This is a genomic window from Aeromonas sp. S11(2024), from assembly GCF_041402345.1.
GTDB classification, from domain to species: Bacteria; Pseudomonadota; Gammaproteobacteria; order Enterobacterales; family Aeromonadaceae; genus Aeromonas; species Aeromonas veronii.
The window spans coordinates 1-51,872 of sequence record NZ_JBGLRC010000031.1 but is presented as its reverse complement, the minus strand read 5'-3'; the positions used below and the strand labels follow the sequence as shown (position 1 = coordinate 51,872).

Annotated in this window: 47 protein-coding genes, 6 tRNA genes, 1 pseudogene and 1 riboswitch; of the genes and pseudogenes, 30 read left to right on the top strand and 24 right to left on the bottom strand. The window is 60.5% G+C overall.

All coding sequences use genetic code 11. The features are described from left to right. The 5 genes and pseudogenes from ACB040_RS18505 to dmeF all read right to left on the bottom strand — a co-directional run. Positions 1-151, bottom strand: a pseudogene (locus tag ACB040_RS18505) (IS3 family transposase); the annotation flags it as partial. Positions 152-289: 138 nt separating this feature from the next. Continuing rightward, complete coding sequence (pspG, locus tag ACB040_RS18500) at positions 290-508, bottom strand: envelope stress response protein PspG (protein WP_005335871.1); 219 nt, start codon at positions 506-508, stop codon at positions 290-292. 48 nt (positions 509-556) lie between these two features. Next, positions 557-763: a PspC domain-containing protein gene (locus ACB040_RS18495; protein WP_338773666.1), complete on the bottom strand. Its 207-nt coding sequence runs from the start codon at positions 761-763 to the stop codon at positions 557-559. A 2-nt stretch (positions 764-765) separates the two neighbouring features. Then, positions 766-1,428, bottom strand: a complete 663-nt coding sequence (gene pspA, locus ACB040_RS18490) for a phage shock protein PspA (protein WP_338773665.1) — start codon at positions 1,426-1,428, stop codon at positions 766-768. A 210-nt stretch (positions 1,429-1,638) separates the two neighbouring features. After that, a complete protein-coding gene (gene dmeF, locus ACB040_RS18485; protein ID WP_338773663.1) occupies positions 1,639-2,601 on the bottom strand; it encodes a CDF family Co(II)/Ni(II) efflux transporter DmeF in 963 nt (320 codons plus the stop codon). A 71-nt stretch (positions 2,602-2,672) separates the two neighbouring features. Between dmeF and ACB040_RS18480 the strand changes: the two genes are divergently transcribed. The 3 genes from ACB040_RS18480 (at position 2,673) to ACB040_RS18470 (ending at position 5,367) form a co-directional block, all read left to right on the top strand. Continuing rightward, positions 2,673-2,948: a metal/formaldehyde-sensitive transcriptional repressor gene (locus ACB040_RS18480; RefSeq protein ID WP_338773661.1), complete on the top strand. Its 276-nt coding sequence runs from the start codon at positions 2,673-2,675 to the stop codon at positions 2,946-2,948. 127 nt (positions 2,949-3,075) lie between these two features. Continuing rightward, the gene (locus ACB040_RS18475) at positions 3,076-4,272 is read left to right on the top strand and encodes an amino acid aminotransferase (protein ID WP_033114017.1); all 1,197 of its coding nucleotides are present in this window, start codon (positions 3,076-3,078) and stop codon (positions 4,270-4,272) included. 162 nt (positions 4,273-4,434) lie between these two features. Next, positions 4,435-5,367 carry a LysR family transcriptional regulator gene (locus ACB040_RS18470; protein ID WP_371155972.1) on the top strand — a complete coding sequence of 311 codons (933 nt, stop codon included), beginning with the start codon at positions 4,435-4,437 and terminating at the stop codon, positions 5,365-5,367. A gap of 63 nt (positions 5,368-5,430) precedes the next feature. Here ACB040_RS18470 and ACB040_RS18465 read toward each other — a convergent pair whose 3' ends face one another. The 4 genes from ACB040_RS18465 to ACB040_RS18450 form a co-directional block, all read right to left on the bottom strand. Next, positions 5,431-5,754, bottom strand: a complete 324-nt coding sequence (locus ACB040_RS18465) for a DUF1820 family protein (protein ID WP_005340296.1) — start codon at positions 5,752-5,754, stop codon at positions 5,431-5,433. Between the two features lie 138 nt (positions 5,755-5,892). Beyond that, a complete protein-coding gene (locus tag ACB040_RS18460; protein ID WP_371155969.1) occupies positions 5,893-6,780 on the bottom strand; it encodes a YjjW family glycine radical enzyme activase in 888 nt (295 codons plus the stop codon). 10 nt (positions 6,781-6,790) lie between these two features. Then, entirely contained in the window at positions 6,791-8,317 is a 1,527-nt protein-coding gene (locus tag ACB040_RS18455; RefSeq protein WP_371155967.1) for a YjjI family glycine radical enzyme, read from the bottom strand. Positions 8,318-8,481: 164 nt separating this feature from the next. After that, the gene (locus tag ACB040_RS18450) at positions 8,482-8,961 is read right to left on the bottom strand and encodes a murein L,D-transpeptidase family protein (RefSeq protein WP_042084254.1); all 480 of its coding nucleotides are present in this window, start codon (positions 8,959-8,961) and stop codon (positions 8,482-8,484) included. Between the two features lie 279 nt (positions 8,962-9,240). On the opposite strand from ACB040_RS18450, the gene ACB040_RS18445 reads away from it, so the two are divergent. Beyond that, positions 9,241-12,408 (top strand): S41 family peptidase, encoded by a 3,168-nt coding sequence (locus ACB040_RS18445; RefSeq protein WP_371155965.1) that lies wholly within the window; start codon positions 9,241-9,243, stop codon positions 12,406-12,408. Between the two features lie 6 nt (positions 12,409-12,414). Here ACB040_RS18445 and ACB040_RS18440 read toward each other — a convergent pair whose 3' ends face one another. Further along, the gene (locus tag ACB040_RS18440) at positions 12,415-13,707 is read right to left on the bottom strand and encodes a ferric reductase-like transmembrane domain-containing protein (RefSeq protein WP_371155963.1); all 1,293 of its coding nucleotides are present in this window, start codon (positions 13,705-13,707) and stop codon (positions 12,415-12,417) included. Between the two features lie 308 nt (positions 13,708-14,015). Between ACB040_RS18440 and ACB040_RS18435 the strand changes: the two genes are divergently transcribed. Continuing rightward, positions 14,016-14,249, top strand: coding sequence for a hypothetical protein (locus ACB040_RS18435; RefSeq protein WP_371155961.1), 234 nt, complete (start codon positions 14,016-14,018; stop codon positions 14,247-14,249). Positions 14,250-14,333: 84 nt separating this feature from the next. On the opposite strand, the gene ACB040_RS18430 is transcribed toward ACB040_RS18435, so the two are convergent. Further along, complete coding sequence (locus tag ACB040_RS18430) at positions 14,334-16,199, bottom strand: M3 family metallopeptidase (RefSeq protein WP_371155959.1); 1,866 nt, start codon at positions 16,197-16,199, stop codon at positions 14,334-14,336. A 276-nt stretch (positions 16,200-16,475) separates the two neighbouring features. Here ACB040_RS18430 and ACB040_RS18425 point away from each other — a divergent pair, with 276 nt between their 5' ends. The 6 genes from ACB040_RS18425 (at position 16,476) to ACB040_RS18400 (ending at position 22,882) form a co-directional block, all read left to right on the top strand. Further along, on the top strand, positions 16,476-18,158 hold the full coding sequence (locus tag ACB040_RS18425; RefSeq protein WP_371155957.1) for a methyl-accepting chemotaxis protein: 1,683 nt from the start codon (positions 16,476-16,478) through the stop codon (positions 18,156-18,158). A 265-nt stretch (positions 18,159-18,423) separates the two neighbouring features. Further along, a riboswitch (cyclic di-GMP riboswitch) is annotated at positions 18,424-18,509 on the top strand. 65 nt (positions 18,510-18,574) lie between these two features. Further along, the gene (gbpA, locus tag ACB040_RS18420) at positions 18,575-19,996 is read left to right on the top strand and encodes an N-acetylglucosamine-binding protein GbpA (RefSeq protein ID WP_371155955.1); all 1,422 of its coding nucleotides are present in this window, start codon (positions 18,575-18,577) and stop codon (positions 19,994-19,996) included. Between the two features lie 284 nt (positions 19,997-20,280). Next, positions 20,281-21,543 carry an MgtC/SapB family protein gene (locus ACB040_RS18415; RefSeq protein WP_371155953.1) on the top strand — a complete coding sequence of 421 codons (1,263 nt, stop codon included), beginning with the start codon at positions 20,281-20,283 and terminating at the stop codon, positions 21,541-21,543. Between the two features lie 86 nt (positions 21,544-21,629). Beyond that, a complete protein-coding gene (locus ACB040_RS18410; protein ID WP_058058571.1) occupies positions 21,630-22,220 on the top strand; it encodes a sugar O-acetyltransferase in 591 nt (196 codons plus the stop codon). Then, a complete protein-coding gene (locus ACB040_RS18405) occupies positions 22,217-22,555 on the top strand; it encodes a DUF1294 domain-containing protein (protein WP_371155951.1) in 339 nt (112 codons plus the stop codon). Before ACB040_RS18410 ends, ACB040_RS18405 begins: the two co-directional genes overlap by 4 nt. 114 nt (positions 22,556-22,669) lie before the next feature. Then, entirely contained in the window at positions 22,670-22,882 is a 213-nt protein-coding gene (locus ACB040_RS18400; RefSeq protein ID WP_042084223.1) for a hypothetical protein, read from the top strand. A gap of 85 nt (positions 22,883-22,967) precedes the next feature. Here ACB040_RS18400 and yrfG read toward each other — a convergent pair whose 3' ends face one another. Then, complete coding sequence (gene yrfG / locus ACB040_RS18395; protein WP_371155949.1) at positions 22,968-23,648, bottom strand: GMP/IMP nucleotidase; 681 nt, start codon at positions 23,646-23,648, stop codon at positions 22,968-22,970. A gap of 144 nt (positions 23,649-23,792) precedes the next feature. Here yrfG and nudE point away from each other — a divergent pair, with 144 nt between their 5' ends. From nudE to ACB040_RS18380, 3 genes are all read left to right on the top strand, one after another. Then, on the top strand, positions 23,793-24,401 hold the full coding sequence (gene nudE, locus ACB040_RS18390; RefSeq protein WP_005340262.1) for an ADP compounds hydrolase NudE: 609 nt from the start codon (positions 23,793-23,795) through the stop codon (positions 24,399-24,401). A 37-nt stretch (positions 24,402-24,438) separates the two neighbouring features. Further along, on the top strand, positions 24,439-25,251 hold the full coding sequence (cysQ, locus tag ACB040_RS18385; protein ID WP_005357849.1) for a 3'(2'),5'-bisphosphate nucleotidase CysQ: 813 nt from the start codon (positions 24,439-24,441) through the stop codon (positions 25,249-25,251). Positions 25,252-25,688: 437 nt separating this feature from the next. Next, positions 25,689-26,960 carry an aromatic amino acid transport family protein gene (locus ACB040_RS18380; protein ID WP_371155946.1) on the top strand — a complete coding sequence of 424 codons (1,272 nt, stop codon included), beginning with the start codon at positions 25,689-25,691 and terminating at the stop codon, positions 26,958-26,960. Between the two features lie 70 nt (positions 26,961-27,030). Here the strand turns inward: ACB040_RS18380 and ACB040_RS18375 are convergent, their stop codons facing one another. The 3 genes from ACB040_RS18375 to metJ form a co-directional block, all read right to left on the bottom strand. Then, positions 27,031-27,369 (bottom strand): tRNA-binding protein, encoded by a 339-nt coding sequence (locus ACB040_RS18375; protein WP_279463900.1) that lies wholly within the window; start codon positions 27,367-27,369, stop codon positions 27,031-27,033. A gap of 84 nt (positions 27,370-27,453) precedes the next feature. Further along, positions 27,454-28,176, bottom strand: a complete 723-nt coding sequence (locus ACB040_RS18370) for a helix-turn-helix domain-containing protein (protein WP_371155944.1) — start codon at positions 28,174-28,176, stop codon at positions 27,454-27,456. 41 nt (positions 28,177-28,217) lie between these two features. Continuing rightward, entirely contained in the window at positions 28,218-28,541 is a 324-nt protein-coding gene (gene metJ / locus ACB040_RS18365; protein WP_005340251.1) for a met regulon transcriptional regulator MetJ, read from the bottom strand. Between the two features lie 205 nt (positions 28,542-28,746). On the opposite strand from metJ, the gene metB reads away from it, so the two are divergent. Together metB and ACB040_RS18355 are read left to right on the top strand one after the other, a co-directional pair. Further along, positions 28,747-29,919, top strand: coding sequence for a cystathionine gamma-synthase (gene metB / locus ACB040_RS18360; RefSeq protein WP_371155941.1), 1,173 nt, complete (start codon positions 28,747-28,749; stop codon positions 29,917-29,919). Further along, positions 29,919-32,375, top strand: a complete 2,457-nt coding sequence (locus tag ACB040_RS18355) for a bifunctional aspartate kinase/homoserine dehydrogenase II (protein ID WP_371155939.1) — start codon at positions 29,919-29,921, stop codon at positions 32,373-32,375. Before metB ends, ACB040_RS18355 begins: the two co-directional genes overlap by 1 nt. Positions 32,376-32,466: 91 nt before the next feature. Here ACB040_RS18355 and ACB040_RS18350 read toward each other — a convergent pair whose 3' ends face one another. Both ACB040_RS18350 and ACB040_RS18345 read right to left on the bottom strand, forming a co-directional pair. After that, complete coding sequence (locus tag ACB040_RS18350; RefSeq protein WP_371155937.1) at positions 32,467-33,732, bottom strand: inorganic phosphate transporter; 1,266 nt, start codon at positions 33,730-33,732, stop codon at positions 32,467-32,469. A gap of 25 nt (positions 33,733-33,757) precedes the next feature. After that, positions 33,758-34,438, bottom strand: coding sequence for a TIGR00153 family protein (locus ACB040_RS18345; RefSeq protein WP_005340244.1), 681 nt, complete (start codon positions 34,436-34,438; stop codon positions 33,758-33,760). A 169-nt stretch (positions 34,439-34,607) separates the two neighbouring features. Between ACB040_RS18345 and ACB040_RS18340 the strand changes: the two genes are divergently transcribed. After that, the gene (locus ACB040_RS18340) at positions 34,608-35,576 is read left to right on the top strand and encodes an inorganic triphosphatase (protein WP_371155935.1); all 969 of its coding nucleotides are present in this window, start codon (positions 34,608-34,610) and stop codon (positions 35,574-35,576) included. Positions 35,577-35,654: 78 nt separating this feature from the next. On the opposite strand, the gene dapA is transcribed toward ACB040_RS18340, so the two are convergent. Then, a complete protein-coding gene (gene dapA, locus ACB040_RS18335) occupies positions 35,655-36,527 on the bottom strand; it encodes a 4-hydroxy-tetrahydrodipicolinate synthase (protein ID WP_338773627.1) in 873 nt (290 codons plus the stop codon). A 280-nt stretch (positions 36,528-36,807) separates the two neighbouring features. Here dapA and rsmC point away from each other — a divergent pair, with 280 nt between their 5' ends. The 9 genes from rsmC (at position 36,808) to ACB040_RS18290 (ending at position 41,809) form a co-directional block, all read left to right on the top strand. Beyond that, a complete protein-coding gene (gene rsmC, locus ACB040_RS18330) occupies positions 36,808-37,836 on the top strand; it encodes a 16S rRNA (guanine(1207)-N(2))-methyltransferase RsmC (RefSeq protein WP_338773626.1) in 1,029 nt (342 codons plus the stop codon). Positions 37,837-37,987: 151 nt separating this feature from the next. Then, entirely contained in the window at positions 37,988-39,205 is a 1,218-nt protein-coding gene (glgC, locus tag ACB040_RS18325) for a glucose-1-phosphate adenylyltransferase (RefSeq protein WP_005340236.1), read from the top strand. Beyond that, positions 39,195-40,655 carry a glycogen synthase GlgA gene (gene glgA / locus ACB040_RS18320; RefSeq protein WP_338773624.1) on the top strand — a complete coding sequence of 487 codons (1,461 nt, stop codon included), beginning with the start codon at positions 39,195-39,197 and terminating at the stop codon, positions 40,653-40,655. Before glgC ends, glgA begins: the two co-directional genes overlap by 11 nt. Positions 40,656-40,783: 128 nt before the next feature. Then, positions 40,784-40,869, top strand: a tRNA-Leu gene (locus ACB040_RS18315). Between the two features lie 53 nt (positions 40,870-40,922). Beyond that, a tRNA-Leu gene (locus ACB040_RS18310) sits at positions 40,923-41,008 on the top strand. Between the two features lie 44 nt (positions 41,009-41,052). Further along, positions 41,053-41,138: transfer RNA gene (locus ACB040_RS18305), tRNA-Leu, on the top strand. 46 nt (positions 41,139-41,184) lie between these two features. Next, positions 41,185-41,270 (top strand) — tRNA-Leu (locus ACB040_RS18300). 71 nt (positions 41,271-41,341) lie between these two features. Then, a tRNA-Leu gene (locus tag ACB040_RS18295) sits at positions 41,342-41,427 on the top strand. 109 nt (positions 41,428-41,536) lie between these two features. Further along, a complete protein-coding gene (locus ACB040_RS18290; protein ID WP_005343036.1) occupies positions 41,537-41,809 on the top strand; it encodes a late competence development ComFB family protein in 273 nt (90 codons plus the stop codon). Here the strand turns inward: ACB040_RS18290 and ACB040_RS18285 are convergent. Then, positions 41,804-42,013, bottom strand: coding sequence for a hypothetical protein (locus ACB040_RS18285; protein WP_005357820.1), 210 nt, complete (start codon positions 42,011-42,013; stop codon positions 41,804-41,806). The two genes, ACB040_RS18290 and ACB040_RS18285, sit on opposite strands and share 6 nt — an antisense overlap. A gap of 301 nt (positions 42,014-42,314) precedes the next feature. On the opposite strand from ACB040_RS18285, the gene nhaC reads away from it, so the two are divergent. Next, on the top strand, positions 42,315-43,724 hold the full coding sequence (gene nhaC, locus ACB040_RS18280; protein ID WP_005357819.1) for a Na+/H+ antiporter NhaC: 1,410 nt from the start codon (positions 42,315-42,317) through the stop codon (positions 43,722-43,724). Positions 43,725-43,863: 139 nt separating this feature from the next. Here nhaC and erpA read toward each other — a convergent pair whose 3' ends face one another. The 3 genes from erpA to clcA all read right to left on the bottom strand — a co-directional run bounded on the left by erpA (position 43,864) and on the right by clcA (position 46,477). Continuing rightward, complete coding sequence (erpA, locus tag ACB040_RS18275) at positions 43,864-44,214, bottom strand: iron-sulfur cluster insertion protein ErpA (protein WP_005340225.1); 351 nt, start codon at positions 44,212-44,214, stop codon at positions 43,864-43,866. 87 nt (positions 44,215-44,301) lie between these two features. After that, a complete protein-coding gene (locus tag ACB040_RS18270; RefSeq protein ID WP_005343032.1) occupies positions 44,302-44,997 on the bottom strand; it encodes a DUF6776 family protein in 696 nt (231 codons plus the stop codon). Between the two features lie 91 nt (positions 44,998-45,088). After that, positions 45,089-46,477: a H(+)/Cl(-) exchange transporter ClcA gene (gene clcA, locus ACB040_RS18265; protein ID WP_216952149.1), complete on the bottom strand. Its 1,389-nt coding sequence runs from the start codon at positions 46,475-46,477 to the stop codon at positions 45,089-45,091. A gap of 244 nt (positions 46,478-46,721) precedes the next feature. Here clcA and hemL point away from each other — a divergent pair, with 244 nt between their 5' ends. Both hemL and ACB040_RS18255 read left to right on the top strand, forming a co-directional pair. Then, positions 46,722-48,008 (top strand): glutamate-1-semialdehyde 2,1-aminomutase, encoded by a 1,287-nt coding sequence (hemL, locus tag ACB040_RS18260; RefSeq protein WP_076495780.1) that lies wholly within the window; start codon positions 46,722-46,724, stop codon positions 48,006-48,008. 216 nt (positions 48,009-48,224) lie between these two features. After that, positions 48,225-49,040: a hypothetical protein gene (locus ACB040_RS18255; protein WP_338773621.1), complete on the top strand. Its 816-nt coding sequence runs from the start codon at positions 48,225-48,227 to the stop codon at positions 49,038-49,040. Here ACB040_RS18255 and ACB040_RS18250 read toward each other — a convergent pair. Continuing rightward, positions 48,955-49,857 carry a sulfite exporter TauE/SafE family protein gene (locus ACB040_RS18250; RefSeq protein ID WP_236381264.1) on the bottom strand — a complete coding sequence of 301 codons (903 nt, stop codon included), beginning with the start codon at positions 49,855-49,857 and terminating at the stop codon, positions 48,955-48,957. The two genes, ACB040_RS18255 and ACB040_RS18250, sit on opposite strands and share 86 nt — an antisense overlap. Positions 49,858-50,153: 296 nt before the next feature. Next, positions 50,154-50,903, bottom strand: a complete 750-nt coding sequence (locus tag ACB040_RS18245; protein ID WP_236381266.1) for a DsbA family protein — start codon at positions 50,901-50,903, stop codon at positions 50,154-50,156. 197 nt (positions 50,904-51,100) lie between these two features. Between ACB040_RS18245 and ACB040_RS18240 the strand changes: the two genes are divergently transcribed. Further along, a tRNA-Ser gene (locus ACB040_RS18240) sits at positions 51,101-51,188 on the top strand. Positions 51,189-51,872 lie beyond the last annotated feature (684 nt).

The window sequence follows — 51,872 nt, the reverse complement described above, 5'->3', positions numbered from 1 at the left end:
GCAACCATACCAGAACGGTGGAGCGGCCCTGAATGCCATAACGCACCTGAGCCTGTTTGTAGGTGAGCTCGCCTTTTTCAATCTGCTCGACCAGTGACAGTTTAAAAGTCAACGAGTAATCGCGCTGTGTCCGTTTCACACCTTGTCCCATCGGGTTCTCCATTTATTGGGAGGAAAGGTGTAAACCATATTCAGGACGGGACAACAGGCAAAAAAAGGCCACTCGATGAGTGGCAGGAAAGGGGAAATCAGGGAGCATCACACAACGTCTTGCACAACCTCAGGCGGGTTAGAGGTAGGTATTGGAACGCTTGCTGCGGTTGCTGATCAGCCAGCAAACCGCCAGCACCAGCAGCAACCAGGGGGCCAGCTTGATGATCAGAGCAAGCATGCCGCCCAGCGCCCCAAGCAGCACGAACAGGCCGCTCACCAGCAACATGGCTACCAGGGTAAAACCGGTCAGTGCCATGACCAGCAGCACCACCAGCAAGATGAAAAATTCCAGCATAACTTGCTCCTTATCAGTACCTTGTCTGCCGGCTGATCAACCCTTCGGTCAATCCAGCCAGCGCTTCAATTCATAACGGGGCGGCATCACCAGCACCGCCAGCAGATAGGCGGCCAGTGCCAGCGGCGGCATCAGGATCAGGGCGAGCAGTGCCACCACCCGCACCGTGACTCTGGAGACCCCCAACCGCCTGGCAATACCGGCGCAGACCCCGGCCAGCTTGCGATGCACCAGATCCTTGGGCCAGGGGCTCATGATTACACCTCCGCCTTCTGGCCTTTGAGGCGAGCCAGCTCGCGCTCGATCTCGTCATTGAGCTCCAGCTCGCGGAACTGGGCCTCCAGCGAGGGATTCTGCCCCAGAGTGGCCGCCTCCAGCTGGGCCTCCAGTTGATCGACCCGGCCCTGAAAACCGTCAAAGCGCGCCATCAGCTCATGCATACGCTGGTTGTCCACCTGAGCGCGGGCACGAATGCGGCTGTGGGCGGTCTGCTCGCGCAAGGTCAACAGTTTCTGCTTCTCGCGCGCCTCGGTCAGCTTGACAGCCAGCCGTTCGCTATCTGCGGTGAGCTGGGCCAGCACCTCGGCCACCCGGGCCTTGTCCTGCTCCAGCTGTTCACATTTTTTGACCTCCGCCAGCTTCTCGGTGAGGGCGGCGCGGGCCAGATCCTCACGTCCCTTCTGGATGGCGAGCTCAGCCTTGGCCGACCACTCCAGGATCTGCGCCTGCAACGCCTGCTGGTGACGCTCCAGCTGCTTCTGTTCGGCAATCACGCGGGCGGCCTGGGTACGCATCTCGACCCGCACCTGCTCCATCTCTTCGATCATCAGGCGCAGCATCTTCTCCGGCTCTTCACTCTTGTCGAGCAGGCTGTGCAGGTTGGCATTGATTACGTCGGTCAGGCGGCTGAATACGCTCATGGTCTTGCTCCTTGTTGATGGGATGGCTATCTCTTCCCATTGCATTACAAGAGCCGTACCAAGAAAAATTATTGTTATTTTACATATAGATGGAAATTTACCGAGGAAATTCAAGAAGCGTTTGTTGGTGAAAATAGCCAACCACGTGGTGATTTTTACCAACATAAATTTCTCACTAATGTTTGTGCTCAACATGAGCCCGATCATTACTTATTCGCTGGCGATCTCGATGGTCACATGCACCAGCTCTTCATGGATCGCCAACCGTTCGCGGATCTGCTGCGCCGGTAGCGGATTGACCATCAGCAAAGAGAGCACGCAGGCATACTGCTGCTGCCCTACCCGCCAGACATGCAGATCGCGAATATCAGTGCCCGGCAGCTCGGCAATGACCTCGCGGATCTCTGCCACCAGTGGGGTATCCATCTCGGCATCCAGCAGCACCCGGCCGGAGTCGCGCAGCAGCCCCCATGCCCACACCGCGACCAGTCCGGCACCCACTATGCCCATCAGCGGATCGAGCCAGTCGGCCCCCCAAAGCATGCCCCCTACCAGCGCCAGAATCGCCAGCACGGAAGTGGCCGCATCCGCCAGCACGTGGATATAGGCGGCGCGCAGGTTGAGATCCTGATGGCCGTGGTGATCGTCATGGTCATGATGATGAGCGTGGTCGTGATGTTCATGATGGTGGTCATGCCCATGGCCGTGGTGATGGTGGCCGTGATCATCCTTGAGCAGCCAGGCACAGGCGAGGTTTACCAGCAGCCCCACCAGCGCGATAGCGATCGCCTGTTGATAGTGGATCGGGCTGGGATCGAGCAGCCGGAACACCGACTCGAACAGCATCAACCCGGCCACTCCCACCAGTAACAGGGCGCTGGTGAAGCCACCCAGCACCTCGATCTTCCAGGTGCCGAAGCTGAATCTGTGGTCGCGGGCGAAGTGGCGGGCGGCGCGGTAGGCCAGCACCGAGAGGCCGAGCGCCAGCGCGTGGGAGCTCATGTGCCAGCCATCGGCCAGCAGCGCCATGGAGTTGTAGAACCAGCCGCCGCCAATCTCCGCCACCATCATGATGACGGTCAACAATACGGCCCAGCGGGTCTTCTGTTCGGCCAGCGGATTGCCCTCATGGATGACGGGTTGATGGCAGTGGGATTGAGCGAGGAATGACATGGATTTCTCCTGAGAGCGATGATGCAATATACTATACCCCAGTATAGTTTTATTGATCGAGAGGATCCGTCATGTCCCACACCATTCACGACAAAAAGAAGCTGCTGGCACGGGTGCGCCGCATCAAGGGACAGGCTGGTGCGCTGGAGAGCGCGCTGGAGCAGGAGAGCGACTGCAGCGCCATTTTGCAGCAGATTGCCGCCATCCGCGGCGCCGTCAACGGCCTGATGCTGGAGGTGCTGGAAGGACATATGCGCGAGCATCTCGGCGCCCCCGATGCCACCCCTTCCGAGCGATTGGAGGATCTGGATCAGGTAGTCAGCGTCCTGCGATCCTATTTGAAGTAAGCAGGATGGCGGCACCATCCCTTCAGGCTCGACCAGCGTCGGGCTTGAGCCACCGCCAGCTTTGCGCCATGATGTCCAGCCCGGCTGACCGCCGGTTTTACTGGACAGTCAATTTCAAGGATCCCCCATGTTTGAACACGTCGATGCCTATGCTGGCGACCCCATCCTGACGCTAGTCGAGACCTTCCACAAAGACACCCGCGAGCAGAAGGTGAACCTGGGGATCGGCCTCTATTACGACGAGCAGGGGCGTATTCCGCTGCTGCCGTCGGTGCAGCAGGCCGAAGCCCAGCGCGCCGCCGCCCCGGCCCCGCGCCCCTACCAGCCGATGGAAGGCGCCGCCAACTACCGCACCGCAGTGCAACACCTGCTGTTTGGTGCCGACCATGAAGCGGTCAAGGCGGGACGTATCGCCACCATCCAGACCATCGGCGGCTCCGGCGCGCTGAAGATCGGGGCCGATCTGCTCAAGCGCTACTTCCCGACCTCCGAGGTGTGGGTCAGCAACCCGACTTGGGACAACCACAAGGCGATGTTCGAGGGGGCCGGCATTAAGGTGCATGACTACCCCTACTACGATGCGGCCACTGGCGGCGTGCAGTTCGATGCCATGATCGACTGCCTGAGCACTCTGCCGGCCAAGAGCATCGTGCTGCTGCACCCCTGCTGCCACAACCCGACCGGGGTGGATCTCTCCCGCGCCCAGTGGGATCGGGTGATCGCGCTGGTGGTCGAGAAGAACCTGATCCCCTTTATGGACATCGCCTATCAGGGCTTCGGTGACGGGCTGGAAGAGGATGCCTACGCCATTCGCGCCATGGTGGCCGCCGGCGTCAGCTTCTTCGTCAGCAACTCGTTTTCCAAGAACCTCTCCTTCTACGGCGAGCGCTGCGGCGGCCTGTCGGTCATCTGCAAGGATGCCGAAGAGGCGAGCCGGGTACTGGGCCAGATGAAGGCCACCGTGCGTCGCAACTACTCAAGCCCTCCCACCCACGGCGGCCAGATCACCGCGGCGGTGATGAGCCAGCCCGAGCTGCACGCCATGTGGGTCGATGAAGTGACCGAGATGCGCACCCGCATCAAGGCCATGCGCCAGAAGCTGTTCGAAGTGCTGAGCGCCAAGGTGCCGGGCCGCGATTTCAGTTACTTCATCAACCAGCGCGGTATGTTCAGCTACACCGGCTTCACCCCGGAGCAGGTTGACAGACTGCGCGAAGAGTTCGCCGTCTATCTGGTGCGCTCTGGCCGCATGTGCGTGGCGGGCCTCAACAGCCGCAACGTCGACTATGTGGCTGATGCCATGGCGGCGGTGCTCAAAGGCTAATCCGCATCAGCCCCGCTTTGGCGGGGCTGTTTGTCTGTTGCGTTCGCAGTCACCTCTTGATGGGTCTGCTCACCCTCCCCCTGCTGTGAGAGAATGCCAGCAGGTCACGCTGAATCTCCCTGATTCCAAGCCTGTTTATCTTCATCAATTTCAGGAGCCACTATGGATCTGATCGCTCTCTCTCGGCTGGGAGGTCGCCATCTGGTCACCCTGCACCTGCTGCTCGACAACCAGAGCGTCACCCGCACCGCCGAGCGGCTCTGCACCACGCCTTCCACCGTCAGCAAAACCCTCAACCAGCTGCGGGATCTGCTGGGGGATCAACTGCTCTACCGCCAGGGCAACCAGCTGCTGCTCACCCCCATGGCCGAGCGACTGGCGCCCACCCTGCACCGGCTGTTGGGGGAGCTGAACGGCCTCACTCGCCAGAACGCCTTCAACCCGCAGCAGTGGCAGGGCACATTGCGGCTGGGATTGCGCGAGAGCGTGATGACCTGGCCGGTGGGCCCCATTCTGGGTCAGCTGATGAAAGAGGTGCCGGGCATGGTGCCGGAGATCTGGAACAAAGATGAGCAGGGGTTGGAGGCGCTGGCAACGGGCAAACTCGACTTCGTGATCCTGCCCCATGACCAGAGCCAGCCGTTGCCGCGCCAGCCCGGGCTGGTATGGGAGACCCTGCGGGAAGAGAAACTGGTCTGCCTGCTGCGCAAAGACCACCCCGCGCTGGCCAAGCCCTGGGATCTCGATGCCTACCTGAGCTGGCGCCATATCGCCATCCGGGATCAGGAGCTGGCTAACCCCTTCTTCGAGCAGAGCCTGGCCCAGCAGCAGGTGCGTCGTCAGATTGGCGCCACCCTGCCCGATTTTGCCAGCGCGGCGGCCCTGCTGCCCCAGACTGACCTGATCCTCACCGCCATCGGTGGCTGGGCGGCCTGCATGGCCAGTCAGCCGGATCTGATGATGCGTCCGGCACCGTTCGATTACGGCAAGGTGAGTCACAGTCTGGTCTGGTATGGCCCGGCCGGTGATGGCTCGGCCCGTCACTGGTTCCGCCAGCGGATCCTGCAACTGGGTCGCGAATTGATTGAGCCCTGAGCCGGACGACAAGGAGAAGAGATTGATGTTTCACCGCGGTGAAACATCAACGGCAAGCAGGGACTAGGGACGTTTGGTATAGATGGGGCTGGGGAAGGAGGCGACGTTGCTGCCCAGATCCGTGATGCGGGCAGCCCCCTGCTTTTTCACCTGATCGATGCGCAGCACCTGATGCATGGGAATAAGGGTCTGGCGCACATCGGCAAATTCGCTCTTGAGCTTCTCGTGACTGGGATCGACGATAAGCGCCGTGTGGTTGTCCCAGACAAAGTCGGCAATCTCGATAAAACCGAACAGTTGGCCCTGATTGACTTCGCGCACATACACTTCGTAGCGCTCGCTGTGGCAAATAAACTGAACCCGATATAACGCCTTGCTTTCACTCATGATTATCTGTCATTGAGGGGTAAGAAGATGGCCATTATTCTAGCCGCCGTTCTCGCCCCCTCCAATAGACAGAAATCACAGTTGCGGCCTTTCCATGCCGCACCTCACGCCATGACGGTCACCGGATGACGCGGCCACTCAGCCCATCAAGGCAGGCAGTGAGACCGGCCCCAATCCCGCTGCGCGCAAGCGGTTGGCCAGCTGTTCCAGCTCGGTTTGGCTAGCCTCTGGCCATTGCGCAGCCTCCCCTCGTACCCCGTGGTGGCGAAAGCCGTTGAGGCGAATGGGCACAGGCCCCAGCCGCTGCAAGAAGGCGGCGAGATCCACGTCCAGCTCACCACTCGCATCCAGAAAATCGCTCTTGTCCGGCACATGGAGCAGCCGCAGTTCGGTCAGCTTGCCGTGGCGTGCCAGCAGTTGCAGCGATGCCAGCACCCGCTCGCGACCATAGCCGGTCAGGGAGTGATGCACCGAGTCACGCCATCCCTTGAGATCGAGCATGGCGCCGTCGAGCACCGGCAGCAGCCGCTGCCAGCCGGTTTCGGCCAGCGAGCCGTTGCTGTCGAGCAGACAGCTGAGATGGGTCAGATCCGGTGCGCCCTTGATGGCAGCAAACAGCGCAACCACAAAGGGGAGCTGGGTGGTCGCCTCACCACCGGAGACGGTAATGCCGCTCAGCAGTGGGCCGTAGCGGCGCAGCAGGGCCAGCACGTCGTCCACCGTCATGGTTGTGGTCTTGGGATTGGCACTGCGCGGGCAGACATCCAGACAGGCGTCGCAATCGGTGCAGAGCGTTGCCTGCCATTGCACCTTGCCCTGATTGAAGGTGAGGGCACCGCTCGGGCAGACCGCAAGGCAGTCGCCGCAATCGTCACACAGCCCTATGGTGTGGGGGTTATGGCAGCCGGGGCAGCGGAAGTTGCAGCCCTGCAGAAACAGCACCAGCCGATTGCCCGGCCCGTCGACACAGGAAAAGGGCAGCACCCTGCTTACCAGGGCGCTGCGTGTTGGCAAAACATCAGCCATCGGTGCGAACTCAATACTCGCCGATAGTCGATTCGTGGGCGACCACCCGCGGTGCCCGCTGACGAATGGCGGTCACTTCACTCGCCTCCGCACCGAGACAGGTGGTCTGCAACCGCGAGCCTTCTTCTGCAAAGCGGGCCACGTCGCTCTTGCGGATCATGTAGCCGGTCACCCGCACCAGATCGCTGTCGGCCACGTTGGCGGTGAACTCGCGCATACCGATGGCGAGCGCCCCTTTGCAGAGCTGCAGCAGTGCCTGCGGGTTCTGACGGATGGTGGGATCCAGCGTCAGGATCTCGCTGATCCCCGAATGGTAATAAGTGTGGTGCGGCGCCAGCGCCAGCACATGGCTGGTCGGATCCGGCTCATGCCCGTAGGGAATGCGCACCCCGGGGGTGACAGCCACATCGATGCTGAGGCCACCTTGCGAATGCAACAAAGCGCGGCCACCCCAGGCATGAGTCTGCGGGGTCGTGGTCACATAGGCGGAAAGCTGGGCCGAGATGCGATAGCCAAGCTGGTTCGCCTCCTCGCCATGGCCGTAGCGATCCGGCAGATTCTCTTTATCCATCAGGATATTGACCGCTTCCGCCATGCCGTAGATGCCAAACATGGGAACGAAACGATCCTCATCCAGCAGCCCCTCTTTCACCAGGAAGCTGTCGAAGAAGCCGGACTCATTGTGGAGGAATGCGGCCCGCGCTTCGATCAGCTGAGAAGCCAAACGGCAGTAGTGGGGCAGCAGGCAACCGAGGAAGTCATCGATCCCCTGACACTGCTCGGCGACCCGCTTGAGGGAGATGCGCACCAGGGTATTGGCGCCACCCGCCTGCGGCAGGGCGTTGTAGCAGCTGACGATGCCAAAACCATGCTGGTCAAAGGTATCGCGATGGATCGGGTAGTTGGCGATGTGCGGCTTGCTGCACTCGGCGATATTCTTCACCGCCTGCAACAGCAGATCATCCGGGGTCTGCTCCGGATCGTGGAAGAAGGTGAGGTTCGGCGCCACCTGCTTGAGCTCGTTGTCGATGCGCAGGATCAGGCGGCAGATACGGTTGTCATCCGGCCCGATGTTGACGTGCATGAAGGCGTCCGGCAGCACCCTGTCCAGATAGACCCAGAACCCCTTCAGCTTGCGATAGAGGGTCTCGTCATCCAGTTCGCCTACAAACGGCAACAGCAGATAGTCGAGCCGCCCCAGCCAGACCGGCATGCCGGTAACGGAGGGGACATGGTGATAGAGGATGCGCAGGGCGTTGAGCGCTTCGTCGAAATCCTGTGGTGGTGCCAGCTCCAGCCAGGCAGAGCCCTGAGTCAGGAATTTTTCATAGTCCGGCAGCACATAACGTGGCTTGTAGGGGGCGTGCCCTTCGAACATGTCGCAGATAAATCCCTGCGCCATCGCCTCGGCGACTGCGGCAGGCAGGTCGGGGTAGGGCAACGCATTCTCGGCGGCCAGCGCCAGCGCGTGGCTCTTCTGGGCGGCGGAGAGATGGGGATCGCGCACGATGCGCTGACAGGTTTCGATCAAAGACATGGGACACTCCTTCACGGATAGAGCCCATATCCTCACCATTTGCAGGCTTTTTTTGAAGTGACATTCACAACAATACGAATGTCTCAAAAAGACATCCGCGAGAGAGGATCACACCCCAAACAGAACGGGGGCCTTGCCTGCCGACAAGGCCCCCGTTGTGCGGATCAGGGCTCGATGACGATGGGCGTACCCGGGTCAATAGCGTCCCACACCTCATCCAGCTCGTGGTTGAGCATGGCGATGCAGCCGTTGGTCCAGTTGGAGGGCTGAACCCTGCGGTTGCCAATGCTGTTGCGCTGGCCGTGGATCATGATCATGCCACCCGGACGAACACCCAGCTCATTGGCGCGCTTGATGTCATCCAGGTTCGGATAGTTGATATGGATGGCTTTGTAGTAGCCGGAATTGGTCTTCTTGTAGTCGAGGGTGTAGCGTCCTTCCGGCGTACGCTGATCCCCTTCCTGCTGCTTGTGCCCCTTGGGTGCCGGGCCCAGAGCAATCCAGTAGCGCTTCAGTTCTTTGCCATCCTTCATCAGGGTCAGGCTATAGGTCGACTTCTTGACCACCACCAAATCGGCTTTTTCGGTAAAGGCAAAACTCAATGCGGGCCAAAGCCCCAACAAACACAGTAATACGGCTCTCATTCCATCCCTCGACAAGCCTCTGGTGCGGGCTTTTCTTGTTACCAGATCATCTGAACGATGCCCGCCGAGCGGCGAGCGAGCGCCATGATATTGGATCGCCATCAATACTCAATATGCCCGGCAAAACATATCTTGCCGCAGCAAGGCCATCTTCCTTGAACGCTGTCATTTTGCATTGGTAATTAACAGTTAAAACAACAAGATACAAAAAATTATCGCGCTGGCACCCGGGGCAATGATCGGCGAAGATAACACTCCACTCCCCGACAGGATCATGCCATGCGCTCTTCGTGCCGCCTCGCCACCCTGCTGTTCTCGCCACTCCTGCTCTGGCTGCCCGCCAGTGTCGCCGCCGATGCACTCTGGCTGCGCGAGCCCGCCCTATCCCCCGATGGCAAGCAGCTTGCCTTCACCTGGCAGGGGCGCATTTTTGTCGCCAGTGCCGAGGGTGGCCCCGCCACGGCGCTCACCGGCAGCGACTACCTGAGCCAGCGGCCAATCTGGTCGCCGGATGGCAAACAGCTCGCCTTTGCCGCCAATCTCTACGGCAACGAAGATGTGTTCGTGGTACCCGCCAGCGGCGGCGAGATGGTGCGCCTCACCCGCGATTCGCGCACCGATCTGCCGCAAGCCTTCAGCGCCGATGGCAAACGACTGCTGCTGAGCAGCCAGCGCCTGGGTGCGCCCGATGCCGACCATTTTGTCGCGGAAGGCTACCAATGGGGCGAGCTCTACTGGACCCCGATCACCGGCGGCACCTTGCAGGCCGATCTGCCGCTGCCTGCAACTCTCGCCCGCCCCCACGGGGAGCAGCTCGTCTACCAGATGCCCGCGGCGGATCAACCCTTTCGCAAGCATCAGCACTCGTTCGCGGTACCCCGTCTTTGGCTGTTTGATGGCAAGCAGCACAAGCAGCTGACCGAAGATCGGGTGGCGGCCACCGATCCGGTCTGGAGCGACAAGGGAGATACCCTCTTTTACCTGAGCGAGCGCAGCGGCGATTTCAACGTCTGGCGCCGGGATCTCGCCAGCGGCAAGGAGCAACAGCTGACCCACTATCAGGGCCATCCGGTGCGGGGGCTCAGCGCCTCTCGCAATGGCGATCTGGTCTGGTCATGGCTGGGCGAGCTCTATCGCCTCGATGCCGATAGCAGCGAGCCACGCAAGCTGACCCTCACCCCGCAAGTGGCGAGCACGCCGGATGAGGCGAGCGAGACCCTGACCCTGGCAGACGAAGCGCTGGTCAGCGAAGAGGCGAACGAGCTGATCCTGGTGAGCGAGGGCAACCTGTTTGCCGTCGACCCCGAGCGGGAGCGGGTGCGCCAGCTGACCCGCGATCCGAGCGAGCAATCCAGCCCCCTCTTCGCCGAGCAGGGGCGCGCCCTCATCTATCTGTCGGAGCAGCAGGGGCACGCCGCCCTCTATCGCCTGCGCAAGGGGGATCCGGATCTGCTGTTCAGCGATCCCGGCACCCTGACCGAGAGCCTGCTGCTGGCCATTCCCGACAAGGGGATCAGTCGTCCGGTGCTCTCCCCCGACGGCAAGCAACTCGCCTTCGTGGTGGATGGCCAGGCCATCCACCTGCTGGATCTGGCGAGCAACAAGCAGCGGGAGCTGGTGCCTGCCAGCTTCAACCCGTCGCGCCACGAGGTGCATCTCGCCTTTGCCCCCGACTCCCGCCATCTGGCGCTCACCTTCCGCCCCGATGCGGCAGAGCAGGAGATCGCGGTGATCGACACGGCCAATCCCAAGGCCAAACCGGTCAATGTCAGCCTCAACGGCTATCAGGATGGACAACCGGGCTGGAGTCAGGATGGCGCCATTCTCTACTGGCAATCGACCCGGTTTGGCGCACTGGGGCCCGATGGCGAGCCCCTCGTCACCAACCTGCTCGGCATTTACAGCAGCCGCGCCGCCAGAGCCGATGCGATTGCCGAACTGGAGCCGCCGAAAGGGGGATACGGCTTTGAGATCGATCGTCTCAACCATCGGGAAGCGCTGCTGCTGCAACCCACCGGCACCCTGCTCGCCAGCCGCATCATAGGCGACCAAGTGATCTATCTGGTGGAAGAGATGGGGGTCAACAGCGAGAGCGAGATCAAGGGCTACAGCCAGGATCTGCGCAAGGGCAAAACCAGCGAACTATTTGGCGAGCAGCCCGGCCCAGCGCTGGCAAGCCTCAACCAGCAGGGCACCCTGGCTACCCTGGTGCGAGATGGGGAGATCACCCGGATCCACCTCGACTCCGGCGAGGCCACCAGCGCCCCCTTCGCCTTGCAACCCACCAGCCGCTGGCAGGAACGCATGACCGCCGCCTTCGATCAGATCGCCCGGCTCACCCGGGACGAGTTCTATCTGGACGATATGAACGGGGTGAACTGGGATAGCTATGTCGCCGCTTACCGCCGCCTGCTGCCGGGCATCGGCAACCCGCGGGACTTTGGCAACCTGTTGGCAGAGCTGGCTGGCGAGCTCAATGTCTCCCACACCTGGGGCAGCGGCCCCGCGCCTTTCCCGCGCATAGCGGACGAGACCGCCAGCCTGGGCGGCTACTGGCAGGATAGCGAGCAAGGGGTGATGCTCACCGCCCTGCTCTCTGGCGGCCCGCTGGATCAGGAGAGCGATATCGCCCCTGGCGCCCGCCTGCTCGCCATCAACGGCGTCCCGATTGCCAATCTGGCCGAGCTGGATCGGGCCCTCAACCATCAGGCTGGTGCCCGGCTTGCCCTCACCTTCCAGCAGGCGGGCAACAAGCAAACTGACGAGGTGGTGCTCACCGCCATCGACAAACAGCAGGAGTACCAGCTGCAACAGGATCGCTGGATTGAGAAACGGCGGGAGCTGGTGGCCAGCCTGAGTGGAGGACGGGTCGGCTACGTCTATCTGCCGGCAATGAATAGCGAGGTCTACGATGCGGTGGTGGCGGATGCCCTCGGCAGGCAGCGCAATCGCGAGGCGCTGATCGTCGATGTCCGCTTCAACAGCGGCGGCTATCTCGCCAATACCCTGGTGGAGTTTCTGACCGGCAGCGGCAGCACCAAGGGAATGGCCAGCAGTTGGCCCCGCCAGGGCAAGGGTGAAACCGACGCCGCCACTCGCCAGTGGACCAAGCCTTCGGTGGTGCTGGTCAACGCTGGCAGCTACTCGGAAGGTTCCGCCTTCCCCGAGTACTACCGTGCCCTCAAGGTCGGCCCCATCGTCGGCGATCCGGTGCCCGGCACCGGCACCATGGTCTACAGCCACGACTCCCGGCTGATCCCGGGGCTCTCCTACGGCATTCCGACCCTGGGGCTGCGCAAACCGGACGGTACCTTCTACGAGAATCAGGAGCTGATCCCGGACCAGCAGGTGCCCCTCACTCCGGCTGACATGGTGGCTGGACGCGACCCGCAGCTGGAGGCGGCGGTACAAGCCGCCCTCAAGCAGTTGCCAGCCAGCACCAAATAACTGCGCTCAACGAAAGCGAAACAGCTCGCGATGCAGATGCCCGTCCGGCAACAGCCGGGTCAGGGCATCTGCCATCCCCTCCGGCCCGCAAAACCACACCTGCTCGGGCGCATCCTGCGCGATGCGAGCCAGATCCAGCCGCCCGGCAGTCTTGTCCAGATGCAGCTGATAGCGCACGCCGGTGCGATGACAGAGCTCGACCAACCGCTGGTGGTAGACGGCGCCCGCCAGATCCGGCGCGCACTGGATCAGGGTGATCCCCTCGCTGCGCTCCCCACGGGCAGCCAACCCCACCAGCCAGGCGACGAACGGTGTGATACCGATCCCGGCCCCCAGCCAGAGGGCTCTACCTCCCCCTTGCGGGGCGACAAAGGCGCCATAGGGCCCGGTCACCACCACCCCATCCCCGGCGCGCGCCTCTGCCACCAGCTGACGGGTATGATCCCCGAGCGCCCGCACCGCGATCACCAGCTGGCGCCGATCCGCTGACACCCGCACCAGGGTAAAGGGGTGCGGCCCCTCCTTGGCGTCAAACTCGAAGAAGGCAAACTGGCCCGGGCGGTAATGGGCGAGCGGCCGCCCCAACTGCATGGTCAGCTCGCAGGTCTGATCCGCCAGCGTGCGCACCGCAACGACCCGGCCTGGATGGCGATCCCGCGCCCCCACTTGTCCCAACAGGGAGTAGAGGGCCCCGATAGCACCGATCCCGCCGATCAACCAGATCGATACCCCAACAGGCGTCATGGCTCCCACCTGAGGCAGCAGGCAGAGCCCATGCCCCCACCCCGCCAGATAGATGAGCGGCGCCAGACGGTGGATCAGCCGAAAACGGCCATAACTCACCAGCGCCAGCAAGCTCACTACCACCAACGCGATCAGTAGATAGAAACTCCACTCACCCAGGGTATTGCCAAGGGCATGGAGCGAGATGCCATTACCTGCGCCAGCCCCAGCACCGCTGGCCCCACGCCGCGCAGGACGACTCAGCCAACCCGCCGAGACCGCCCACTTGGGCGCCTCCACCACCAGCCAATGCGCAGTGAGCGCCAATGTACCGCCGATGGCCGTCTGGCGGTGCAATCGCAACATCCGATCCAGACCGCCACACCACACCTCCAGCTGCGTCAGGCGCAACGCCAGCAACAGCGAAATGGCCATATAGGCCATCCCCAGTAGGCCCGTCAGCAGCAACATCTCATGGCGCCAGGGCCACACCCCGTTGGCATCTCCCGCATAACCGAGCCACCAGACCCCGACCGCCAGCAGCGGCAACAGCCACCACATCCATTTGTTCGTCATAACATGCCCCCCGGTTCCATCGCGGCAGGGCCTCATCTCCCTGCTGATGGCACCATTACACATCCGTCCGGTCACAAGACTTTGCCAGAGGGGGAAGCTTGTGTGGCAATGTGTGACAAACGGAAACAAAAGAGGGGCCGACTGGCCCCTCGTGATCACCCTTGTTGGCTCGCCCCTCTTCACAGGAGATGGCGCACAATCCATCTCCGCTGTGATTGACGACCTGCCAGAAAAAGGAATCAAATGGGGACGTTACATATCTGCGGCGGAAAACCTGCTGCCCACTCTTCCAGACAAGGAGGTCCCCCTTGCTTTCATCCACCGAACAACGCGTCTGCCCCAGCTGTCAGCGCGAGACCAACCATGTCGTAGTACTGGTCGACGAATCCTATGGAAAAGAGGTGAAACCAGAGCAAAAGCGCAAAGCGTTTATCAAGGACTTCATTACCGGCTGGGCCGCCGGCCCCTTTCTGGCCAACATGGATCGCTTTGAACGCCACACCATCTGTGAAAATTGTGGAAAAAAGGTCATCGATGAGTAGTAAACAATGAGCAAAAAGAATGGCAGGAAGGTTTCCCCGCCTGCCAATTGCCTATTCATAACAAGCCGGCCTTCATCACATCACTTACTGCACGCAGCTCAACTCCTCTCTGACATCTCCAGCAAAGTAGCGCCGGGTAATCCACGCTTCGAAATCGGCCAGCATGCGGGTTTCCGACTCGCTGTTGTCGGCGATAAGCTCGGCGCCGTGTACCACCCGGATATGGGCATCGAGCGGGCTTCCCTCACCCGCCGCGGGGCGCTGCTGGGCGGCGGCCATGCAGGCCTTAGCCTGTTGCCAGGCTTCAGCAGCGCTCAGGTTGCATGCCTCGGCCAGCGGCACTGCGCTAAACCCCTCGCCAGTCAGGCTGCGCAAAGTCTCATCGTGAGTCATGCCGTTGCCCGGCCCCCAGTAGTGGACGGCCAGATCCGGCCCGATGCGCGGGTTGTCGGTGAGGTAGCCATCACGCTTGAGGAAGTAGGCGCGGGTCTGCTCCACCGCCATCAGCGCCAGCAGGTAGCCGTGATAGGCGCAGGCCGACTCCTGATTAAGAAGATGCGGAATGGCCAGCAGCGGGCGCGGGCTCTCGACCCCGAGGATCTTGCGCTCCCACTGGCGGGCCAGCGCCAACACAGCCTCGGGGGTGCGCTCGGCCTCATCCATGGCGTAGAGATCCCGCTCGAAGTAGGCCACCAACGCGATCTGGCGCTCGTTAAACGCGCGAAACGGCTGGCGGGCGGCGATCATCTCCTTGATGAGGGCATCGGGAACAGCCTCTCCTGCCGCATTTCTGGCGTAACGTTTGAGCCAGTCAGCATCGTCCAGCAGGCTGTCACAGAACATCGACTGGGTCTCGGCATAGGCCATGGAGGTGGGCGGAAACTCCTGTGAGAAGCAGGGGGCGTTGCCGGTGACATTGGCAAAGTGCGCGGCGTGGCCTCCCTCATGGAACAGGGTATTGAGGCCACTCCAGCCGCTGCCCACCTGCGCCGGATCAGCCAGGCTGGTGAAATTGACCACCGCCGGCACCCACTCCCCCTGCTGGAAGAAGCTCGGTACCGGACCGTGGCAGAAGCCGTTCTCGTATTTCCCCTCCCGGGTCAGCAAATCCAGCGTCAGGGTCGCACCACGATACTGGATGCCGAGCCGGCGGAAGCTCTCGACCCAATCCCGCAACGCCCGTGAGAAGGGCACGTAAGGATCGAGCTGGCGGGTCACGTCGCCGCTCACGCTGTAACGCAGGTTGTGAGGCAGCAGGGCCGCCTCGCCCTTGGCGGCCTTCAGCTCGACCAGACTCTGGTGCAAGCGGGCATCGGTGCGGGCAATAAAGTCGTCAAGGATGGCGAACAGCTGCTCCGGGCTCATCTGCTCGTTCTTGCGCACCTTGTAGCCGAAGTAGTCGCGATAGCCCATGGCGCGGGCAAAGCGGTTGCGGATCGCCACCACCTCGAGAAAACCGTTGCCGACCACCCACCGCTCCAGGGTGTGGAACATGGCGAGCGCGCTCTGGCGCACCGCCTCGCTCGGGCTGGCGGCAAGGGAGGTGCTGGCGGCGGGCAGGCTGCCTGCGACCTGCTGGCCCTGCTCATCCAGCAGGGTCAGTTTCAGCCCCTTGCGGCGGGCGAACAGCTCCGCCTCGGCGGCTACCAGCTCATCCATCAGGGCGGCAGCGGCGGGATCTTCAATCACATTGCACTCGAAGAAGGCGATCCAGCCTTGCAGACCGCGCTTGAGGTCATCCTCGTCGGCCTGCACCAGCATCTCCCGTAATTCGGGCAGACGGGCCGGATTGGCACAAAAGGCCTTGTAGGCCTGCTCGGCCGTGGTGAAACCGGCCTGATCATCGCTGGTGCCCATATAGGTGGACCAGAAGAGATCCTCCTTGCGCCTGTGCACCTGCAGGTAGTCGGCGTTGAGCTGGTTGAAGTAATTCCTGGCAATGGAACTCATAAATTCCCTCTTGTTATGGGGTCACCCGCAGCGGGGCCCACTCCTTTTTTTAGTGAAATGCCAAATGATTCACACTCTTTGGCAAAAATTGCGCAGGGATGCGCATCAACACGCTACCAAAAAGTGGGGGGTGCTGTCTGCTGACTATACTGATGTTAAAACGCTCATTTGAGAAAGGTCGGCAAGAGACTGAAAGTAAATGAGTTGTTAACTCTTACGAACTGGCTGCCGCGGTACAGAGCCACATAAAATCAACAGGGAAATGAGGGTTTAGTCATGTTCAAGCTCGGTGATATTACCGTGAGCCGCAAATTGATTTTGCTGCTCGCACTGGCGTTTGTCGGTTTTGTCTCGCTGCTACTTATCTCGGCCAACGCGCTCCAGCGCAATCTGATGAGCGAGCGAGAGGCGCGGCTCAATGCGGTACTGGAGCAGGCCATGAGCCAGATCCAGTTTCTGGCCAGCACCCTGCCAGCAGAGCAGGCCCAGCAGGAGGCGCGCAAGCTGCTGACCAACACCCGCTTTGATGGCAACAACTACCTGTTCGTCATCGACGAGAACCGCACCATGGTGGTTCACCCCATCCGTCCCGAACTGGTCGGCCAGAAGATGGGTGAAGGAGGTGCCGCCACCGCCGGGCAGTTCTGGTATCAGATGGTGGATATCGCCAAAGGGGGCAGACAGGGCACTCTGCAATATGTCTGGGTCGGCCCGTCGGGTGAGACCGCCGACAAGCTATCCATGGTCTCCGGCTATCAGCCCTGGGGCTGGATCCTCGGTTCCGGCATGCTGCTGCAAGATATTCAGCAGACCATCTGGGCCCAGTACATGAAGATGGGTACCGCCACCGCCATCGTGATCCTGCTGATGGGGCTGCTGGGCTGGCGCATCACCCACTCCATCGTCTCCCCCCTCAGCCAGATCAACCACGCCATGCAGCGGGTCGCCAAGGGGGATCTGGTGGTGAGCATCCCGGTACAGGGCAAGGATGAGCTGGGAGTGGTCGCCCGCTGCACCAACCAGAGTCTCGATGCCATCCGTCACGCCCTGCTGGAGGCCAGCCAGGGAGCTCGCAACGTGGCAGATGCCGCCTTGCGCATCGCCGCCTCTGCCGAGCAGACCAATCAGGCGGTGACCAGCCAGCGGGATCAGCTGGCCCAACTCGCTACCGCCATGAACGAGATGAGCGCCACCATCTCCGATGTGGCCGGGCACGCCGAAAATACCGCGCGGGATACCCAGGAAGCGACCGGTGAAGCGGGCCTCGGCAACCGCGACGTTCACGCCAGCGTGCACGGCATCAAGGCGCTGGCCACCGAGGTGGAGCAGGCCACCCAGCAGGTCAACCAGCTCAAAGAGGGAGTGATGCAGATCAGCGAAGTGACCGCCGTCATCAGCGCCATTTCGGAGCAGACCAACCTGCTGGCCCTCAACGCCGCCATCGAGGCAGCCCGTGCCGGTGAGCAGGGCCGCGGTTTTGCCGTGGTGGCCGACGAGGTGCGCCAGCTGGCCAGCCGGACTCGCCAATCCACCGAGGAGATCCAGAGCACCATTGCCCAGTTGCAGCAACGGGCTGTCACCGCCGCCAACGCCATGGATACCAGCCGCAAACTGGCGGAGAGCAGCGTCAACCAGTCCCAGCAGGCAGGGCAGGATCTCACCCTGATCGTCAACCACATCCAGCATGTGAGCGACATGGCGACCCAGATCGCCACCGCCGCCGAGCAGCAGAGCATGGTGGCCGAGGATATGAACCGCAACGTCAGCGGCATCAATGACTCGGCGCTGGAGATGTCCCAGTCCGCCTCGCAACTGGCGCAGGAGAGCGAGCTGCTGGCCGGTCTCTCCCGCAGCCTGGATGAGCGACTTGCGGTGTTCAAACTGGGTAAGGAGTCCTCCACTGCGCCGATGATGGCGCCCCTGTCTCCCCCCTCCGGAGAGCAGCGCGCCCGTCATTGATGGCGTCAATCCGTGTCGCCTTGTCACCCAACCTGCCAGCCAAGCTGGCAGGTTTTTTTTACGTCAGCAACTCGCAATCAACATGCATCTTATCGGCATATTCAACGTTAATCGGTGCCATTCACAGATAAGAGAACAATTTAAAAACAGCCAGTTAGAATGATTTTCGCGCCATTGAATGGCGCATTTAAACATTTAACTTCAAATAATTAATCAATGCAGTGCACAATGCTGACGGCCGAATATTTGGCCCATCACTAACCATCTAGTCATTTGGCAAACTGACCGAAAGGTCGGGACGCAAAGCCTCCGGTCTACAGACGTTTTGTCCAGGATAGCGGGGTTGCCACACGCAAGTGTGCATCGGGGAACTCCCCGGCCAACTGACTGCCCACATCTATCGAACAGAGGAATGTATGGCAGCAAAAATCCAACTCAATCACATCGCAACGGTGCTGGCCCTGCTGGCCAGCGGTAGCGCCCTGGCTCATGGCTACATCAACCAGCCAGAGAGTCGCAACTACCTGTGCAAAACCGGTGGCAACAGCCAGTGTGGCGGCGTGCAGTGGGAGCCCCAGAGCGTGGAGGGCCCATCAGGCTTCCCGCAAACCGGCCCGCAGGATGGTCAAATCGCCTCGGCGGGCAGCCCGCGCTGGAGCGAGCTGAACATCCAGACCAGCGACCGCTGGACCAAGCGTGAAGTACAGCCCGGCCCCTTCGCCATCAGCTGGACCTTCACCGCCAACCACGTCACTCGCAACTGGCGCTACTACCTCACCAAGCAGGACTGGAACCCCAACCAGCCGCTCACCCGTGCCTCGTTTGACCTTAATCCCTTCTGCGTCATCGACGGCAACATGGTGCAGCCGCCCAAGCAGGTGACCCACAACTGTGTCCTGCCGGAGCGCACCGGTTATCAGTTGATCCTCGGCGTGTGGGAAGTGGGCGACACCAGCAACAGTTTCTACAACATCATCGACGCCAAGTTCAAAGATGGCAGCCAGCCGCCGCTGGAGTGGAGCCAGGCAGGCACCATCTACCCCTCCATCGATCTCGCAGTGGGTGACAAGGCGATGACCCGGGTATTCGATGCCAACGGCGAGCGCCCCGAGCTGCAGACCTTGTTGACCATCGCCACCGCCGAACAGGGCCAGAAGAACAACTGGACCCATGCCCTCGCCAGCAAGATCAACGCAGAGCAGAGCCAGATCCGTGCAGGTCAGCAAGGAGCCGATGGCCAGTTCAATCCGATCTACGGCATGAACCCCGTCTATCTGCATCGAGACAGCAAACTGGATCGAGTCGAGATTGACCTGCAACAGCTGCAGCCGCCGGTAGTGGACAGTATCAGCGTCAGCGGTCTGGCCAGCGACTATGTGCTGGACAACGGCAAGGCAACCCTCGATTTCACCGTCACCGCACAGGGCGATCTGGCCGTCACCAACACCCTCTATGACCACGGCGGCGTCGCCAAAGGTGAAAGCAGTGCCGACATCAAGGACAGCATCCACACCTTTACCATGGCGCTGGAAGGGCTCAAGGCAGGTCACCACCAGCTGGTGATCAAGGCCACCCCGAAAGCGGGCGGCGAGACCATCCAGCAGACCATGGACCTGATGTTCAAGGAGCAGAGCAGCGGCGAATACGACTTCGTCTTCCCGAACTCGCTCAAATCCTATGCCGCCGGCACCAAGGTGCAGCAGCCGAAAAATGGCAAGGTCTATCAGTGCAAGCCCTTCCCCTACAGCGGCTACTGCGTGCAGTGGGCCACCACCGCCACCCAGTTCGAGCCGGGCATCGGCTCCCACTGGCAAGAAGCCTGGATTGAGCTGAAGTGATCCGCAGCGGGTCATGACGCCATCAATAAAACGGGGAGCCATTGGCTCCCCTTCTTGTCTTCTATCCCCGTTCAAATCTGGACGTCGATGGCGGGCTAGCAGCCCATAACGCCTCCCCGATAGCCTGTACGACTCTTGTGCAGTGCTCGCGATCCATCTCTATTGCTCATATCGGCCACTCGCATCGGGAGCCGGACGCAGACTCTGTGAGCCATGCCCCTCTGCCCCCTTGCTCGCTGTGCCATCATGGGATCAGGCAGCAACGACGCGAAAAGGAAGCCGCCATGTGGATCAATGCCGAACCCGTCAACGGAGCCCTGGTCTCGCTGGCCATCGGCCTTATCATTGGACTGGAGCGGGGCTGGCAGGTGCGCCAGCTGGGGGATAACCAGCGCATCGCCGGGATGCGTACCTACGGCCTTATCGGCCTGCTTGGCGGGGTCTGCGGTTTGCTGCTGCCGACTCTGGGCCCCTGGCTGCCACTGCTCGGCCTGCTGGCGGTGGTGATCGGCTGCGGCCTCTCGGTCTGGCTGGCCCAACGCTGGCAAGGGGAGTTCGGCCTCACCAGTTCGGTAGCTATGCTGCTCACCTACCTGCTGGGCCTGATGTCGGTGCTGCTGAGCCCGAGCGAAGCGGTCGCCTGCGCCGTGCTGGCCGCCCTGCTGATGGGGCTCAAGGGCAAGATCCAGCAGGGGATGCTGTTTCTCAGCGAGACCGAGTTTCACGCCACCCTGCGCTTTCTGCTTATCTCTCTGGTGCTGCTGCCGGTGCTGCCCAACGAGGAGATGGGGCCCCTCGATGCCTTCAACCCCTTCAAGATCTGGCTGATGGTGGTGGTGATCGCCGGCATCTCGTTTTGTGGCCACTTCGCGGTGCGGCTGCTCGGCACCCGCGCTGGGCTGGTACTCACCAGCATACTGGCGGGATTGGCCTCCTCCACCGCCCTCACATTGCAGTTTGCCCGCCTCAACAAGGAGCAGGGCGGGCTGGAGCGACTGCTGGCTACCGGCATCCTGCTGGCGGGGGCCACCATGTGGCTGCGGCTGCTGGTGCTGGTGCTGCTCATTCACAGCGAGCTGGCGATGCGCCTCGTCGCCCCCCTGTTGCTGCTGGCCACCACTGTCTACGGCTTTGCCTTCTGGTTCTGGCGTCAGCGCGAAGAGCTGACCGACGGCCCGGTACAGCCGGAAACCAGCAACCCGCTCGATCTGGCCACCGCCATCAAGTTCGGCCTGCTGCTGGCACTGATCGGCTTTATGGCCACCCTGTTGCAGAGCAAGGTGGGCAACTCGGGGGTCTACCTTCTGGCGCTGGTGTCGGGGATCACCGACGTGGACGCCATCACCTTGTCGCTCTCCCAGCTCTCCCACAAGGAGCTGGCGCTGGAGGTGGCTGCCCGCGGCATCCTGCTCGCCGGTTTGATCAACTCGCTGGTGAAGGGGTTGCTGGCCCTTGGCATCGGCGGTCGCAGTCTGGGGCTGCGGGTGCTGCTGCCCTACTTCGTCTCGGCCCTGCTGATCCTGCCCCTCGTCTGGCCCGCAGGTTGACGGGGATCACCTGCAATAAGTGACAGACTGACGGCGCCCCTGACAGTCACGTATACTGCCTGCTCTTGCAGCATGGGGAGGAAGCAATGGCGAGCGACTGGGACAAGGTACTGGCAGGCGGGGCACTGGATAGCCAGAGCGAGGAGATAGCCAACGACCGGATCCGCGGTCAGGCGCTGCTGGCCCGGCTCAATGGTTCATCGGCGGGCGATGGCCCTCTGCGCCAGCAGATCTGCCGCGAGCTCTTTGGCCACTGCCCCGACTCCTGCTGGATCAGCACGCCGTTTACCTGCGAATTCGGCCGCAACATTCATATCGGCGAGAAGACCTTCTTCAACTTCAACGTCACCATTCTCGACGTGGGCGAAGTGCACATCGGCAGCCATGTGCTGCTGGCCCCCAACGTGCAGATCTACACCGCCACCCACACCATGAACTATCTGGAGCGACGCAACTGGACCGCCTACAACAAGCCGGTGCGGATCGGTGACGACTGCTGGATTGGCGGCGGTGCCATCATCTGCCCCGGCGTCACCATAGGGCCGCGCTCCATCATTGGCGCAGGCGCAGTGGTCACCCGCGACATCCCGGCCGACTCGGTGGCGGTGGGAAATCCGGCCAAGGTGATCCGCACCCTCAAGCAGGACGAGGAGCGCTGCTGGGAGCTGGCCCAGTGATGGCGCTGGCGCTGCTGCCACTGGGCGCCGCCCTCTGGCTCGGCCTCGGCGAGCAGCAGTGGTGGCCGCTGGCCGTGTTGCTCTTCATGAGCCTGCTGACGGTAGCCGCCTACGCCTGGGACAAGCGGCAAGCGGTGCGGGGCGAGTGGCGCATTCCCGAATCGAGGCTCCATCTGCTGGAGCTGTGCGGCGGCTGGCCGGGCGCACTGGTGGCCCGCCAGTGGATGCGTCACAAGACCCAGAAGCGCAGCTACCGGCTGGTCTTCTGGTTTATCGTGCTGCTGCACCTCACCCTGTGGGCGCTCTGGGTCGGTCGACCGCTCTGGCAGCAATAGCCAACTGCATCACAAAGGCGAAAAGGGCCCCATTGCGACCAATTGGCGGCTGTGAGAAAACAGAACGGATCCCATCAGCGTTTTCGCCGTTTATAGACGACAAGGAGTCGTGACATGACCATGTGGACAGGCATAGTCCTGATCGTATTTATCAGCGTATTGTTCGGATATCTCGGCAAACGGGCCCGCTATCAGATGGGGGATGCCCGCATCACCGACCGCCTCGGCAAGCAGGATATGATCATCAGAGAGTTGCAGGAGCGGGTCGCCAATCTGGAGGCGATCGTCATAGAGGAAGAGAAACGGCGTCCGTTCCGGGAGCTGTGATTTTTTCACCGCCAGGGGTTTCAGATACTGAGAGGGCTGCACGATGCAGCCCTCTCTCGTTTGAACAGATTCCGTTTGAACAGATTCAGATGGCCAGTGGCAGCAGCTCGGCGTAGTCGCGGATCGCCGGAAAAGCGGTAATGCTCTGCTCCGGCTTGCAGCTGTCCGGATTCTGGATCGCCAGCTGATAGCCGATGCCATAGTCGGCGGCGGCCCGCAGGATCCGCTCGCTGTCATCCACAAACAGGGTACGGGCCGGATCGAACGCCAGCCGCTCGGCCAGTGCCTGCCAGCAGTGCTGGCTCTCCTTCGACCAGCCCAGCTCGTGGGTACTCACCATCAGATCCAGATGGTTGCTTAGTCCCAGCTGCGCATCCTTCACCGACAGACTGGCGGGGTGGGCATTGGTGAAAAGCACCAGCTGCTTGCCCGCGGCGCGCAGCTCGGCCAGAAAGGGGATGGCGTGGGGACGCCACTGGATCTTCGCCAGCAGCTCCTGCTTGAGGGCACGGATGTCGAGCCCCAGGGTCTCGCTCCAGTAATCCACGCAGTACCAGTTGAGGGTGCCGTTGACGGCATGATAGTGGACATCGATCTGCGCTTTGGCTTCATCCAGTGGCAGCCCGAGCCGCTCGGCGTAACGCACCGGCACCAGCTGCTGCCAGAGGTGGTTGTCAAAATGCAGATCGATCAGGGTACCATCCATATCGAGCAAGACGGTATCAATCTGGTGCCAAGGCAAGGTGGTGGAGCAGGAGTGTGGCATCGGGCCTCTTGAGCGCGGATCTCGGAAAACGGGGCGGCAGTATAACGGATTTTTCCTCCCCCTTTGCCATCCCTGGCCCGTGGTGTTCGGTGTGAGAGTCGTTTACTCTTGAAGCACGATTTTTTAACGAGCAGCCAGCGTCCGATGAGCGACCCCCACAAGAGCAAACCCGAGCACATCTCAGCCGACCAACTGGATCACCCCAAGAGCAAGCCGGAGATCCTCAAAGCCGATATCGTCGCAGAGAGCCGACTGTTCAAGGTGGAATCGCTACACCTAAAATTCTCCAACGGCGAAGAACGGGTCTACGAGCGGATGCGCGGCGGCAACCGGGGCGCCGTCATGGTGGTGCCGCTGTTCGATGCCCACACCCTGCTGCTGGTGCGCGAGTATGCCGCGGGCACCCACTCCTACGAGCTGGGCTTTCCCAAGGGGCTGATCGACCCTGGTGAAGATGCCTTCGAGGCGGGCAACCGGGAGCTGATGGAGGAGGCGGGCTTTGGCGCCAACAGCCTGACCCTGCTCAAGCAGGTGTCGCTGGCCCCCGGTTACTTCTCCAGTCGGATGGACATTTTACTGGCGCGGGATCTCTTCCCCGAACAGCGGATCGGCGATGAACCCGAACCGCTGGAGGTGATCCCCTGGCCACTCAACCGGATCGATGAATTGCTGGCGCGGCCCGACTTCACCGAGTCGCGCAGCATCAGTGCCCTGCTCTTGGCCCAGAAGTGGCTGGCGGAGCAGGCAGAGTAGCCCGCAGACGGGCAGTTAACAGACAGAGGATAACGAGATGCAGGAGTTGTTGGCCTGGGTGCCGGGGGTCAAGGAGATTGCCCGCGAAGCCGGAAGGATACTTCACGACATCTATCACGGCGGTCAGTTCGAGCGTCAGCTGAAGGAGGATGCCACTCCGGTCACCAGTGCCGATCTTGCTGCCGATGCCTACCTCAAACAGGCGCTCTCGGCGCTCACCCCCCATGTGCCGGTGCTGACCGAAGAGGCGGCCGACATCCCCTTCAGCCAACGATCCAACTGGCGGCAATACTGGCTGGTGGATCCCCTCGACGGCACTGGCGAATTTATCGCGGGCAGCGGCGACTTCGCCACCCTGATCGCCCTGGTGCGGGACAATGTGCCGGTGCTCGGGGTCATCTATGCTCCCGAGTCCAACGTGCTCTACTGGGCGGTGCGCGGCTACGGCGCCTTCAAGGAGGTGAATGGCGAGGTACTGCCCATCAGCGCCATGCACCACGAACATGACCAGCCCGACTCGCTGGTGGTCGCCATCAGCCGCCGCCAGAAGCTGGAAAACCTCACCCGCCGTCTCAACCCGGCCATCAACTACGAGCTGATCCCGCTTGGTTCCAGCTCCCTCAAATCCTGTCTGGTGGCGGAAGGTGCAGCCGATTGCTACGTGCGACTCGGCCCCACCGGCGAGTGGGACACCGCCGCCGCCCAGTGCATCGTCGAGGCAGCCGGTGGCCGTATCCTCAGCCTGGCGTTGCAGCCACTCAGTTACAACGAAACCGAGTCGCTGGAGAACCCTGACTTTATCGTGATGGGGGATCCGGATCTCGCCTGGGGCAACATTCTGGCCCACTAGACGAGTAGCAATATCATCACACCAGACAAGCAGGCGGCCCGATGGCCGCCTGCTTTTTCAGAGTCGTTGTCCGGGGTGATAGCCGGTGTGATCCGCTGGTCAAGGCGCTCTTGAACAGCGTGATACGCTGGCAAAGCGGCAAAATGATAGTGAAACATCACAATCGGTCGGCGAGAAATGGTACGATTTTTCACGTAATTCTGAAAACACCTGATTAGCCAAAATAAAAAAATGACAGTAGATCAAATTTTGGTTTTATATTTCACAAAAATCACAAATATCAGTTTTTTTTCATTCTGCGATCCAGATTCCATTCCCAATCTCGCTGGCTAAACCCCGCAATGGCAGTGATATGTTTCAGTCTCGCTTTTTGAGAATTAAATCCCGATAAACCACAATGAACTCAGATTAAAACACTAACAAAAAGTGAATTAGTAATGAGTTTATCTGTAGAGGCTACCAAGGAGCTATCCGGTTCCTGCTCCACCACGGTCAGCACCACCCGCTGGCGCCGTCACGACACCCACTGGGTCATCAGCCTGTTTGGCACCGCCGTTGGCGCCGGCATCCTGTTCCTGCCCATCAATCTGGGTCTGGGCGGCATCTGGCCCCTCGTTATCGTCGCGGTACTGGCAGGCCCCATGACCTTCCTCGCCCACCGCGGGCTGGCGCGCTTCGTGCTCTCCTCGTCACGCCCCCACGCCGACTTCACCGAAGTGGCGGAGGAGCATTTCGGCAAGATGGCCGGTCGCCTCATCTCGGCGCTCTACTTCCTCTCCATCTTCCCGATCCTGCTCATCTACGGGGTCGGGCTGACCAACACGGTGGAGAGTTTTATGGTCAACCAGCTCGGCATGGCGGCTCCGGATCGGGTGATGCTCTCCGGCGTGCTGGTGTTTGCCATGATCGCCGTGATGCTGGCGGGTGAGAAAGCAATGCTGCGTGCCTTCGCCTTTATGGTCTATCCGCTGGCGGCCATTCTGGCGGCGCTCTCCTGCTACCTGATCCCTCAGTGGCAATGGCCGGAAGTGACGGCGTTTGAAGGGGTCAGCTTCCTCAACACCGTCTGGCTGGCGCTGCCGGTCACCGTGTTCGCCTTCAGCCACGCCGCCGCCATCTCCGGCTTTGCCAACGTGCAGCGCCGTGAATATGGCGAGCAGGCGGAAGCCAAGAGCGGCCTGATCCTGCGCAACACCACAATAATGCTGGTGGGCTTCGTGCTGTTCTTCGTCTTCTCCTGCGTGCTGAGCCTCTCGCCAGCCCAGCTGGCTGAAGCCAAGGCCCAGAACGTCTCGGTACTCTCCTATCTAGCCAACATCACCGACAACCCGGTGATCGTGACCCTGGGGCCGCTCATTGCCTTTATCGCCATCAGCTCCTCCTTCCTCGGCCACTTCCTTGGTGCCCGCGAAAGCCTCAAAAGCCTGATCGCCAAGCCCACCGGCCTACCGCTTGCCAAGGCGGACAAGCTGGGTATCGCCCTGATGTTCTTCGCCATCTGGGGCGCCGCCGTCATCAACCCGGGCATTCTGGGGCTGATGGAGACCCTCTCCGGCCCGGTCATCGCCATGATCCTGTTCATCATGCCGGTGATTGCCATCTACAAGGTGGAGGCGCTGGCCCGCTTCCGTCACGGCTGGACCAACGGCTTTATCCTGCTGACCGGTTCGCTGGCGGTATCGGCGCTGATCTTCAGCCTGTTGAAGTAACGACTCGCAGCAGATAACAAAAAGAGAGGCGACCTTGGGTCGCCTCTCTTGTCTCTGTTCGGGTGTGAACTCAGCCCAGCTTGGCGCCGTTCTCCACCGCCCGCTCGGGAATGGCCATCACCACGACGCCATCCGGCCGGTAGAAACCGGTCAGCAGAAACTCCGACTGAAACGGGCCAATCTGTTTGGTCGGGAAGTTGACTACGGCGATGATCTGGCGGCCCACCAGCTGCTCTGGCTGGTAGAGGGCGGTGATCTGGGCACTGCTCTTGCGAATCCCCAGTTCGGGACCAAAATCCGCCCACACCTTGTAGGCCGGTTTGCGCGCCTCGGGGAACGGCTCAACCCGCACCAGGGTGCCCACCCTCAGCTCCACCATCTCGAAATCCTGCCAGCTAATCGTCTCCATTACGGCTCCTGTTTATCGTGCACCTTGCATGACCCGCAGCATGGCCCAAAGAGAGCATCCCGTCTTCGGCGATCAGCCGTTTCGTTACGGCAGGCGGCCGTTTTGCTGGCGCCAAAGGGACGGAGTGAGCCCGGTCTCACTCAGGAAGCGCTCGCCGAAGGCCCCCTGATTCTGGTAGCCACAGCGGCTGGCAATCTCCCCAACGGGTAGTTGCGTACCGGCAAGCAGGGTGCGCGCCAGTGCCATGCGCCGACTGCGAATGTAGTGGGAGACGTTCATCCCCAGCTGCTGGCGAAAGGCGAGCTTGAACTGGCTCTGGCCAAGGCAGGCGATGGCGGCGAGTTGCTGATTGGTCAGCGGGGCGGCGAGGTTGGCATCGATATGGCGTTGCACCTTGAGGATGCGGGCGGCAAGGCGTGGAATGACAGCGCTCTGCATCCCCTGCCCTTCAGCCAGCAGGGAGAGCCACACCTGCTCCATGCCCGCCACCTGCCGCCCCTCGGCCACCATGCGGTGCAGAAACGCGAGGTAGTGGCGCTGGGGCTCATCCAGCTCGATAAAGGGGCAGGCCGCCAGATCCCCGGGTAGCCAGTCGCTCTCCTGCACCAGAAACGAAAGCGCGGGATCGGCAGCGTAGTCGTGCCGCTCGCCGGGGGCGATGACGCAGGCAGAACCGGGGGCAAGCCTGCCCCCCCGGCCCTGCACCTCGATCTCGAGGGGGCCATCGAGGGGGATCACCAGTTGGGCAAAGTCGTGGCTATGACTGCAGACGTGGTGGTGATAGTGGCGCAGGCTGAAGCGGGACATGGCAGATAGCAATGACGCGGCCAGGGCCGCGTCATTGGGGGTTATTCCTTGTCGAAATCTTCGATCTCTTTGCCCAGCGCTTCCATGATGGCGCGCGCTTCGGCCGGGACACTGTCCGGTTGATCCTTGCGCAAATCTTCGTCGCAAGGGAGCGGCTGGCCGGTGAAAGCGTGCAGGAAGGCTTCACAGAGCAGCTCGCTGTTGGTCGCATGACGCAGGTTGTTCACCTGACGGCGGGTGCGCTCATCGGTCAACACTTTCAACACCTTGAGCGGGATCGAGACGGTAATCTTCTTGACCTGTTCGCTCTTCTTACCGTGTTCCGCGTAGGGGCTGACGTAGTCGCCGTTCCACTCTGTTCCCATGACTCACCTGTTCTCATTTAGCCGTGAGCGCGGATTTTAACCCTTAAGGAAATTAATGGCAATCCAACAGCAAAGCCATTTAGACGTCTGGAAGTGTTGACGGCTTTTTTAAGCTGGCGTAGTGTGGTTGTCCATGAGCCCGCAATGGCGGGATAGCGCGTGGCAGCAAGATGCCGGCGTGTGAAGAGACATCAAGGAGAGTGATATGACCCACAAGGCCACCCTGGCGGTTCGCACCGGGATTGAGACAGACCAGCAACACGGTGCCGTGGTGCCCCCCATCTACCTCTCCAGCAACTACACCTTTGCCGACTTTGGCGAGCCCCGTCAATACGATTATGCCCGCTCCGGCAATCCGACCCGCACCAATCTGGCGGACGCGCTGGCGGCGCTGGAAGGGGGCGCTGGCGCCGTGGTCACCGGCACCGGCATGGGCGCCGTCCATCTGGTCACCACAGCCCTGCTCAAGGCGGGGGATCTGCTGCTCGCCCCCCACGACTGCTACGGCGGCACCTGGCGTCTGTTTGAGTATCTGGCGGCCAAGGGCCACTACCGGGTGCAGTTTGTCGATCAGGGTGACGAGGCCGCACTGGCCGCCGCACTGGCGCAAAAGCCTGCGCTGGTATGGGTCGAGACCCCCTCCAACCCGCTGCTGCGGGTGGTGGATATCAGCGCCATTGCCAGCGCGGCCCACGAGGTGGGTGCACAGGTGGTGGTGGACAACACCTTCCTCTCCCCCCTGCTGCAACAACCGCTGGCCCTCGGTGCCGACGTGGTGGTGCACTCCACCACCAAGTACATCAACGGTCACTCAGACGTGGTGGGCGGAGTGGCGATTGCCAAGGAGGCAGCACTGGCCGAGTCGCTGGTGTGGTGGGCCAACTGTCTGGGGCTCACCTCCGGGGCGTTCGACTCCTACCTCACCCTGCGCGGTCTGCGCACTCTGGCCCCCAGATTGCGCACCCATCAGGAGAACACCGACCGCATCCTCGCCTTCCTGCAACAGCAGCCGCTGGTGAAACGCATCTATCACCCCAGCCTGCCGAGCCATCCGGGCCACGATATTGCGCGCCGTCAACAGTCCGGCTTCGGCGCCATGCTAAGTTTTGAACTCGATTGCAGCGAGGAGGGCATCCGCGCCTTCCTCGCGGCCCTCACCCTCTTCTCGGTGGCCGAGTCCCTCGGCGGGGTGGAGAGTCTGGTGGCCCATCCGGCCAGCATGACCCACAGGGCCATGACCCCGGCGGCGCAGCAGGCAGCAGGCATCAGCGCCCAGCTACTGCGGTTGTCGGTCGGTATTGAACACGGTGAAGACCTGGTGGCCGATCTGGCTCAGGCTTTTGAACAGGCGCAGCAGGCAGAACAGGTAGCGAAGTAATGGAACAGCAGCAACAAGGAGAGATCGCGGTGGCAGCAGAAGCAGGATTGAAGCGACGTCACGTCCACAAATTTGGTGGCAGCAGTCTGGCGGATCCGGTCTGTTATCGCCGGGTCGCCAGCATCGTTGAACAACAGGTGGGCGGGGATGAACTGATCGTGGTCTCCGCCGCCGGCAAGACCACCAACCGGCTGATCCAGCTGGTGGAGCTGGCCGAAGCGGGGGACGAAGCCGCCGGTGAAGCCATCTCTGCCCTGCAGGCCTATCAGCAGAGCCTGATCGACGGCTTGCTGGAGGGTGAACTGCAGCTCGATCTGAGCAAGCAGCTGGCCGACGACATGCAACTGATCGCCAAAACGCTGGAGGGGCAGTTTGACCGCTTCGCCCGCAACGGCCTGCTCGCCTTTGGCGAGGTGTGGTCGGCGCGCCTGCTTGCTGCCCTGCTTACCAGCCGAGGCGACAAGGCTATCTGGCTCGATGCCCGCAGCTTCCTGCGCGCCGAGGATGGCGCTCTGGTCAAGGTGGATACCGCCCTCTCCAGCGAACTGCTCAAGGCGCGGCTGGCCGAACATGCCGGTCGCATCGTGGTAACCGGCTTTATCGCTGTCGACATGGAAGGGCGCTCCCTGCTGCTCGGTCGCAACGGCTCCGACTACAGCGCCAGCCTGTTGGCGTTGCTGGCGGACGGTGAATCCACCACCATCTGGAGCGACGTGGCCGGGGTCTACAGCGCCGACCCGCGCCGGGTGAAGGAGGCGCGTCTGCTGGAGCGCCTGAGCCTCGCGGAAGCCAACGAGCTGGCCCGCCTTGGCTCCTCGGTCTTGCACTCCCGTACCCTGCAACCAGTGGCCGACAGCCGCCAACGCCTCACCCTGCGCTGCAGCTACAACCCGGACGAGGGCTGTACCCATATCCTGCGCCGCGCCCCCCGCTCCGGCGGCGCCCGCATCGTCTCCTCGGTGGATCAGATCGCCCTCATCGAGTTGAAGGTACTGCCGCAAACCAACTATGAACAGACGGTGGCCACCATCGAGGCCCATCTGGCCCGTCACCGCCTCAACCCGCTCACCCTGCAGCGCCAGCCGGATCGCCGGATCCTGCGTCTTGCCTACACCCTCGAGGTGGCACAAGGCGCCTTTGAGCTGCTGCGCGACTTCCAGCTGCAAGGGAGCTTCACCGGCCTCATCCAGAAAGAGGGGTTCAGTCTGGTGGCGCTGGTCGGCGCCGGTGTCACCGACAACGCGGAGCAGTGTCATCGCTTCTATCAGCTGCTGGCAGATCAACCGCTGGAGTTCGTACAGGTGGCCCGAGATGGCCTGAGTCTGGTGGCCGTGCTGCGTCAGGTAGTGCTTGAGCCGCTGCTCATCGCCCTGCACAGCGCCCTCTTCAGCCGCCCGACCCGGGTCGGTCTGGTGCTGTTCGGCAAGGGCAATATCGGCGGCCACTGGCTAAGCCTCTATGCCCGCGAAAAAGCACGGCTGGAACATGAACTCAATCTGGCGCTCACCCTCTACGGGGTGTTCAGCTCGGAAGGCGGCCTGCTGGATGAAGAGGGACTCAACCCCCTCAAGGTACAGGACAACTTCAACCCCAAACCGCTGATCTGGCCGGAGTTGCTCTCCCAGCTTGAGCAGCACGGCTTCGATGCGCTGATTGCGCTGGACATGACCGCCAGCGAGACGGTGAGCCGCTACTACCCGGACTTTGCCCAGCTCGGCATTCACATCATCGCCGCCAACAAGTTTGCCGGTGCCGCAGACAGCGAGTTCTACCAGCGCATCAAGCAGACCTGCCGCGACCATCAGGTGCAGTGGCGCTATAACGCCACCGTGGGCGCCGGGCTGCCGATCCAGTCCAGCATCCAGATGCTGCGCCAGAGCGGCGACCGCATTCAGGGGGTCTCCGGCATCTTCTCCGGCACCCTCTCCTGGCTGTTCCAGCAGTATGACGGCACCCGCCCCTTCTCCGAGCTGGTGGACGAGGCGTGGCAGCACGGTCTGACCGAGCCGGATCCCCGCGAAGACCTCTCAGGTCAGGATGTGCGGCGCAAGCTGCTTATTCTGGCGCGGGAAGCAGGCTTCGAGCTCGACTCCGCCGATATCGAGCTGGAGAATCTGGTGCCCGTTACGCTGCGCAAGGTGACCGCCGATCAGTTCATGGACAGACTGAAAGAGCTGGATGGCCCGATCCAGACCGCCTTCGAAGGGGCCAAGCGCCTCGGCAAGGTGCTGCGCTACGTGGCCCGCTTCGAGCATGATGGCAAGGCGCGGGTCGGACTGGAGGCGCTGGAGCCCCATCACCCGTTTGCCAACCTCTTGCCGTGCGACAACATCTTCGCCATCGAGAGCGACAGCTATCGCACCAACCCGCTGGTGATCCAGGGGCCGGGGGCTGGCCGGGAAGTGACCGCCGCCGCTATCCAGTACGATCTGTGGCAGATCTGCGCCAGCCTCTAAGGCAGATTGCAAAGGGAGCAGCACCTCTCTCCCGCGCACAATAAAAAAGCCCGAGTCGATGACTCGGGCTTTTTGCTGAATGCCGCTTCGATTAGGAGAAGCAGGCCTGCAGCACGTAGAAGATAGCGATAGCCAGGATGGCACCGGCAGGCAGGGTGATGATCCAGGAGACCACGATGTTGCGCAGTACCCCCAGATTCAGCGCCGCAATACCGCGCGCCAGACCGACACCCATCACAGCACCGACCAGGGTCTGGGTGGTGGAGATGGGCAGACCGGTACCGGAGGCAATCACTACGGTCGCGGCAGTGGCCAGCTGGGCAGCAAAACCACGGCTCGGGGTCAGGTGAGTGATGCCGGTACCGACCGTCGCCATCACCTTCTCGCCCATGGTCGCCAGACCGATCACGATACCGATACCGCCCAGCGGCAGGATCCACCAGGCAATGGCAGCCTGACTGGAAATCTCGCCACCGGAAGCCACGATAGAGGCCACCGCAGAGAGCGGGCCAATGGCGTTGGCCACGTCGTTGGAACCGTGGGCAAAGGCCATGGCACAGGCGGTGATCACCATCAGGATGCCGAACACCTTCTCCACGTTGGCGAAGTGCATCTTGCTGTCATCCTGCGGGTTGTACTTCTGGCCGCGAATGTAGATCCAGCCGGCAAACGCCACTGCGATGGAGATGGTGATGGAGAGCAGAATGCCCTCGCCATCGCTCAGGTGCAGACCGACGTGGGTCAGCCCCTTCTTGATGGTCACCAGACAGATCACCAGCGCAGTCAGGAACATGTAGAACGGCACATAGCGCTTGGCGTTGTTCAGGGGATCATCGGTGTTGAAGATAAGCTTCTGCACGCTGATGAACATGAAGTAGGCGATGACACCTGAGATGGCCGGGGTGATGACCCAGGAGCCGACGATGCCGCCAAACTTGCTCCACTGCACCGCTTCCGGGCCAATGCTCACCACAGCGAAACCGACGATGGCGCCGATGATGGAGTGAGTGGTGGAAACAGGCCAGCCGAAGTAGGAGGCGAGGATCAACCAGGCGCCTGCCGCCAGCAGGGAGGCGATCATGCCGAGCACCAGCAGGTCCGGGCTATCGACAAACGCATTGCTGTCGATGATGCCGTTACGGATGGTGGCCGTCACTTCGCCACCGGCCAGATAGGCACCGGCAAATTCGAAGATCATGGCAATGATGATCGCCTGACGGATGGTCAGGGATTTGGTGCCGACCGATGTGCCCATGGCGTTGGCCACGTCATTCGCGCCAATACCCCAAGCCATCAAAAAGCCGAACAAGGCCGCCACGAGCACCAGAGTGGTGCCGTAATTCGCGATAATGTCCATTAGTAGTGTTTACCCAGTCAGTCGATTACGAACGAGCCAGCATCAGTTCCAGACGGGCGCCTACGCGCTCGGCCTGATCTGCCAGGTCACCTACCCATTCGAGGATCTTGTAAAGGAACATCACATCGATCGGATTGTAATTGTGCTCAACCGCTTGCAGCTGTTGGCGCAGTCCGATCTGCATGGTGTCTGTATCGTCCTCGATCAGATCCAGCTGGTGGATCATCTCGGCAACCATTTCCACTTCCCGTCCCTTGAAGCCGGTCTCGAGCAGCTCGTCGAGCTCCCCGATCGCTTTCTCGGCCTGAGCGGTCGCATCAATACAACGTTTGAGGTAAGCCATGAAATCCGTCCGCATTTCGGCGGGGAACTCCATGCGACGACCAAGCATGCGGCCGGAGATATCCTTGGCACGGTTGGCAATCTTGTCTTGCTGGGTCAACAGCTCCAGCAGGTCGGTACGTGCAACCGGCAGGAACAGGCCGCGAGGCAGTTTCAGACGGATTTCACGCTTGAGGGTATCTGCCTCTTTTTCCAGTTGGGCGATCTGCTGCCGGATCTTCTCGGCATCTTCCCAACGGTCTTCGGCAACGGCGTCAAAGAAGGGAACCAACTGCTGGGAGCACTGGTGAACCTTGACGATATGCTTCTGCAGCGGCTTGATGGGGGACTTGGCAAAAAGCCCCAAAATAGTATTTACTGGCATGGCCAAACCTGTGTCGGTGAAAAAACACTCGATACGATTTTATGAGGCGCGCATGGTAACCGAACTGCGCCCTCAATTAAACCGCGAATTAATCTAGTCGTCTCGCGGGCATTATATCCCCGCGACCCGAATCCTGCCCCCCAAAGTTGCCTGCCAGCCCGGAATGACTATGCAAACTGAGATCGAGATAAAGTTTTTTGTCGCCCGCGACATTCAACCCGAGTTATCCAACCTGCTGAATTCTCTTGAGATTAAAGAATCATCACAACAGCAGCTCGGCAACGTCTATTTCGATACGCCGACCCTGGCTCTGCGCCAGCTGGAGATGGGACTGCGGATCCGCCGCTGCGATGCCTTTGCCGAACAGACCATCAAATGCCGCGGCCAGGTGGTGGGCGGCCTGCACGCCAGACCCGAGTACAACGCCCCCGTCAGCAGCGATCTGCCGACCCTCTCGTCCTTTCCCGATGAGATTTGGCCGACCCTGACCGAGCGCGACCACATCCAGCAGCAGCTGGTCGCCCAGTTTCGCACCGACTTCCTGCGTCGCCACTGGCTGATCGCCTTCGAGAACGCCGAGATTGAGCTGGCCTGGGATCAGGGAGAGATAGTCGGCAGTCAGGGCAGCACCACCATCAACGAACTGGAACTGGAGCTCAAATCCGGTGCCACCACAGCCCTGTTTGCACTGGCCCAACGCCTCGCCAAGCTCGGCGGGCTGCGCCTCGGCGCCCAATCCAAGGCCCAGCGCGGCTATCGACTGGCTGGTCTTGGCAAACCGCTGGCCCTGCAGGCGCTGGTCGAACATGAAGGTATGGATGGCATAACGGGGGTAAGCGAAGGGCTGCGCCACTGGCAGCATCACGAGCAGCTCTGGCTGGAGTATCCGCAGGATGAAGGCATTCAACAGCAGGCACTCGCGGCCCTGTACCAGGGGATCGATCTGGTCGCCCGCAGTGCGGCCGCGCTGCCACAACCAGTGCTCTGGCTACCCGCCCTGACCAACCTGCAAGCCCATCTGCAAGCCCAGTCGGACGAGCATGACGAGTGGCCTGCCGAGCTGGCCGATCTCTTCCTCTATCCGGCGTATGTCGAGTTGCAGCTGGCCATCGTCGCATGGCTGCATCACGCAGACTGAGCGTGGCCATACCGGTACTAAAGGTCGAAAATAAAGACCGGAAACAAAACGGGTGAGCCTTGGCTCACCCGTTTTGCATTACAGCAGGTTGAGCTGCTGCATGGCGCTGCGAATGCGCTCGCGAGTCGCGTCCGACAGCGGCATCACCGGCAGGCGGCACTCCTCGCTGCAGAAACCGAGCAGGGAAGCGGCATATTTGGCACCGGCCGGGCTCGGCTCGGCAAACATCGCCTGATGGAGCGGAATCAGCTTGTCTTGCAGCTCACGCGCTTCTTGCCACTTGCCAGCCAGCGTGAGGTTCTGCACCTCGGCTACCAGCTTGGGGGCCACGTTGGCGGTCACAGAGATACAGCCCTGACCACCGCCGATGTTGTAGGCCACGGCAGTAGCATCTTCACCGGAGAGCCAGGCGAAGGGCTTTTTGATCAGCTGGCGCTCGGTCCAGGGGCGGGCAAGATCGCCGGTGGCATCTTTCACCCCGGCAATACGCGGCAGCTCGGCCAGACGGGCCAGAGTGGCGGGCTGCACATCGACAATGGCGCGCGGCGGGATGTTGTAGACGATGATCGGCTTGGCGGTGGCATCGTGTACCGCCTTGAAGTGGTGGTAGAGCCCCTCCTGATTGGGGCGGTTGTAGTAACCGGCCACATGCAGGGTGGCATCGGCCCCCACCCGCTCTGCATGGAGGGTGTACTCGATGGCTTCGACCGGATTGTTGGAACCGGCCCCGGCAATCACCGGAATGCGACCTGCGACCTGCTTGACCACCAGCTCCACCACCCGGCAGTGCTCGTCATGGGTCAGGGTCGGACTTTCCCCCGTGGTGCCCACCGGCACAATGCCGTGAGTGCCCTGTTCGATATGCCACTCCACCAGACGCAGCAGCGCCTCTTCATCCAGCTTTCCCTGTCGAAACGGGGTAATCAACGCAACGATTGAACCTTGAAACATGGGATCTCCTTCTCCTAAATGACGCGCATATGGCAATAAAAAACCCCGGTACGATGTGCGCAACCGGGGTTTGAAGCTTCTCAGGGATGAGAGGTTACGCGCGAACGTCGGCAGGCCCGAATTTCAGGCTTTTTTTGTGCTTTCGTTTCAACCCGTTGAACCGCATTTCGTCATCTCTGGTCAAAAAATGGTGTCTGGGCATATTTCGGGAACACGGCATAAATGTCAAGGCGAAAGGGGCTATGTATAATGGCCGCCCAAAATTGCGTGGAGAGACCCGATGAGCAGCCCTATCAGTGCCGTCAGCCAGATGCTGGAACGAAACCAAGCCCTCTTTGTCGGCAAGCGGCTACTTGTCTGCGGCGCGCTGGAGGATGACTACCCCCGCCAACTGGCGAGCCTGGCCCGGACCCTGACCGTCTTTACCACCGATTACTGCTACTACCGCAGCCAGCAGGCCGCCCTCGGCGAGGCTATCCTGTTCGACCACCAGCTAGGCGGAACGCCCCGCTTCGATGCTCTGTTACTACTGATGCCCAAGGCAAAAGCCGAGGCACAATATCTGCTGGCCATGATGACCCCCTTGCTGGAAGCGGGTGCCGATCTGTTCCTCGCCGGTGAAAACCGCGGCGGCATCAATGGCGCCGACAAGCTGCTGGCTCCCTATGGCGAAAAGCCGATAAAGCGCGATTCGGCGCGCCGCTGCTCCCTCTATCACAGTGAGCTGAGCCAACCGGTTGAACCTTTCAATCTGGATAGCTGGTTTGGCCGCTACCAATGCAAGGCCGGTGATACCGAACTGACCGTGCTGGCGCTGCCCGGCGTCTTCAGCGCCGCCGAGCTGGATCTCGGCACCCAGATGCTGCTGGCCGCAGTGCCACCGATGAAGGGCGAATTGCTCGATTTTGGCTGCGGCGCCGGGGTAATTGGGTCTGTGCTGGCCAAGCGCAATCCGGATCTGCGGGTCAACATGGTGGATATCAGCGCGCTGGCGCTCGAATCGAGCCGCCGCACCCTGGCGATCAACGGCCTGCAGGGCAAGGTCACTGCTTCCGATGTCTATTCGGATGTCTCCACCCGTTTCCAGCACATCGTCTCCAACCCGCCATTCCATGCGGGTCTCAAAACCTTCTATGCGGCGACCGAGCAGTTCCTGGCCAAGGCGCCGGAATTTTTGCTGCCAAATGGTTCGCTGACCATTGTTGCCAACGCCTTCTTGCGCTACCAGCCTATACTGGAGACACACTTCAAACGGACTGAAGTGATCAGCAGTGATGCCAAATTCAAGGTCTATCTGAGCAAAGTGTAATTAAGTGTAAGCAGTACAAGAAAACAGCTAGAGAGCCCCATACGGGATCTGGTAAGGTACTAAGAGCACGATAAAAACCACCCCTTTAGGGGTGTTTTTATGCCGAGCTTTGAAAACCTTTTCATGTTGTTCATTCAGGGAGAGAAATACGATGGCAGGCATTTTGACCATGATCCTGGCTGGTGGCGAAGGTACTCGCCTGCAGCCTCTGACCACCACCCGCAGCAAGCCTTCCGTCCCCTTCGGTGGCAGCTACCGGCTGATCGACTTTGTCCTCAACAACTTCGTCAACGCCGACTTTCTGCGCATCTATGTACTGACTCAATTCAAATCACAGTCCCTCTACCTGCACATGAAGAAGGGGTGGAATATCGTCGGCATCACCGACCGCTTTATCGATCCCATCCCGGCCCAGATGCGGATGGGCAAACGCTGGTATGACGGCACCGCCGATGCTATCTACCAGAACCTCGGTTTTATCGAGCGAGCCGAACCGGATCACGTCTGCATCTTCGGCTCCGACCACATCTACAAGATGGATGTGAGCCAGATGGTCACCTTCCACAAGCAGAAGAACGCCGCCATGACGGTCGCGGCCCTGCGCATGCCCATCGAAGAGGCGAGCGCCTTCGGGGTGATCGAGGTGGATACCGAAGGGCGGATGATCGGCTTTCAGGAAAAACCGAAGCAGCCCAAGCACATTCCCGGCGATCCGACCCAGGCGCTGGTCTCCATGGGCAACTACATCTTCGAGACCGATGCCCTCTGCCGCGAGTTGAAGCGGGATGCCGCCGAAGAGAACTCCAGCCACGACTTTGGCAAGGATGTGATCCCGAGCCTCTACCCACGTGCCCCCGTCTATGTCTACGACTACAGCACCAACGTCATCCCCGGCGAGAAACCGCACGTCTACTGGCGGGATGTGGGCACCCTCGACTCTTATTGGCAAGCGCACATGGACCTGGTGGCCGACAATCCCCCCTTCTCCCTCTATAACCGCAAGTGGCCCTTGCACACCCACTATCCGGCGCTGCCGCCTGCTACCTTCATCGACAGCGACGAGTGCAAGGTGAAGATCGCCAACTCGCTGATCTCCGCCGGTTGCTTCATTCAGGGCAGCCAGATCCAGCGCTCCATCCTCGGTTTCCGCTGCAATATCGGCGCGTGCAGCCATATCAGTGAATCCGTGCTGCTGGGGGACGTGAAGATTGGTGAAGGGTGCTCCATCCGGCGCGCGATTATAGATAAAAATGTTGAAATTGCGCCCGGCACCGTTATCGGTGAAAATCTGGACCACGATAGAGAGCGATTTACCGTATCCGAAGGCGGTATCGTGGTGGTACCTAAGGGAGCAAGAGTTGGCTATTAACCCACTGAAAATCCTGTTTGTTGCCTCGGAAGTTGAGGGGCTGGTCAAGACCGGGGGCCTGGCCGATGTCGCCAGAGCCCTGCCGATGTACCTGGCCCAGAAGGGACATGATGTCAGGATCATGTTGCCCTTCTACAAGACGATAAAGCGACGGGATGAGGCCAGACTGGTGGCGTCACGCTGGTTGCCAACCCACCCCGGGCTGCCGGATATCGGTTATCGCATCTACCAGATGGAGCTGGATGGCGTCTGCGTCTATCTGCTCGACTGCCCGCAATATTTCGATCGTCCCCAGCTCTACGCCGAGAACAATCAGGCCTATCCGGATAATGGCGAGCGCTTTGCCTTCTTCTCGGCCGCTGCCCTCCATGCCTGTGAGCAGCTCGGCTTTGCTCCGGATATCGCCCACTGCAATGACTGGCACACCGGCCTGCTGCCACTGCTGCTGAAAACCCGTCACGCCCACAACCCCTTCTTCCAGCAAACCCGCAGCGTGATCAGCATTCACAACGCGGCGTTTCAGGGGGTGTTTGGCCGCGAGCAGTTCTGGGCCATGCCCGAGATCGCCGACTACGAACGCCGCATCAACTACGACTACGGTCATGTCAATCTGCTCAAATGCGGGGTGCTCTACGCCGACAAGATCAATGCGGTCAGCCCCAACTATGCCCAGGAGCTGCTGACTCACCTCGGCGCCCACGGCATGGCGCATATCTTCCAGCAACGGGCGGCGGATCTCTGCGGCATACTCAACGGCTGCGATTACAAGGACTGGGATCCGGAGTTCGACGAATTCCTGCCTGCGACCTACAGCATCGACAACATGGCTGGCAAACAGATCTGCAAAGAGAGCCTGCAGCAGGAGGCGGGGCTGGCCGGGGCGGACTTGCCCATCTACGGCATGGTTTGCCGCCTGACCGAGCAAAAGGGCGTTCCCCTGCTGCTCCCTGCGCTGGAGAAATTCCTCCACCATCAGGTACAAGTGGTGATCGTCGGCTCTGGCGATCCTGCGCTCGCCACGCAACTGCAAACCATGGCCCGGGATTATCCGGGCAAGCTCGCCTTCATCAACACCTATGACGATCGGCTGGCTCATCTGGTCGAAGCCGGTGCCGACTTTTTCCTGATGCCCTCGCTGTTCGAGCCTTGCGGCCTCAACCAGATGTACAGTCTCGCCTATGGCACCCTGCCACTGGTGCGGGCCGTGGGTGGTCTGAAAGATACCGTGGTGGATTGGGATGCCGATCCCGAGCATGCCACCGGCTTCTGCTTCAACGATCCGACTGCCGCTATCCTGCTCGATACCATGCGCCGCAGCCTGCTCTATTTCCTGCAGGACAAAGAGCGTTTTGCCAAGGTGCAGCGCAATGCCATGAGCACCCGCTTCAACTGGCCTGACTCAGTCACCCAGTATGAACGGATGTATCAGAGCGCATTGGGCCGTTACTGAACGCCAAACGTCAGCTGATTGCTGAAGTTTTGTACCCTTGGCGCCACTTTGGGCGTCAACAGCGAAAAAAGTCCCCTTTGGCTGTTGACGCACCCCCAAAACTCTATAGAATCCCCCTCCGCAGTGATGCGAAGGTGGCGGAATTGGTAGACGCGCTAGCTTCAGGTGTTAGTGTCCCACGGATGTGAGGGTTCGAGTCCCTCTCTTCGCACCAATACTGCCATGCTGATTCAGCAGCATGTAAATCCAACTAGAAAACCCGAATGTGCGAAGGTGGCGGAATTGGTAGACGCGCTAGCTTCAGGTGTTAGTGCCCCCCGGGTGTGAGGGTTCGAGTCCCTCTCTTCGCACCATGCTTCTCCAGACAGCATGTAAATAAAAACTGGTAACACAATGTGCGAAGGTGGCGGAATTGGTAGACGCGCTAGCTTCAGGTGTTAGTGTCCCACGGATGTGAGGGTTCGAGTCCCTCTCTTCGCACCATGCTTTATCCAGACAGCATGTAAATCCAGACTGGAAACCCGAATGTGCGAAGGTGGCGGAATTGGTAGACGCGCTAGCTTCAGGTGTTAGTGCCCCCCGGGTGTGAGGGTTCGAGTCCCTCTCTTCGCACCATGATTCTGACATGTAAACACAGAGCAATGCGCTCCAACCGCATTTAAAAACCAGCTGGAGAAAATCAGTGTGCGAAGGTGGCGGAATTGGTAGACGCGCTAGCTTCAGGTGTTAGTGTCCCACGGATGTGAGGGTTCGAGTCCCTCTCTTCGCACCATTCATTACGCAAAAGGCCCATCACGAAAGTGATGGGCCTTTTGTTTTTACTCCTTGTTATGGCTATGCTTTTGACGACTCCCCGCTCATCGTCATGCCAAGGAACGCATATGATACTGGATACCGACATTCACAACTTTTACGAACATCTGGTGCTCAAGGAGATTGAGAAACAGGGGCTGCAGCAAAAGCTCAACAGCGATCAGATGGCCGACCTCTGCTGCCTTACCCTCAACCAGCTTCCGGCCCACTATATTCGCCACAATGTCGACATGATCTACTTCCTGACCGACGCCAAGCGTACCGAAATGGAGAAACTGGTGGTCGAATCGCTCAAGGTGGCACAGCAGAAGATCAAGCAGGCTCCCGTCAAAAGCTCATAACCATGGCTGCTGCCAGAGCAGGGTGACGATACCGGTCAACCCGGCCACTGGCAGCAAGATCAGGGCGGGCCGCAATCCGGGCTCCAGCATCACCCAGGCAGCCAGCAGAAAACCGGCACTCCAGGTGCCGTACTCTTTATCCTGACCCCATGCGAGTACGGCCACCGCCACCAGCAACATCATCCCCCGCAATATCCAGCGCATTGTTTTCTCCCCAATCAACAATTGATAATAATTATCATCTTCATCTACTGGGGATGCAAGTGGCGTCACGGGTAAGTTTCGTATGTGGCCCTTTGTGTCAACAGGCCGCTCAAAAACGGGTTATGAGATCAACTAATTTGTGATTTTTTCAATCAAATGTGCATTTTTGCCAATTTGATGGGGCTTTAACCCGCCGGGTTTGTGGTAGATTGCGGCCTCTTTTTGGGTTGCCTCCTCGGGATCGATGTATCCACAGGACGAGAGGGAGTGACCTTGGCGAGCAAGAGTTTAGGAAGTATCTATGCAAAACCAACAAAACCACATCCGACTACCGGGCATGGCACAGGTGTTTGCCTGTCTGGCCATTTTCCTGGCCCTGGCATTCTCGTTCACCAGCGTGCTCGATCTGCCGATCCAGCTGGCGTTGTTCATCGCCTGGTTCGTCATCATGGGGCTTGGCATCAAACTCGGCCACGATTACAAATCCCTGGAACAGGCAGCCGTTGACGGCGTTGCCAAGGGGATGGGGGCCATCCTGATCCTGGTCTCCGTCGGTGCTCTGGTCGGCACCTGGATTGCTGGCGGCATAGTCCCCAGCATCATCTACTTCGGCCTCAAGGTGATCCACCCGTCCATCTTCCTGCTGGCAACCCTGATCATCTGCTCCCTGACCTCGCTGGCCACCGGCACCTCCTGGGGCTCTGCCGCCACCGCCGGTATCGCCATGATGGGGATCGGCCACAGCCTCGGCGTGCCTGCGCCGCTGGTAGCCGGTGCCGTGCTCTCCGGCGTCTATTTTGGTGACAAGCTCTCTCCGCTCTCCGACTCAGTAGTGCTGGCTTCGACCATGTCCAACGTCGACGTGGTGGAACACATCAAGGGGATGCTGCCTATCAGCCTGCTCTCCTATGTCATCACCGCCGTGCTGTTCACCGTGGTGGGCATGCAGTATTCGGGCAATGTCAGCCTGGAGCAGGTCAATCTGGTGATGGAGGCTCTTGACAACCAGTTCAACATTACCCCACTGGCCATAGTGCCGGTGGTGCTGGTACTGGGCCTGCTGGCAAATCGCAAGCCCGCCTTCCCGGTGATCAGCTTCGGCGCCCTGCTGGGCCTGATCTGGGCCATCGCCTTCCAGGGCATGGATCCGGTCAAGGCGATGCACTCGGCTTATAGTCCGTTTGCCATCACCTCCGGCATCGACTTTATCGACAACATTCTCGGTCGCGGTGGCATGGAGTCCATGCTGGGCTCGGTCGCGGTCATCATCTTCGGTCTCGGGTTTGGTGGCCTGCTGGAGAAGGTCGGCATTCTGGAAGTGATCGCCAGCGCCTTCGAGAAGCGCATCAATAGCGTCGGCAGCCTGACCAGCCACACCATCGGCACCGCGTTTCTGGCCAACGTGTTTGGCTCGGCCATGTATGTGTCGCTGATCCTGACTCCCAAGATCATGGCCAAGAACTACGATCGGCTGGGACTGGCGCGCAAGAACCTCTCTCGCAACGCCGAGTTTGGCGGCACCCTCACCTGCGGTATGGTGCCCTGGAGCGACAACGGCATCTTCATGGCCGGAGTGCTGGGGGTGGCAACCCTCGACTACCTGCCTTACATGTGGCTGAGCTTCACCTGCATCATTGTGACCATCACCCTCGCCTACATGGGCAAGGCAGTGAACCGGATCCCGCTGGTCGCGGCGGCAAGCTCCCGCTAAGCCATCCTGCAAACAACAAAGGCGCCATCGAGGCGCCTTTGTTGTTTGAGAGAAATGCTGTTTGATGGAGCTCACTGATCACCACAAACAAAAACAGCCCTCGTTGCCGAGAGCCGTTTCATCAGACCGATAACGCCGATCAGATGGAGAAGCTGGAGCCACAGCCACAGGTCGTGGTGGCATTGGGGTTGGTCACGGTGAAGCGTGAACCTTCCAGACCCTCGGTGTAATCCACACTGCCGCCTACCAGATATTGCAGGCTCATGGGATCGATCACCATGGTGACGCCATTCTTCTCGACTACGGTGTCCCCGTCGTTGATCTTCTCATCAAAGGTAAAGCCATACTGGAAACCGGAGCAGCCCCCACCCGTGATGTATACCCGCAGCTTCAGCTCGGGATTCTCTTCCTCGGTGATCAGGTTCTTCACCTTGTTGGCCGCCGCATCCGTCATCTGGATGGGCAGCGGGGCTTCTGCTACTGCACTCATTACTGACCTCACAACCATTAGATCCACAAACATGGAAACCGCGAAATTATCCAATACCCGACCATTCAGTTCAAGTATTCACCACGTTTAACCGGCCGCGGGAACCGGAGCAGGCGGCGCGGCGACCAGCGGCTTGATCACCTCGCCCCACTCAACCAGCAGCTCTTGCGCCGGTTGCCTGCCATCCTTGTTGATGGTGACACGGATCCGATCCGGCACAAAGCCTTCCGGCAACTGCCAATTCCCTTCCAGCAGCTGAAAATAACGCAGGGCATAGCGCCACTCACTCACCTTCATCCCGAGATCGCGGCCGGTTAGCGTCTTCGGCTTGTCAGCCAGACTCCCCTCGACCCGGATCTGCACCTGACCACGAAACAGCTCCCGCTTCTTGGCGGGCTGGGTCAGGGCGAGACGATAGTGGTAGCGACCGGGAATGCTGGTCTCCTGCAGAGTCAGGTTGTCGATCACTACCCCCACCTGTTCGCCGGTGGGGCGCATGATCCGCTCGAAAAAGGCCAGCTGGCGCTTGAGCTCCTGCACCTGCGCCTCCTGACTCTTCAGGGTGGTCTGCAACTGCTCGAAGGCCGCTTTCTGGGTCGCCAGCTGGGTATCTTTCACCCCCAATTCGGTCTTGAGCTGGCCGATGGCCTTGCCCTGACGATCCAGCGTCTCCTGCTGTACCACCAGCAGACTGCTCTGGGCCAGCTCCTGACGGTTACCGACAAAGTAACCAATGAGCCCGCCAACGGCTAACACGACCAATAACTTCAATAGATTGGACATAGCCCCTCATCCCGTTATCACGCCATTTACGGCAGCGCCTCTCCCTTCACTATACCGCCCTGACCGAGGCCAAAGACGATAAAGGGAAAAATTAACTGGCCGTGGCACTGCCATCACCCCGCTTTTGACGCGCAGCGAGCCGTAAAGTTCGCTCCAGGATCTGGGAATAGATGGGCCGGCCACCCAGCCACTGGGCAACCAAAGTCGCCCCGACCGTGGTAATCATCATCGGCAGGATCAGCTGATAGTTGTCGGTCATCTCGGTGACCAGCACGATACCCGTGATGGGGGCGCGCACGGTGGCAGCAAAGAGAGCCCCCATTCCGGCGATGGCAAAGGCGCCGGGCTCGATGCCAAGCTCCGGAAACGCCGCATGAAACAGATGGCCGAACACCACGCCAAACAGGGTGCCCAGCGCCAGGGTCGGCGCAAACACCCCGCCCGGGGCACCGGAGCAGAAGCAGATGAGGGTCGCGACCAGCCGCACCGAGAAGATGAGGAACAGGGTCGCCATCGCATACTCATCCCCCATCAGATGGGGAATAAGCTCTGTGCCGCCCCCCGTCACCGCGGGAGCAAACAGCGACAGCACACCAAACGTTCCGGCGACCAGCATGCCGATGGCCACGAAACGGTGGCGCTTGTTCTGATGCAGCGCCAGATAGCCATCCTGACAGGCCAGCACCAGCTTGTTGAAGACAAAACCGAGCACCCCGAAGGTGGCCCCCATAAAGAGGAACAGCCAGAGCGCCTTGAGGGCTGGCGCATCGTAGTGGGGCAGAGTGATCACCGCCCCCTGACCTTTCATGTTCTGCAGCATCAGGGTCGCCATGATGGCGGAGATCCCCACCGCCTTGATGGCCAGAAAGGAGTAGCGGAATTGCGGCCGCATCTCCTCCATCACGAACAGGATGCCCGCCAGCGGCGCATTGAAGGCTGCCGCCAGACCGCCCGCCGCACCGGCGGCCAACAGGGCATGGCCATGCTCCTTGGGCAACCGGAAGATATCCGCCACCATCTTGCCAAGGTTGCCGCCGATCTGTACCGAAGGCCCCTCCCGCCCCAGCACCATGCCGGAACTCAGGGTGCAGATGCCGCCGAAGAACTTGACCGGCAACACCCGCCACCACCGAACCGGGCGCAGATCGTCCATCGCCCCCTCGATCTCGGGGATGCCGGAGCCGCCCGCTTCCGGGGCAAAGGTATGAGTGAGGAAGTAACCGACAAATCCCAGCAAGGCGCTGAAGCCAAAGCCAAGCAGACCGAGCTGCCACCAGGGACGGTCTGCCAGCAAATCGATACGTTGTTCTGCCAGCCAGTGGACACCCGATTCGAACAGACCGCACACCAGTCCGGCCAGGGTGCCGACCAGCGCCGCCAGCAGCAGCACCAGCAAGGGCATCTTGTCTTGCCGGATAATGCGGGAAAGCGGCCTCCGCAAAGAGGTATCGGCTTCAGAGGAGAGAGCTTGTTGCGCCATCTTGTTACACCAACTTGGAAAAACCATATCGTCAGCTAGCTGAGATCAGGATCACCCGGCGCGTTGCTCGGCTGCCCAGGGCTGGGGCTTTCTGCTATAGTCGGCCCGTTAAATTTTTGTCACGGGAGCAGACCGAGAGTCCGGGTGGCGAGAGCGCAAAGCATACTCCTGATGCTCCGGCCTGCCGAGTCTCAATCGGCTGCAATCCCTTGTGTGACGACCAAAATCCCATTAAGGATGATCCATGTCAAAATCAGATCAGCTGTTTGAACAGGCCCGCCAGACCATTCCGGGTGGCGTCAACTCACCGGTCCGCGCCTTCAATGGGGTCGGCGGCACGCCCCGCTTCATCGATCACGCCGATGGCGCCTATCTCTATGATGTGGATGGTCAGGCCTACGTGGATTACATCGGCTCCTGGGGCCCCATGCTGCTGGGTCACAACCACCCGGCCATCAAGGCCGCCGTCATCAAGGCCGTTGAGAAAGGGCTGAGCTACGGTGCGCCGACCGAGATCGAGGTGCTGATGGCTGAGAAAGTCCGCCAGATCGTCCCCTCCATGGAGCAGGTGCGGATGGTGAACTCCGGCACCGAAGCCACCATGAGCGCCATTCGTCTGGCCCGCGGCTACACCGGCCGCGACAAGATCGTCAAATTCGAGGGCTGCTACCACGGCCACGCCGACTCTCTGCTGGTCAAGGCCGGTTCCGGCGCCCTGACCCTGGGTCAACCCAACAGCCCGGGCGTTCCGGCCGATTTCGCCAAGCACACCCTGACCTGCGTCTTCAACGATCTGGATTCGGTGCGTGAAGCCTTCACCCAGTACGGCAGCGAAATCGCCTGTATCATCGTCGAGCCGGTCGCAGGCAACATGAACTGCATCCCGCCGGTCCCCGGCTTCCTGGAAGGGCTGCGCGCCATCTGTGACGAGTTCGGTGCCCTGCTGATCCTGGACGAGGTGATGACCGGCTTCCGCGTCTCCCTGCGCGGTGCTCAGGGTCACTACAACATCGACCCGGATCTCACCACCCTCGGCAAGATCATCGGTGCCGGCATGCCTGTCGGCGCCTTCGGCGGCAAGAAGAAGGTGATGCAGCACATTGCCCCGACCGGCCCTGTCTATCAGGCGGGTACTCTCTCCGGCAACCCGGTGGCCATGGCGGCCGGTCTGACCATGCTGGATTTGCTGCTGGAGCCGGGTCTCTATGAGCAGCTGAGCGCCAAAACAGCTCGTGTTGCCGAGGGACTGAAGGCGGCCGCCGCCAAACACGGTATCCCGCTCGCCATTAACTATGTGGGCGGCATGTTCGGCTTCTTCTTCACCGAAGAGAACGAAATCACCCGCTACGAGCAGGTCACTCGCTGCGATATGGAACGCTTCAAGCGCTTCTACCACCTGATGCTAGAAGAGGGCGTCTATCTGGCGCCGAGCGCCTACGAGGCAGGCTTCCTGTCGCTGGCTCACGGCGACAAGGAGATTGAACACACTCTGGCCGCCGCCGAACGCAGCTTCGCCAAGCTGGCTGGCTAAATCGCCGCTGGTTGTCGCAAAGGGCCCGTCATGGGCCCTTTTCTATTGCAGTGCCTTCATCATCACACAGCTCTTCGATACGCCCATTTCTGGTGCATCCCCTCTTCGTCACTCACCAATTTGTCATCCTCTGGTGCAACTTGCCCCGCCATCTCTGTCATAAAGCAGGCCCACTATTTGCACATTCACACAAGAGCCCACGTCACCGAGGTCCATATGGCAGAGATGAGCCCCATCGATGTGCTGCGGCGCTATCAGGAGTATCAGGAGGAGTTGACCCCGCTACTGCAGGGGCTACTCAGCGCCCCCCTTGTCTCGCTCAAGGGGTATCCCTTTGTCGTCAGCATTGACCACTATCAGGGGCCGATGTGCATCCAGCCTGCGGCACCGGCCGCCCATAACCGGTTGCACCTTATCGTGCAGGGGCAAGGACGGGAGATCACCGTCTGTCTGAATCAGCTGATTGGCTGGTTGATGGGAGACAGGGAGCGCCGCCGCGCCATGCCCTGGTTCAAGGCGGTCTATGTGGTGCTCAGCATGGCGCTGTTTCTGATCGTCGCCACCCTGATCTGGCACGGGCTGGAGCAGCTCTACCAGCTGTTGTGCGGCGAGCAGCAGAACCAGCTCGGCGCCTTTAGCGCCATCATCTTCCTGACGCTGGCACTGGCGGTGTTCGATCTGGGCAAGACCATTCTGGAAGAGGAGGTACTGCTGCATAAGGATATCTTCCGCCACAGCGCCATTCGCCGCACCATCACCCGCTTTATCGCCGCCATTCTGATCGCGGTCTCCATCGAGGGGCTGTTGCTGCTGTTCAAAGGCTCGCTCGGCCAGAGCGAGCTGCTCTGGCCAGCGATCGGAGTGATGGGGTGTGCGGTGGGTTTGCTGCTGGCGCTTGGCCTCTATGTTTTTCTGGGGGCCAAGGCCGAAGCGGCACTGGTACAGGCTAGCCTGCGCTCTCCACCGTCAGCTGTACAGGGGAGTGACGCGCCGCCCGCCAGGAGGCGTACATGGTCCAGGAGGTATAGATGACGATAAAGGCAACCAGCCACTTCAGCATCTCCATATCCATGGATTTGACCAGCATGGCGGCCAGCACCACACCGATGGGGCCGAAGATGGCTACCGCCAGCACCGCCTTTGCATCGAACGCCCCTTTGCGGATAAAGGTGCCTGCGGAGAAAACGCTAAGCACAGCGGTGGAGCCCATCATGATCGGAAACGCCGCCAGCGGATTCATCCCCAGCAGATAGACCAGCGTCATGCAGGGAGCAAACAGGCCGATACCGACATTCATCAACACCCCGAAGATGAAATTGCCAAGCAGGGCGATCGCCAGCTTGTAGCCGCTGAGCCCCATCGCATCGCCGCCTACAGGGAAAAGACCCAGCAGACCGGCAAAGATAAGCCCTGCAACGACCAGTAAGGAGATAGCCATCACCAGCCGGATGGTCTGCCGATCAAACGAGGCCACATGACGAGCGCCCCAGGCTGCGCCAGCTGCGGCGGCCATCATCATGCTGATCAGCGTCAGCGGCTCCACTGCGACTGCGCCGACGAAGATCAGCGACTGAGTCACGGTCGGCAGCACGCACTGCCCATTTAGGGTACCCGGCAGCACCCGATCATCGATCAGCTTGAACTGCTTGTAACAGGCGGTCTTTACCGCAAAGCTGCCCACCCCCAGGGTATCGAGAAAGTTGGCAACCCCACCGATCAACGCCACCGGCCAGAAGGGGGTCGCCTCAAAGGATCCACTCTGCTTCTTCCGCCAGCAGGCTTGCACCAGCATAAAGATGAATACGAGGCCTCCGGCTATAAAAACCAGCCGTAAAATATCAACTAACATAGGGGTTTCTCCTGCAACGGGCGGCGATTCTAAGGCAAGCAGCAGAAAAAATCTTGACCGGAATTAAGCAATGCTCACGACACGCCTCTGCAAGGTGAAATATTTATCAATAGACTCCGAACGACTCTGCTAATACTTGTTACTGAGGCCAACAGGCCGGGTCCTGAGCACGTTGTTATGGTCCTTTCGCGACGACCACTTGTGCCAAAGGACATAATAAAAAAGAGGGCCGGTAGTGATACCGACCCTCTTTCTGTATCTGGCCGGGGCGCTGGGCCCTCGACCATGACAACTGCTTATTGAATGCTCTTGCCGGCACGCACGTCCTTGATAAACCCCTTCAGGCTGGCCAGATCACGGGGGGCACCGCGCAGGATCTGATCACCGATGATGAAGGCCGGGGTACCGGAGATACCGAGCGCTTCAGCCAGCGCACGGTTGGTACCGAGGTTCTGGTCAATACTGCCATCCTTGATCTTGGCTTCCACCTTGCTCCAGTCCACACCGGCCGCCACAGCCAACTGCTTGACCTGTGCTTCATCAGCGAGCGGGCCCTGATGGGTATAGAGCTTCTCGTGGAACGCCTGGTACTTGTCAGGCTGACCCAGCTGGACCGCCAGCGCAGCACGGGCAGCGAAGTAGGAGGACTCGCTCAGAATGGGGAACTGCTTGTAGATGTAACGGATATCTTTATCTTCCTCCATCAGCTGCTTGACCAGCGGATGGGCCCGTTTGCAGTAACCGCAGTTGTAATCGAAAAACTCCACAATGGTCAGCGACGCCTTCGGATTCCCCATCTCGGGATCCTGATTCGCATAAAGCTGCTTGGAGTGAGCCTTGATCAGCGCCTTGTCACTCTCGGCCTGCTGGCTCTCCTGCTTGGCACGCAGGGCATTGGACATCTCGACCAGGATCTCGGGATTCTTGACCAAATAGTCGCGAACGATTTGCTCGACATCGCTTTTGGTCAGCTCACTTGCATGTACCGGCGTCGCCAGCAGGGTCACACCAGCCAGCGCGCAAAACAGGGCATTTTTAATAGTCATAACGTTATCTTGCAGAGGATATGATAGAGGCCACTATAGTGGTTGAGTCTGTTTTCAAGTCAAGTTATCTGGCCAAAAAAGCGCTTGATGCACCCTGATTGCCACTTTTTCATATCATTTCGCGCAATTAACCAGCAATCAAACCGGACGGGGATTTACAAGCTGGATCAGCATGGTAATATTCGCCGCACTGCTGCGGAGGGGTGGCAGAGCGGCTGAATGCACCGGTCTTGAAAACCGGCGATGGGCGACCATCCGTGGGTTCAAATCCCACCTCCTCCGCCATTCATACCGAGCCCATGCAGCCATGTTGCGTGGGCTTTTTGTTTGCCTGCGATTTGCCACTCCTCATAGATCTCAACACACTACTATTCTTCAACACCTTTCTTGATCTTCTGACCTGCGAGCTAAATAGCTGCCACAAGATCACCTACCAACATCGAACCTCTGCGCTCCTGCGGATATCCCTTCCAATTTCCCTATTACCCCAAACCCAACGCTGAGCCCCCTGTGCCTGCGTGTTAGCACAGCCAACACACTCTCTGGCATAACGTCAGTGGGCGATTAACAAAGTCATGGACAAGCAGAGGGCTCAAAAAGAAAGATTTCAGCTAACACAAGACGCAGATGCCCAGGAAAAAACGCAAGCAAGAGATCATAGCGTCCAGGCGAGCATAGGATTCGTGGGTCATGACTACGCCAGAGCCAGCATACAGTACCCAGCGGTTCAGTGAAGAAAGAGTACCAAGCGGAACATCAAGCTATTTGTGGAACCAGAAAGCAGCGGAGAGTAAGGATAAAAACAGAGGAAGGGAGATAGGGCAGGTCAACAATCAGGCTATTTGCTGAATTGCAGGTAATAAAAAACCCCGCTCGATGAGCGGGGTTTCTTGTATTGGGTGCCTGGCAGTGTCCTACTCTCGCATGGCGAATGCCACACTACCATCGGCGCTACCGCGTTTCACTTCT

What these genes read in the sequence shown, in the direction of transcription:
- pspG (WP_005335871.1), bottom strand. Translation starts at nt 508, where the DNA reads ATGCTGGAATTTTTCATCTTGCTGGTGGTGCTGCTGGTCATGGCACTG.
- ACB040_RS18495 (WP_338773666.1), bottom strand. Translation starts at nt 763, where the DNA reads ATGAGCCCCTGGCCCAAGGATCTGGTGCATCGCAAGCTGGCCGGGGTC.
- pspA (WP_338773665.1), bottom strand. Translation starts at nt 1,428, where the DNA reads ATGAGCGTATTCAGCCGCCTGACCGACGTAATCAATGCCAACCTGCAC.
- dmeF (WP_338773663.1), bottom strand. Translation starts at nt 2,601, where the DNA reads ATGTCATTCCTCGCTCAATCCCACTGCCATCAACCCGTCATCCATGAG.
- ACB040_RS18480 (WP_338773661.1), top strand. Translation starts at nt 2,673, where the DNA reads ATGTCCCACACCATTCACGACAAAAAGAAGCTGCTGGCACGGGTGCGC.
- ACB040_RS18475 (WP_033114017.1), top strand. Translation starts at nt 3,076, where the DNA reads ATGTTTGAACACGTCGATGCCTATGCTGGCGACCCCATCCTGACGCTA.
- ACB040_RS18470 (WP_371155972.1), top strand. Translation starts at nt 4,435, where the DNA reads ATGGATCTGATCGCTCTCTCTCGGCTGGGAGGTCGCCATCTGGTCACC.
- ACB040_RS18465 (WP_005340296.1), bottom strand. Translation starts at nt 5,754, where the DNA reads ATGAGTGAAAGCAAGGCGTTATATCGGGTTCAGTTTATTTGCCACAGC.
- ACB040_RS18460 (WP_371155969.1), bottom strand. Translation starts at nt 6,780, where the DNA reads ATGGCTGATGTTTTGCCAACACGCAGCGCCCTGGTAAGCAGGGTGCTG.
- ACB040_RS18455 (WP_371155967.1), bottom strand. Translation starts at nt 8,317, where the DNA reads ATGTCTTTGATCGAAACCTGTCAGCGCATCGTGCGCGATCCCCATCTC.
- ACB040_RS18450 (WP_042084254.1), bottom strand. Translation starts at nt 8,961, where the DNA reads ATGAGAGCCGTATTACTGTGTTTGTTGGGGCTTTGGCCCGCATTGAGT.
- ACB040_RS18445 (WP_371155965.1), top strand. Translation starts at nt 9,241, where the DNA reads ATGCGCTCTTCGTGCCGCCTCGCCACCCTGCTGTTCTCGCCACTCCTG.
- ACB040_RS18440 (WP_371155963.1), bottom strand. Translation starts at nt 13,707, where the DNA reads ATGACGAACAAATGGATGTGGTGGCTGTTGCCGCTGCTGGCGGTCGGG.
- ACB040_RS18430 (WP_371155959.1), bottom strand. Translation starts at nt 16,199, where the DNA reads ATGAGTTCCATTGCCAGGAATTACTTCAACCAGCTCAACGCCGACTAC.
- ACB040_RS18425 (WP_371155957.1), top strand. Translation starts at nt 16,476, where the DNA reads ATGTTCAAGCTCGGTGATATTACCGTGAGCCGCAAATTGATTTTGCTG.
- gbpA (WP_371155955.1), top strand. Translation starts at nt 18,575, where the DNA reads ATGGCAGCAAAAATCCAACTCAATCACATCGCAACGGTGCTGGCCCTG.
- ACB040_RS18415 (WP_371155953.1), top strand. Translation starts at nt 20,281, where the DNA reads ATGTGGATCAATGCCGAACCCGTCAACGGAGCCCTGGTCTCGCTGGCC.
- ACB040_RS18410 (WP_058058571.1), top strand. Translation starts at nt 21,630, where the DNA reads ATGGCGAGCGACTGGGACAAGGTACTGGCAGGCGGGGCACTGGATAGC.
- ACB040_RS18400 (WP_042084223.1), top strand. Translation starts at nt 22,670, where the DNA reads ATGACCATGTGGACAGGCATAGTCCTGATCGTATTTATCAGCGTATTG.
- yrfG (WP_371155949.1), bottom strand. Translation starts at nt 23,648, where the DNA reads ATGCCACACTCCTGCTCCACCACCTTGCCTTGGCACCAGATTGATACC.
- nudE (WP_005340262.1), top strand. Translation starts at nt 23,793, where the DNA reads ATGAGCGACCCCCACAAGAGCAAACCCGAGCACATCTCAGCCGACCAA.
- cysQ (WP_005357849.1), top strand. Translation starts at nt 24,439, where the DNA reads ATGCAGGAGTTGTTGGCCTGGGTGCCGGGGGTCAAGGAGATTGCCCGC.
- ACB040_RS18380 (WP_371155946.1), top strand. Translation starts at nt 25,689, where the DNA reads ATGAGTTTATCTGTAGAGGCTACCAAGGAGCTATCCGGTTCCTGCTCC.
- ACB040_RS18375 (WP_279463900.1), bottom strand. Translation starts at nt 27,369, where the DNA reads ATGGAGACGATTAGCTGGCAGGATTTCGAGATGGTGGAGCTGAGGGTG.
- ACB040_RS18370 (WP_371155944.1), bottom strand. Translation starts at nt 28,176, where the DNA reads ATGTCCCGCTTCAGCCTGCGCCACTATCACCACCACGTCTGCAGTCAT.
- metJ (WP_005340251.1), bottom strand. Translation starts at nt 28,541, where the DNA reads ATGGGAACAGAGTGGAACGGCGACTACGTCAGCCCCTACGCGGAACAC.
- metB (WP_371155941.1), top strand. Translation starts at nt 28,747, where the DNA reads ATGACCCACAAGGCCACCCTGGCGGTTCGCACCGGGATTGAGACAGAC.
- ACB040_RS18355 (WP_371155939.1), top strand. Translation starts at nt 29,919, where the DNA reads ATGGAACAGCAGCAACAAGGAGAGATCGCGGTGGCAGCAGAAGCAGGA.
- ACB040_RS18350 (WP_371155937.1), bottom strand. Translation starts at nt 33,732, where the DNA reads ATGGACATTATCGCGAATTACGGCACCACTCTGGTGCTCGTGGCGGCC.
- ACB040_RS18345 (WP_005340244.1), bottom strand. Translation starts at nt 34,438, where the DNA reads ATGCCAGTAAATACTATTTTGGGGCTTTTTGCCAAGTCCCCCATCAAG.
- ACB040_RS18340 (WP_371155935.1), top strand. Translation starts at nt 34,608, where the DNA reads ATGCAAACTGAGATCGAGATAAAGTTTTTTGTCGCCCGCGACATTCAA.
- dapA (WP_338773627.1), bottom strand. Translation starts at nt 36,527, where the DNA reads ATGTTTCAAGGTTCAATCGTTGCGTTGATTACCCCGTTTCGACAGGGA.
- rsmC (WP_338773626.1), top strand. Translation starts at nt 36,808, where the DNA reads ATGAGCAGCCCTATCAGTGCCGTCAGCCAGATGCTGGAACGAAACCAA.
- glgC (WP_005340236.1), top strand. Translation starts at nt 37,988, where the DNA reads ATGGCAGGCATTTTGACCATGATCCTGGCTGGTGGCGAAGGTACTCGC.
- ACB040_RS18290 (WP_005343036.1), top strand. Translation starts at nt 41,537, where the DNA reads ATGATACTGGATACCGACATTCACAACTTTTACGAACATCTGGTGCTC.
- ACB040_RS18285 (WP_005357820.1), bottom strand. Translation starts at nt 42,013, where the DNA reads ATGCGCTGGATATTGCGGGGGATGATGTTGCTGGTGGCGGTGGCCGTA.
- nhaC (WP_005357819.1), top strand. Translation starts at nt 42,315, where the DNA reads ATGCAAAACCAACAAAACCACATCCGACTACCGGGCATGGCACAGGTG.
- erpA (WP_005340225.1), bottom strand. Translation starts at nt 44,214, where the DNA reads ATGAGTGCAGTAGCAGAAGCCCCGCTGCCCATCCAGATGACGGATGCG.
- ACB040_RS18270 (WP_005343032.1), bottom strand. Translation starts at nt 44,997, where the DNA reads ATGTCCAATCTATTGAAGTTATTGGTCGTGTTAGCCGTTGGCGGGCTC.
- clcA (WP_216952149.1), bottom strand. Translation starts at nt 46,477, where the DNA reads ATGGCGCAACAAGCTCTCTCCTCTGAAGCCGATACCTCTTTGCGGAGG.
- hemL (WP_076495780.1), top strand. Translation starts at nt 46,722, where the DNA reads ATGTCAAAATCAGATCAGCTGTTTGAACAGGCCCGCCAGACCATTCCG.
- ACB040_RS18255 (WP_338773621.1), top strand. Translation starts at nt 48,225, where the DNA reads ATGGCAGAGATGAGCCCCATCGATGTGCTGCGGCGCTATCAGGAGTAT.
- ACB040_RS18250 (WP_236381264.1), bottom strand. Translation starts at nt 49,857, where the DNA reads ATGTTAGTTGATATTTTACGGCTGGTTTTTATAGCCGGAGGCCTCGTA.
- ACB040_RS18245 (WP_236381266.1), bottom strand. Translation starts at nt 50,903, where the DNA reads ATGACTATTAAAAATGCCCTGTTTTGCGCGCTGGCTGGTGTGACCCTG.